Origin of the sequence: Companilactobacillus halodurans, assembly GCF_009600995.1 — a bacterium.
Classification (GTDB): domain Bacteria; phylum Bacillota; class Bacilli; order Lactobacillales; family Lactobacillaceae; genus Companilactobacillus; species Companilactobacillus halodurans.
The window spans coordinates 1-54,968 of the sequence record NZ_VDFO01000016.1 but is presented as its reverse complement, the minus strand read 5'-3'; the positions used below and the strand labels follow the sequence as shown (position 1 = coordinate 54,968).

56 protein-coding genes are annotated in these 54,968 nt (G+C 35.5%); 46 read left to right on the top strand and 10 right to left on the bottom strand.

Annotated features, from left to right (window positions below; genetic code table 11):
- Positions 1-216 precede the first annotated feature (216 nt).
- Positions 217-858 carry an SDR family oxidoreductase gene (locus tag FHL05_RS05605; RefSeq protein ID WP_153384818.1) on the top strand — a complete coding sequence of 214 codons (642 nt, stop codon included), beginning with the start codon at positions 217-219 and terminating at the stop codon, positions 856-858.
- A gap of 66 nt (positions 859-924) precedes the next feature.
- Here FHL05_RS05605 and FHL05_RS05600 read toward each other — a convergent pair whose 3' ends face one another.
- The 4 genes from FHL05_RS05600 to FHL05_RS05585 form a co-directional block, all read right to left on the bottom strand.
- Entirely contained in the window at positions 925-2,670 is a 1,746-nt protein-coding gene (locus FHL05_RS05600) for a 1-deoxy-D-xylulose-5-phosphate synthase (protein WP_153384817.1), read from the bottom strand.
- A 125-nt stretch (positions 2,671-2,795) separates the two neighbouring features.
- Positions 2,796-3,155: a hypothetical protein gene (locus FHL05_RS05595; RefSeq protein WP_153384816.1), complete on the bottom strand. Its 360-nt coding sequence runs from the start codon at positions 3,153-3,155 to the stop codon at positions 2,796-2,798.
- A 145-nt stretch (positions 3,156-3,300) separates the two neighbouring features.
- Positions 3,301-3,504 (bottom strand): helix-turn-helix domain-containing protein, encoded by a 204-nt coding sequence (locus FHL05_RS05590; protein WP_153384815.1) that lies wholly within the window; start codon positions 3,502-3,504, stop codon positions 3,301-3,303.
- 8 nt (positions 3,505-3,512) lie between these two features.
- A complete protein-coding gene (locus FHL05_RS05585) occupies positions 3,513-3,986 on the bottom strand; it encodes a DUF2975 domain-containing protein (protein ID WP_153384814.1) in 474 nt (157 codons plus the stop codon).
- A gap of 254 nt (positions 3,987-4,240) precedes the next feature.
- On the opposite strand from FHL05_RS05585, the gene FHL05_RS05580 reads away from it, so the two are divergent.
- The 5 genes from FHL05_RS05580 (at position 4,241) to FHL05_RS05560 (ending at position 9,288) form a co-directional block, all read left to right on the top strand.
- Positions 4,241-5,077 (top strand): PRD domain-containing protein, encoded by an 837-nt coding sequence (locus FHL05_RS05580; RefSeq protein WP_153384813.1) that lies wholly within the window; start codon positions 4,241-4,243, stop codon positions 5,075-5,077.
- Positions 5,078-5,198: 121 nt separating this feature from the next.
- On the top strand, positions 5,199-7,214 hold the full coding sequence (locus FHL05_RS05575) for a beta-glucoside-specific PTS transporter subunit IIABC (RefSeq protein WP_153384812.1): 2,016 nt from the start codon (positions 5,199-5,201) through the stop codon (positions 7,212-7,214).
- A 66-nt stretch (positions 7,215-7,280) separates the two neighbouring features.
- Positions 7,281-8,723: a glycoside hydrolase family 1 protein gene (locus FHL05_RS05570; protein WP_153384811.1), complete on the top strand. Its 1,443-nt coding sequence runs from the start codon at positions 7,281-7,283 to the stop codon at positions 8,721-8,723.
- 80 nt (positions 8,724-8,803) lie between these two features.
- Positions 8,804-8,995, top strand: coding sequence for a hypothetical protein (locus FHL05_RS05565; RefSeq protein ID WP_153384810.1), 192 nt, complete (start codon positions 8,804-8,806; stop codon positions 8,993-8,995).
- A 128-nt stretch (positions 8,996-9,123) separates the two neighbouring features.
- Complete coding sequence (locus FHL05_RS05560) at positions 9,124-9,288, top strand: hypothetical protein (protein ID WP_153384809.1); 165 nt, start codon at positions 9,124-9,126, stop codon at positions 9,286-9,288.
- A 43-nt stretch (positions 9,289-9,331) separates the two neighbouring features.
- Here the strand turns inward: FHL05_RS05560 and FHL05_RS05555 are convergent, their stop codons facing one another.
- A complete protein-coding gene (locus FHL05_RS05555; RefSeq protein ID WP_153522231.1) occupies positions 9,332-11,665 on the bottom strand; it encodes an HAD-IC family P-type ATPase in 2,334 nt (777 codons plus the stop codon).
- Between the two features lie 87 nt (positions 11,666-11,752).
- Between FHL05_RS05555 and FHL05_RS05550 the strand changes: the two genes are divergently transcribed.
- The 5 genes from FHL05_RS05550 to FHL05_RS05530 all read left to right on the top strand — a co-directional run bounded on the left by FHL05_RS05550 (position 11,753) and on the right by FHL05_RS05530 (position 15,554).
- Positions 11,753-12,403: an HAD hydrolase-like protein gene (locus tag FHL05_RS05550; RefSeq protein WP_153522229.1), complete on the top strand. Its 651-nt coding sequence runs from the start codon at positions 11,753-11,755 to the stop codon at positions 12,401-12,403.
- Positions 12,404-12,408: 5 nt separating this feature from the next.
- A complete protein-coding gene (locus tag FHL05_RS05545) occupies positions 12,409-13,224 on the top strand; it encodes a hypothetical protein (RefSeq protein WP_153522227.1) in 816 nt (271 codons plus the stop codon).
- A gap of 11 nt (positions 13,225-13,235) precedes the next feature.
- On the top strand, positions 13,236-13,595 hold the full coding sequence (locus FHL05_RS05540; RefSeq protein WP_153384805.1) for an iron-sulfur cluster biosynthesis family protein: 360 nt from the start codon (positions 13,236-13,238) through the stop codon (positions 13,593-13,595).
- A gap of 251 nt (positions 13,596-13,846) precedes the next feature.
- Positions 13,847-15,154, top strand: coding sequence for a glycosyltransferase family protein (locus FHL05_RS05535; RefSeq protein ID WP_153522225.1), 1,308 nt, complete (start codon positions 13,847-13,849; stop codon positions 15,152-15,154).
- The gene (locus FHL05_RS05530) at positions 15,117-15,554 is read left to right on the top strand and encodes a hypothetical protein (RefSeq protein WP_153522223.1); all 438 of its coding nucleotides are present in this window, start codon (positions 15,117-15,119) and stop codon (positions 15,552-15,554) included. The genes FHL05_RS05535 and FHL05_RS05530 overlap by 38 nt, the downstream gene beginning before the upstream one ends.
- 59 nt (positions 15,555-15,613) lie before the next feature.
- Here the strand turns inward: FHL05_RS05530 and FHL05_RS05525 are convergent, their stop codons facing one another.
- Positions 15,614-16,999, bottom strand: a complete 1,386-nt coding sequence (locus tag FHL05_RS05525; protein WP_153384803.1) for a hemolysin family protein — start codon at positions 16,997-16,999, stop codon at positions 15,614-15,616.
- 225 nt (positions 17,000-17,224) lie between these two features.
- Between FHL05_RS05525 and FHL05_RS05520 the strand changes: the two genes are divergently transcribed.
- From FHL05_RS05520 to FHL05_RS05475, 10 genes are all read left to right on the top strand, one after another.
- Positions 17,225-17,788, top strand: coding sequence for a MerR family transcriptional regulator (locus FHL05_RS05520; protein ID WP_153384802.1), 564 nt, complete (start codon positions 17,225-17,227; stop codon positions 17,786-17,788).
- A gap of 122 nt (positions 17,789-17,910) precedes the next feature.
- On the top strand, positions 17,911-18,813 hold the full coding sequence (gene gnd, locus FHL05_RS05515; protein WP_153384801.1) for a phosphogluconate dehydrogenase (NAD(+)-dependent, decarboxylating): 903 nt from the start codon (positions 17,911-17,913) through the stop codon (positions 18,811-18,813).
- A gap of 56 nt (positions 18,814-18,869) precedes the next feature.
- Entirely contained in the window at positions 18,870-19,292 is a 423-nt protein-coding gene (crcB, locus tag FHL05_RS05510) for a fluoride efflux transporter CrcB (protein WP_153384800.1), read from the top strand.
- Positions 19,289-19,633, top strand: coding sequence for a fluoride efflux transporter FluC (locus FHL05_RS05505; protein ID WP_153384799.1), 345 nt, complete (start codon positions 19,289-19,291; stop codon positions 19,631-19,633). Before crcB ends, FHL05_RS05505 begins: the two co-directional genes overlap by 4 nt.
- Before the next feature lie 12 nt (positions 19,634-19,645).
- A complete protein-coding gene (locus FHL05_RS05500; protein WP_153384798.1) occupies positions 19,646-20,068 on the top strand; it encodes a DUF805 domain-containing protein in 423 nt (140 codons plus the stop codon).
- Positions 20,069-20,144: 76 nt separating this feature from the next.
- Entirely contained in the window at positions 20,145-20,711 is a 567-nt protein-coding gene (locus tag FHL05_RS05495) for an SOS response-associated peptidase (protein ID WP_153384797.1), read from the top strand.
- Positions 20,712-20,721: 10 nt separating this feature from the next.
- Entirely contained in the window at positions 20,722-21,549 is an 828-nt protein-coding gene (locus tag FHL05_RS05490) for a putative RNA methyltransferase (protein ID WP_153384796.1), read from the top strand.
- Between the two features lie 76 nt (positions 21,550-21,625).
- The gene (locus FHL05_RS05485; RefSeq protein WP_153384795.1) at positions 21,626-22,129 is read left to right on the top strand and encodes an SRPBCC family protein; all 504 of its coding nucleotides are present in this window, start codon (positions 21,626-21,628) and stop codon (positions 22,127-22,129) included.
- 10 nt (positions 22,130-22,139) lie between these two features.
- Positions 22,140-22,973, top strand: coding sequence for an SDR family NAD(P)-dependent oxidoreductase (locus FHL05_RS05480; protein ID WP_162000225.1), 834 nt, complete (start codon positions 22,140-22,142; stop codon positions 22,971-22,973).
- Between the two features lie 17 nt (positions 22,974-22,990).
- Entirely contained in the window at positions 22,991-23,497 is a 507-nt protein-coding gene (locus tag FHL05_RS05475; protein ID WP_153384794.1) for a MerR family transcriptional regulator, read from the top strand.
- A 107-nt stretch (positions 23,498-23,604) separates the two neighbouring features.
- On the opposite strand, the gene FHL05_RS05470 is transcribed toward FHL05_RS05475, so the two are convergent.
- Complete coding sequence (locus FHL05_RS05470) at positions 23,605-24,156, bottom strand: TetR/AcrR family transcriptional regulator (protein WP_153384793.1); 552 nt, start codon at positions 24,154-24,156, stop codon at positions 23,605-23,607.
- A 135-nt stretch (positions 24,157-24,291) separates the two neighbouring features.
- On the opposite strand from FHL05_RS05470, the gene FHL05_RS05465 reads away from it, so the two are divergent.
- Genes FHL05_RS05465 through FHL05_RS05455 form a run of 3 tightly spaced genes read left to right on the top strand, consistent with a single transcriptional unit; the run spans position 24,292 to position 28,284 of the window.
- Entirely contained in the window at positions 24,292-26,664 is a 2,373-nt protein-coding gene (locus FHL05_RS05465; RefSeq protein ID WP_153384792.1) for an ATP-dependent DNA helicase, read from the top strand.
- Positions 26,654-27,370: a hypothetical protein gene (locus FHL05_RS05460; protein ID WP_153384791.1), complete on the top strand. Its 717-nt coding sequence runs from the start codon at positions 26,654-26,656 to the stop codon at positions 27,368-27,370. Before FHL05_RS05465 ends, FHL05_RS05460 begins: the two co-directional genes overlap by 11 nt.
- The gene (locus tag FHL05_RS05455; RefSeq protein WP_153384790.1) at positions 27,367-28,284 is read left to right on the top strand and encodes a sce7725 family protein; all 918 of its coding nucleotides are present in this window, start codon (positions 27,367-27,369) and stop codon (positions 28,282-28,284) included. The genes FHL05_RS05460 and FHL05_RS05455 overlap by 4 nt, the downstream gene beginning before the upstream one ends.
- Positions 28,285-28,464: 180 nt before the next feature.
- Here the strand turns inward: FHL05_RS05455 and FHL05_RS05450 are convergent, their stop codons facing one another.
- Positions 28,465-29,328, bottom strand: a complete 864-nt coding sequence (locus FHL05_RS05450) for an NAD(P)-dependent oxidoreductase (protein ID WP_153384789.1) — start codon at positions 29,326-29,328, stop codon at positions 28,465-28,467.
- A gap of 148 nt (positions 29,329-29,476) precedes the next feature.
- On the opposite strand from FHL05_RS05450, the gene FHL05_RS05445 reads away from it, so the two are divergent.
- From FHL05_RS05445 to FHL05_RS05370, 17 genes are all read left to right on the top strand, one after another.
- Positions 29,477-30,328: a YitT family protein gene (locus tag FHL05_RS05445; RefSeq protein ID WP_153384788.1), complete on the top strand. Its 852-nt coding sequence runs from the start codon at positions 29,477-29,479 to the stop codon at positions 30,326-30,328.
- Positions 30,329-30,428: 100 nt separating this feature from the next.
- On the top strand, positions 30,429-31,010 hold the full coding sequence (locus FHL05_RS05440; RefSeq protein WP_153384787.1) for an NAD(P)H-dependent oxidoreductase: 582 nt from the start codon (positions 30,429-30,431) through the stop codon (positions 31,008-31,010).
- 273 nt (positions 31,011-31,283) lie between these two features.
- Complete coding sequence (locus tag FHL05_RS05435) at positions 31,284-32,846, top strand: LTA synthase family protein (RefSeq protein WP_153522221.1); 1,563 nt, start codon at positions 31,284-31,286, stop codon at positions 32,844-32,846.
- A gap of 81 nt (positions 32,847-32,927) precedes the next feature.
- Entirely contained in the window at positions 32,928-33,164 is a 237-nt protein-coding gene (locus tag FHL05_RS05430) for a hypothetical protein (protein WP_153522219.1), read from the top strand.
- A gap of 137 nt (positions 33,165-33,301) precedes the next feature.
- Complete coding sequence (locus FHL05_RS05425; protein ID WP_153384785.1) at positions 33,302-34,411, top strand: DMT family transporter; 1,110 nt, start codon at positions 33,302-33,304, stop codon at positions 34,409-34,411.
- A 112-nt stretch (positions 34,412-34,523) separates the two neighbouring features.
- A complete protein-coding gene (locus FHL05_RS05420; RefSeq protein ID WP_153384784.1) occupies positions 34,524-35,438 on the top strand; it encodes an aldo/keto reductase in 915 nt (304 codons plus the stop codon).
- A gap of 34 nt (positions 35,439-35,472) precedes the next feature.
- Positions 35,473-36,066, top strand: a complete 594-nt coding sequence (locus FHL05_RS05415; protein WP_153384783.1) for an NAD-dependent epimerase/dehydratase family protein — start codon at positions 35,473-35,475, stop codon at positions 36,064-36,066.
- A gap of 207 nt (positions 36,067-36,273) precedes the next feature.
- A complete protein-coding gene (locus FHL05_RS05410) occupies positions 36,274-37,338 on the top strand; it encodes an extracellular solute-binding protein (RefSeq protein ID WP_238333951.1) in 1,065 nt (354 codons plus the stop codon).
- A 36-nt stretch (positions 37,339-37,374) separates the two neighbouring features.
- Positions 37,375-37,551, top strand: coding sequence for a hypothetical protein (locus tag FHL05_RS12545; protein ID WP_238333950.1), 177 nt, complete (start codon positions 37,375-37,377; stop codon positions 37,549-37,551).
- Positions 37,535-38,419, top strand: a complete 885-nt coding sequence (locus tag FHL05_RS05405) for a carbohydrate ABC transporter permease (protein ID WP_153522217.1) — start codon at positions 37,535-37,537, stop codon at positions 38,417-38,419. The genes FHL05_RS12545 and FHL05_RS05405 overlap by 17 nt, the downstream gene beginning before the upstream one ends.
- A complete protein-coding gene (locus tag FHL05_RS05400) occupies positions 38,412-39,230 on the top strand; it encodes a carbohydrate ABC transporter permease (RefSeq protein WP_153522215.1) in 819 nt (272 codons plus the stop codon). The genes FHL05_RS05405 and FHL05_RS05400 overlap by 8 nt, the downstream gene beginning before the upstream one ends.
- Positions 39,231-39,238: 8 nt before the next feature.
- Positions 39,239-40,330 carry an ABC transporter ATP-binding protein gene (locus FHL05_RS05395; RefSeq protein WP_153384780.1) on the top strand — a complete coding sequence of 364 codons (1,092 nt, stop codon included), beginning with the start codon at positions 39,239-39,241 and terminating at the stop codon, positions 40,328-40,330.
- Positions 40,323-41,162: a metallophosphoesterase family protein gene (locus tag FHL05_RS05390; RefSeq protein WP_153384779.1), complete on the top strand. Its 840-nt coding sequence runs from the start codon at positions 40,323-40,325 to the stop codon at positions 41,160-41,162. Before FHL05_RS05395 ends, FHL05_RS05390 begins: the two co-directional genes overlap by 8 nt.
- A gap of 136 nt (positions 41,163-41,298) precedes the next feature.
- Positions 41,299-42,336: a zinc-dependent alcohol dehydrogenase gene (locus FHL05_RS05385; protein WP_153384778.1), complete on the top strand. Its 1,038-nt coding sequence runs from the start codon at positions 41,299-41,301 to the stop codon at positions 42,334-42,336.
- Positions 42,337-42,681: 345 nt separating this feature from the next.
- The gene (locus FHL05_RS05380; protein WP_162000224.1) at positions 42,682-44,310 is read left to right on the top strand and encodes an APC family permease; all 1,629 of its coding nucleotides are present in this window, start codon (positions 42,682-42,684) and stop codon (positions 44,308-44,310) included.
- Positions 44,311-44,425: 115 nt separating this feature from the next.
- On the top strand, positions 44,426-44,965 hold the full coding sequence (locus tag FHL05_RS05375; RefSeq protein WP_153384777.1) for a DUF1836 domain-containing protein: 540 nt from the start codon (positions 44,426-44,428) through the stop codon (positions 44,963-44,965).
- Between the two features lie 3 nt (positions 44,966-44,968).
- Positions 44,969-45,817: a DegV family protein gene (locus FHL05_RS05370; protein WP_153522213.1), complete on the top strand. Its 849-nt coding sequence runs from the start codon at positions 44,969-44,971 to the stop codon at positions 45,815-45,817.
- 358 nt (positions 45,818-46,175) lie between these two features.
- On the opposite strand, the gene FHL05_RS05365 is transcribed toward FHL05_RS05370, so the two are convergent.
- Positions 46,176-48,500 carry an ABC transporter ATP-binding protein/permease gene (locus FHL05_RS05365; RefSeq protein WP_153384775.1) on the bottom strand — a complete coding sequence of 775 codons (2,325 nt, stop codon included), beginning with the start codon at positions 48,498-48,500 and terminating at the stop codon, positions 46,176-46,178.
- A 187-nt stretch (positions 48,501-48,687) separates the two neighbouring features.
- Here FHL05_RS05365 and FHL05_RS05360 point away from each other — a divergent pair, with 187 nt between their 5' ends.
- The 3 genes from FHL05_RS05360 to FHL05_RS05350 all read left to right on the top strand — a co-directional run bounded on the left by FHL05_RS05360 (position 48,688) and on the right by FHL05_RS05350 (position 51,476).
- Positions 48,688-49,239 (top strand): TetR/AcrR family transcriptional regulator, encoded by a 552-nt coding sequence (locus FHL05_RS05360; protein WP_153384774.1) that lies wholly within the window; start codon positions 48,688-48,690, stop codon positions 49,237-49,239.
- Positions 49,240-49,544: 305 nt separating this feature from the next.
- Positions 49,545-50,777 carry a cytosine deaminase gene (codA, locus tag FHL05_RS05355; protein ID WP_153384773.1) on the top strand — a complete coding sequence of 411 codons (1,233 nt, stop codon included), beginning with the start codon at positions 49,545-49,547 and terminating at the stop codon, positions 50,775-50,777.
- Positions 50,778-50,792: 15 nt separating this feature from the next.
- A complete protein-coding gene (locus tag FHL05_RS05350; RefSeq protein WP_153384772.1) occupies positions 50,793-51,476 on the top strand; it encodes a GTP pyrophosphokinase in 684 nt (227 codons plus the stop codon).
- Between the two features lie 69 nt (positions 51,477-51,545).
- Here FHL05_RS05350 and FHL05_RS05345 read toward each other — a convergent pair whose 3' ends face one another.
- A complete protein-coding gene (locus tag FHL05_RS05345) occupies positions 51,546-52,091 on the bottom strand; it encodes a GNAT family N-acetyltransferase (protein WP_153384771.1) in 546 nt (181 codons plus the stop codon).
- A gap of 241 nt (positions 52,092-52,332) precedes the next feature.
- Between FHL05_RS05345 and FHL05_RS05340 the strand changes: the two genes are divergently transcribed.
- Positions 52,333-53,982, top strand: coding sequence for an alpha,alpha-phosphotrehalase (locus tag FHL05_RS05340; RefSeq protein ID WP_153384869.1), 1,650 nt, complete (start codon positions 52,333-52,335; stop codon positions 53,980-53,982).
- Positions 53,983-54,053: 71 nt separating this feature from the next.
- On the top strand, positions 54,054-54,785 hold the full coding sequence (locus tag FHL05_RS05335; protein WP_153384770.1) for a GntR family transcriptional regulator: 732 nt from the start codon (positions 54,054-54,056) through the stop codon (positions 54,783-54,785).
- The last annotated feature ends 183 nt before the right edge of the window (positions 54,786-54,968 follow it).

The following is a 54,968-nucleotide window of genomic DNA, read 5'->3' as shown; positions in this document are numbered from 1 at the left end:
GTTAAACTACAAAACTCCACGGGAACTATTCACTAGTTTCTGTGGAGTTTAGAAATGTACTTTTCTGGTACTGATATATTTCGTATTTATTTTTGGACAAGTGGCTAACTTGTTCTTGTAATTTTCGTAAATATTTTATTACTGAATTGAATACTTAATATTGGAAAAAATAATTATTTGTTGCTAAAGTGATGGTACACGAGGAGGCTTTATACGATGAAAGTACTTATTATAGGTGCCCACGGTAAAGTGGGACGTTTGCTAGTAAATGAATTACAATCAAATAAAATTGATTTTGTGGCTGGATTACGTAGTCAAGATCAAATTAAGACTTATGAAGCTGAAGGTTTTGCAACACAACACATTGATTTAACTGCTTCAAAAGGCGACATCATGCAGTCAATTGCATATTCTGGAGCTGATACAGTTGTCTTTTCTGCCGGAGCTGGTGGAGCAAGCGATGCTCTAACAATTGAAATTGACCTTGATGGAGCGATCAAGACGATGGCCGCTTCACAAGAACTAGGAATCAAACGTTATATTATGGTCAGTGCCATTTATAGTGATGACCCAAGCAAGTGGGAAGCAACAGGAATCAGACCATATTACATTGCTAAACACTATGCTGATAAGTATTTACGTGGGACTGATTTGGACTACACAATCATTCACCCCGGAACTTTAACAGAAGATGAAGCAACGGGTAAAGTTAGGATTCAAAGCAATTATGAAGGTGGAAGTATCGCAAGAGCTGATGTTGCTAAAGTTATTGCAGAAGCACTTGAAACTCCTTCAACTATTAAAAAAGATATCAATATTGTATCTGGTAATGAAGATATCACTGACGCAATTAAATAATCATATTAAAAAAGCTGAAACCCCTTGAATTTTCAAGAGATTTCAGCTTTTTTGTATGCAATGAAATTATAAGTTATCAGTAATTTCTGCAGTAATTTGTTCTGGTGTCAATTTGAATTCGTGCCATAGTTCATCAGTGGTTTCACGGTCATTGAATCGTTTAGCTGCGCCAAAGTTAAGAACTTTCATGTCGGCGTTATTGAAGAAGTGGCTGACTTTTTCACCAAAGCCACCGCTTAGACTAGCTTCTTCCAAAGTAACAACTAATTGATGACTATTTTTGAGTGCTTCAAGAGTTTTTCCATCGAGTTCAGAGATATCACGAGGATCAATCACAGTTGCATCGATATTTTTAAGAGCTAATTTTTGTTGAACAGTTTCTGCTAGTGGCAAAAGACTGCCAACTCCTAAAATAGCTACTTCTTTTCCACGATGTAAAATATTCATCTTGTGAGCATCGAAATCAGTCAACTCAGCTGAATGAACATTATTGCTTGGAACTCTGATTGCAACTGGACCATCATTTTGGTGCAATGCATAATGCATCATGGCTGATAGCTCTTCTTTAGTTGTGGGAGCTAGATAAGTTAATCCGGGGATATTACTCAACATGGCGATGTCAAAAATTCCCTGGTGAGTAGGGTCGCCGGCTGTGATACTGCCACCTTGGACCATGATAGTTACAGGTAACTTGTTGATACCGAGGTCATGTGACAATTGGTCATAAGCTCTTTGCAAGAAAGTTCCTGATTGAAAGGCAATGGGGCGCAATCCTTGTTGGGCTTGTCCAGCAGCAAAGGTAATAGCTTCTTGTTCAGCGATACCAACATCAAAGTAGCGATCAGGATGCTTCTTACCAAAGCGTTTCAAATCATAACTTCCGGGGATGGCGGCAGTGATGGCTGTAATTGGAGTTTGATAGTCTTTGATTTCTTTTTCGAGTTGTTCATGGATTACGTCGTTGTATGTCTCGCCAGTTGTGGGGTGAAGCGTCTTGCCGGTTTCAAGGTCGAAAGGAACATGCCAGTGAAAGGCTTCTTTGTGGTCCATTGCTGGTTGATAGCCGAGTCCCTTTTGTGTGTGGACATGCAAAACGATTGGATGGTCGATATCTTTAACTTCTTTAAAAGCATCGAGCATCGTTTGAATATCATTACCATTTTCAACGTAACGATAATCTAGACCCATTGCTTTAAAGAGATTATTCTTACTTTGACCGTTAGATTCACGGAGCTCTTTTAATCCTGCATAAATTCCGCCATGATCTTCAGCAATCGCCATTTCATTATCGTTAACTAAGATAATCAAATTTGATTTTAAGGTAGCGGCAATGTTCAAGCCCTCAAGAGCAAGGCCACCTGATAATGAGCCGTCACCAATGACAGCCATGACATTGCCAGATTTATTTTGGAGGTCTCGAGCAGAAGCCATTCCAGTTGCTAAAGCAATTGAAGTTGAAGTGTGACCGATATTGAAATAGTCATGAGGACTTTCTTTAGGGTCGGTAAAACCACTGACGTCATCATAATGTTTGGGGTCTAACCAAGCTTGTTTACGACCGGTCAAAATTTTATGTGGGTAAGATTGGTGGGATACATCCCAAACAACTTTGTCGATTGGGGAATTAAAGATTGTGTGAAAAGCAATCGTTAGTTCAACGACGCCCAAGTTTGGACCAACATGTCCACCAGTTTGGCTGACTTTGTTGAGCAAAAGATAACGTATTTCTGATGCTAATTGTGTTAATTGCTTTACATCAAGCTTTTTTAAATCTTTTGGTTGATTAATGGTATTTAAAATTGGTGTTTCCATAGATTATGACTCACTTTCTGTTTACGGTTAATTAAAGTATCTTAATCCATGAAGTTAACTTTAGGTCAAGCATTTTCGCTTTAAAAATAAAAAACCTCTCCTGAGCGTTATCTCAGAAAAGGTTTCTAGGCTAATGAGTTCTTAGCAACATATTGATGTTCATTAGTTAAGTTAGGTAAAATTTTGTTTTTTAATTGATTGTTTTCAAAAATTACTTGATCATAATTATTTTTCTTTAAGTATTTTTTAGCATGTTTAGTAAAATAGTTGAATGTAAAAATATCTCGTTTGGTTGATTTCTTGAAGAATTTCTTGATGAATGAATTAAGCAATGAATCGGCTAATTTGATGCGTTTGGGTACCGTAATTGCTTTGGTACTAGTAGTGTACCAAATTTTTTGAGTACCTAAAGTAAGAATAACTTCAGGATTTGTAACATAAGGAATTTTATTAATATCTAGAGCAATTAAAATTGTTTTAGTCATTGTCTAGGCTCCTTTCTCATTCATTAAAAGAATCTTAGCATAATAAAAATCATTCTTTTTAAAGAATGATTGATGATTTTGTGAAGAATTCAAAAGAAAGCTTGATAAAGCACTTAATTAGGCTTAGACAATCCGTCAAGCTACGTTATAACGGTACATATTCCAAAATATCACCAGGCTGACATTTTAAAACTTGGCAGATTTTTTCTAAAGTTGAAAAACGAATTGCCTTAGCCTTGCCAGTTTTTAAAATTGAGATGTTAGCTTGCGTGATACCGACTTCTTTTGCTAGTTCAGTGACAGTCATATTTCTTTTTAAAAGCATTAAATCTAAATTTATTTTTATCATAAAAACACCTAAATTGTTAATTCGTTTTCTTGCTTGAACTTGCTTGAATTGATCAATATCTTTTCCATTGCTGAAATAAAAGCAGCAATTGCTAGAGGAATAAAGGCAATTGCAAGTGTAATGACAATTAATCCCGGAGCATCCCCTAAATCAGCTGAATGATAAACAAAGGGCATGATTCCCATAATGGCTAAGAACAAAAGCGTAAATAAATAGCGAACGTTTTTAACAAAGCGTAAAGCCTTAGGACTGAAGAAGTCATGAATATCAATCAAATGAAAAATTCGATATAAATAGTGACTGATAAATAAAATAATCAAGCAAGCAATATATAAGAAAACACTCGTCATAATTTGTAATTTGAAAAGAGAGTGTGTTTGAAATGAATTGATTAATCCCATCATTAACATAAAAGCAAATAAAAGTGTAAAGCCATCAATTATTAATGTAACTAATTTCAAAAGAGTAGTTTTGATTTGCATGTTTTGAATCTCCTAATAGTTATTAAAATAATTGTAGCTCTCTATTTATTGATAAACAATATATTTTTATCGTTTATCAATAAATAATTAAAAAACTAAAAATAAACTTTAAAAAAATATTTGACAGCGCTTACAGAAGAAGCTAGTATAAAAAGCGTAAACGAAGCGTGTTACTGATTCGATCAGGCATAAACCTACTATAATACACTGTATAAGTGTGTACTTAGTAGGTATTTTTTTGGAGGGGTCGATTTTTGAAATTTGAAAAAAATTATAATAATAATGCAGCCCTTGTGATCGATGACCGTGACGTTGAGTGGATAGTTATAGGTAAGGGCATTGGATTTGGAAAAAAAACAGGCGATTTGGTGGACGCATCAAAGATAACCCAACGATTCAAATCAGAAGATACTCATGATATTGATACATTAGAAGATTATGATGAGGAGATAATCAACGTGACAGCAGATGTCGTTAAAGATGTTGAATTATTTCTCAAGTTAAAATTCAATGATTATCAATTTCTTATTTTAGCTGACCATCTTAATTTTGCTCGGACACGAGCTAAGGAACACATTGAGTTTACGGATCGGGCAGTCAATTGGGAAGTAAAGAAATTATATCCCAAAGAATACCAGGCTTCAGTGAGAGCTTTAAAAATCATTAATAAGGATTTAGAATTGAATATTCCTAAGGATGAGCTGACATTTTTAACATACCACTTTGTAAATTTGGAAAATGAGAAGGAAAGTCTTCAAGACACAATTCAAATTTCTAAAATGATGTCAGATATAATTAATATTATTCAATTAAGTTATCATTGTACTTTGGATGATGAGTCATTCAGTTATAGTCGCTTGGTTTCACATTTGAGGAATTTCTTGATTCGGAAAATAAAATCAAAAAAATCAACGGACGAACAATTGGATCCAAGTTTGTTGAAATTGATAATTTCCAAATACCCTCAAGAAAATTTGACCGTTCAAAAGATTTGTACATTTTTAAGAAATACTAAAGGTTGGGCACTAACGCAAAATGATCGAGTTTATCTAATCTTGCACGTTTGGCGTGTGACCCATCGCAGCAATTGATTTTTATAAAAGCGTGTTACTGTTAGGCAGGCATCAGCTCAAGAAATCACATTGTTAGTTTAACTATTCAACTAATGGTGTGTTGTCTTGGGCTTTTTTGTTTGCCAAAAGGAGGGAAATTATGATTAAGGACTACGATGGTTTAGCAAAGAAAATTGTTAAACTCGTTGGTGGCAGTGGCAATGTTAACAGTGTCGTCCACTGTGCTACAAGATTACGTTTTAGATTAAAAGATGATAAAAAAGCTAATACAGAAGAACTAAAAGATACTGACGGCGTCGTCACAGTTGTTCAAAGTGCTGGTCAATATCAAGTTGTTATTGGTAATGAAGTCGCCGATGTTTACGACCATGTTTTAAAAGTTGGTAATTTAGCTGGGGGTGGAACCGTTCCCGATGATGACGGCGAAGATGAAAAGCATATGAGTTTATTAGATAAACTTATTGATTTGATTTCTAGTATCTTCGCTCCAACTTTAGGTATCTTAGCTGCTACCGGTATGATTAAAGGACTAGCTACGATTCTTTTGTCAGCTGGACTAGTTACAGAGAAGTCAGGTACATATGTAGTTCTATATGCTATTGGTGATTCATTCTTCTACTTCTTGCCGGTTGTTTTAGGTTCTTCAGCCGCAAAGAAGTTCCACTTGGATGGATTTATCGGAATGACAATTGGTGCTTCTTTGGTTTATCCAACAATTGTCGCTTTAAATCCAACAGCAGTTACTGGGAAACCATTGTATACGTTGTTTTCAGGTACCATGTTATCTTCACCAATTCACCTAACATTCTTGAAGATTCCGGTAATTATGATGAATTACACTTCATCAGTTATTCCTATTATCGTAGCTGTTTGGGTAGCTTCTAAAGTCGAAAAGTACTTGAAGAAGATTATTCCAACAGTTGTTAAAACTTTCTTGGTACCATTCTTTACTTTGCTGATTGTTGTTCCATTGACACTATTGATTATTGGTCCTATTGCTTCCTGGATCAGTGATGCCTTAGCTGCTGGTGCTACAGGACTTTACAATTTAACACCAGTTGTAACAGGAATTGTACTTGGTGGTTTATGGCAAGTTCTTGTTATCTTTGGTTTGCACTGGGGAATTGTTCCACTACAAATGTTGAATTTACAATCTATTCATTATGATCCAATTCTAGCCATGATTATTGGTGCTTCATTTGCACAAATCGGTGCTGTTTTGGCTGTTATTATGAAAGTTAAGAGTAAGAAAGTTAAGGGTCTTGGTTGGTCCGCTTTCTTGTCAGGTATTTTTGGAATCACAGAACCAGCTATTTATGGTATTACTTTGCCACGTAAAAAAGTCTTTGCAATGAGTTGTATTGGTGCCGCAATTGGTGGTGCCTTCCTCGGATTATTTGCTACTAAATATTATATGACTGGTGGTCTAGGAGTCTTCGTTTTGCCTAGTTTGATTAGTCCTAAAGGTATCGATATGGGATTTTATGGAGCTTTGATTTCTATGCTTATCTCATTTGTTTCCGGTTGGGGACTTTCAATGCTATTTGGTTTCAGTAAAGAAGATTTAAAGAATGAAAATTCTAAAGTAAAAACAGTTAATAAAACAAATACTAATTCAGAACCACAATTAGCAACAGCTATGGCTGATTCAAATGTAGCCACAACAACAGCTGCTCCAGAAACAGTTGAAAAAGAAGCAGTTACACCAGAAACAATCGTCAGTCCAATCAAAGGTTCGCTTGAACCATTAAGTGAAGTTAAGGATGAAGTGTTTGCTTCCAAAGCATTGGGTAAAGGTATTGCTATCTTGCCTGATGAAGGGAAAGTTTATTCACCAGTTGATGGTAAAGTCAGCGTTGTATTTCCAACGAAACATGCCATTGGACTCAACTCTAAAGATGGCGCTGAACTATTGATTCACATTGGAATGGATACGGTTCAACTTGAAGGTAAAGGCTTTACTAGTCATGTTGAACAAGATCAAGAAGTTAAAAAAGGTCAGCTTTTGATGGAATTCGATGTTGATGAAATTACTAATAAAGGTTATGACGTAACGACGCCAATAATTGTTACAAATAGTAAGAATTATAACGATGTTAAAGTCTTAACTGATGGTCGAGTCGATCATGGAGATAAAATTATTGATTTGCAATGATTGATGGTCCGATTTATCAGAAAGCGTTACCATGTAAATATAGTCAAAAAAGAAGGAGTAATGAAAATGACAGAATTTCCAAAGAACTTTTTATGGGGTGGAGCTACTGCCGCCAATCAATACGAAGGTGCCTGGAATGTTGATGGCAAGGGTGTCAGCACGGCCGACCTTTTGTTAGGTGGTACTTATGATAAAGCACGTGTCTTCACAAAAGACATTAAGCCCAATGCTTATTATCCATCTCACGAAGGTAGTGATTTTTACCACCACTATAAGGAAGATATCAAGTTGCTTGCTGGCATGGGATATAAGACATATCGGATGTCAGTTGCTTGGACGAGAATTTTCCCTAATGGCGATGATGAACAACCTAATCAAAAAGGTTTGGATTTTTATCGCAATGTTTTTGAGGAATGCCACAAGTATGGCATTGAACCTCTAGTTACAATTTCTCACTACGAAATGCCTTACCACTTGACTGAAGCTTATGGTGGCTGGGACAGTCGTAAAGTTATCGACTTCTATGTAAAATACGCAAAGACTTTATTTACAGAATATAAAGGATTAGTAAAGTACTGGTTAACATTTAATGAAATCAATATCGGAATGTTGTTTGGCGGCTATATGTCACTTGGACTTCCTATTAAAGACGGTGGCGCCCCATTCAACGGTGAAATGACTGATGAAGATATTCAAAATAATCTTCAAGGACTTCACCACCAATTCGTTGCTAGTGCTTTAGCAGTTAAAATTGGTCATAAGATTAGTTCTGACAATATGATTGGTTGCATGATTGCTGGTAACGTCAACTATCCATTAACATCTAATCCAGATGATGTCTTGAAAGCTCAATTAGCTAATGAAATCAATAATTACTATTGTGGAGACGTTCAAGTTCGTGGAGCTTACCCACATTTTGCTCAACGTTTCTGGGATGAACACAATGTTAAATTGAATATCACGGCCGAAGATGCTGAAGTATTAAAGGAAGGAACTGTTGATTACTATACCTTCAGTTACTATTCATCAAATACTTTAACAACTGATAAGAGTAAAGGCGAATCTGCTGGTAACTTCTCAACTGGTGTTAAGAATCCTTACCTCAAGTACAGCGAATGGGGCTGGAGCATGGATCCTAAGGGACTTCGTTGGTATCTAAATGATGTTTATGGTCGTTATGGAATTCCTATCATGGTCGTTGAAAATGGACTTGGTGCTCGTGATAAAGTCGAAGCCGATGGTTCGATCAATGATGATTATCGTATCGACTATCTCAAAGGTCATATCGAACAAATGAAAGAAGCCATCAAAGATGGCGTTGATTTGATCGGTTATACTCCTTGGGGTTGTATCGACTTAGTTTCTGCTGGTACTGGTCAAATGGCTAAACGTTACGGCTTCGTTTATGTAAATCGTGACGATGACCAAAAGGGCGACTTCAGTCGGACACCTAAGAAGAGTTATTACTGGTATAAGAAAGTCATCGAATCAAATGGAGACGAATTGTAAAATTTTAGGATGTCTTGATTGCGTGATTTAACAAAATCTTTCATAATGTAGTAAAATCTCATGGCGAAGAGGTAATAATTATGAAAGATAAAGTACCGTGGCTAACTTTGGGAATATCTATTTGTAGCTTAGTTGTAATAGCAATTATCTTGCTTTTCTTAAATCAACCTAATGCCATTTTGACGCTGTTTGCGGTCGTTATTCTCTCAGTTGTCTACTTATGTGGTATGGAAAAAAATCACAATACATTTATGAGACATCGTAAACGTTAAAAAAGTAATCATATATATGCAAAGAGTGATATCATTTGGGAATTTAATTGATATCACTCTTTTTTCTACACATTTTAGATGTTAGTATTTGTTTGATTAGATGGATTGAAGTAGTTGGAGGTATTTGGATGAAACAGCTGATTAAATTGATTCTTGCTGCAGTTGTTGCTGCTGGAATTGTCGCCGTCGTTGCGGCTTTTCCAATTGGGGCGGTTTTGAAAAGTATTATTTATGCGATTGTCCTAATTATTTTTATTTATGTTATTTCATTAATTATGAAAGTTAGTCGTTAAAAAAAGCCGTTCCCCACGTAATTTGTGGAAAATGGCTTTTGTCTTACTTCCAATTGATTTTTGAAAAGACCCGCCGACCTAGAACCTCACGCATGAACATGAAGAGCGGCCAAGCAATTAAGAAGATGGCAATGTATAGATAAGTGTAGTTTAAATTGAGAATGCTCTGTAAACCAAAGGCTTTTTCACTAAAAATGAAAGTGACGATAAACAAAGTAAAGGAAATTCCAATCATAATCTTCTTGCGATTGTAGAGCGGATTGCTGATGGAAATTAAAGCATAATAACCGATGATCCCAATCGTGAAGACCGAAAGCGTCGAAGTTGTCTCATAAGAAAAGTTAAAGTGATTGCCTAGAATTGAAATAGCTACGATAAATAAAATATTGCAGATTGCTGCTGGTAGAGCAATTTCCATGACATTTCTCATAAAACGACCAGCTGGTGGCGTATAGTTTGGCTCTAAAGCTAGTAAGAAGGTTGGAATTCCAACTGTCAAAGCGTTGATAGGCGTTAATTGAGAAGGCTGGAAAGGATAGCCGGTTCCTAATATTATGAAGAGAATTGAAAGAACAACTGAATAAATCGTTTTAATTAAGAACAAAGAAGCAACTCTTTCAACATTATTGATAACTCGACGTCCTTCATTGAGCATGAAGATCATTGAATCAAAATTGCGATTCAATAAGACGAAATCAGCTGAAGCCTCTGCAGCATCACTTTCACCAGCAATTGCCACGCTACAATCAGATTGACGCATTGCTAAGACATCGTTGACTCCATCGCCAGTCATACCCACAGTCAGACCATTATCTTGCATGGCTTGAATCAAAGTAGCTTTTTGGCTGGGACGAACTCGACCAAAAATTTTATATTTTTTAACTAAATCACGATAGTCGACTTCATCGCCAAGCTGGTTCATGTCGATATAGTCATGTCCTGAGGCGATACCAGCCTGTTTGGCGACGTTTGCGACTGTTACTGGATTATCACCCGAGATGATTTTTAAATCGATTCCTTGGTTCTTGAGGTACTCAAAAGTCGAGGGAGCATTTTCTCTGACTTCATCGGAAATCAGCAACATCCCTAAAATCTCTTGTTGAGGTTTTTCTTTTAAGATGGCGATAATTCTAAACCCCTTTTGGGCAGCTTTTTCTAATGTTTCTTTAGTTTCGTTTGTTGGTTCTTTAATAATGAATTCGGGAGCACCCATTAAATAACGGACACCATTTGTATCAACGAATCCTGAATACTTTGTTTCTGAAGAAAAAGGAATGACTTCCTTGATTTCTTTTTCAAGTGGTTTTGATTTTAAGGCCAAGACTGCTTGAGCAGTGGCATTAGTTTCTTTTGTTACATCAACGATTTTTTGGGCGATGGCTAAAACTTTTTCTTTGGATGTTTGGTAAGTCAGAATTTTTTTAACAGTCAACTTGCCGGTGGTAATGGTTCCGGTCTTATCTAAGCAAAGCGTATCGACTCGAGCTAAGGTTTCAATGGCATTCAAAGAACGAACGAGGATTTGACGCTTTGATAAATTGTAAGCACCAGTTGCTAAAGCCACGGCGGTCAATAAGACCAACCCTTCGGGAATCATCCCAATAACTGAAGCGGAAGTTCCTAGAATTGATTTTGCGATATTGCCGTTTTTTAGATAGGAACGGAAAAACAACATTAGTCCGATAGGGATGATAGTGTATGTTAAAATCTTAATAATATTATTGATGATTTTCATCAAGACACTGACAGAACGCTTTTCTTTACCAACGGCCGATGATAGTTTAGAAACAAAACTTTCATGGCCTACTTGAGTTAGTTGAATTTTAGCTTGTCCAGCAATGGCAAAACTACCTGAGAATACTTCGTCATCTTTAGTTTTACTAATAGTGTCAGCTTCACCAGTGATGCTTGATTCATTAGTTTGGAGACCATTTGAATAACGTACTATTCCATCAGCGGGAATAGTATCGCCACGTTTTATCAAAACGATGTCGTCTTCTACTAAGTCAGAGATATCAACATTTTTCACTTGGCTATCTCGCGTGACATCAAAATTTGCCGAAGAAACCAGACTAATTTTATCAACGGTGATTTTGGCACGAATTTCTTGATAACTTCCGATAATAATATTGGCAATCACTGGTCCTAAGAAGAACAGGTTACGATATGAGCCTGTCCAAAAGATGAGGATTGCAATTACTAAGTTTAAAAGATTGAATAGTGTGAATAAATTATCAGCCAAAATTCTTGGTATTGGCCGGGATAACTTTTTAACTTGAACGTTTATAAGGCCCTTTTGTACCTGAGAATTAACTTGCTTTTGAGTCAATCCTGAATCGAGATCAGTATATTTTTCAGGTCGTTTGATTTTTACCATACTCTACCTGCGACTGTTAGTTATTTTCTATTGAATGCTATATACTCTTTACATAACTTAAATTTAACATAAAAGGATGAATTTAATTTGAACAATTTATTTTTTGATTTAGATGGAACTATCATTAACTCCGAAATTGGTATCATGAAGAGTTTAAAGTATATGTACAAGCATACTTTGGGATACGTTCCACACGATGATGCCACATTGCACTCTTATATTGGACCAACGATTGGTGCATCTCTCCAAAAGTACGACCATGTGGCGGCAGATGATCCTTTTATTACACAAAGTATAAATGCTTTTAGAGAATATTATCAAGAAGAAGGCTGGGAAGAGTACAGCGTTTTTGATATGATGGAGTCCTTAAAGGCAGCTGATAAAGAAATCTTTATTGCGACTTCTAAACCAGAGATTTTTGCAAAGAAAATCATTGATCAATTAGATATGAAAAAATATGTTAGACATGTGTTTGGCGCTGCTGAAGATGAATCAGTCCGTTCTTTAAAAGAAGACGTAATTTCTTACGGAATCGATAAAACTTCAGTTGAGTTGAACACTAATAATCTTGTTATGGTTGGGGATCGTAGCAGTGATATTGTGGGGGCACATAAGAATAATTTGAAAGCCATTGGCGTAACTTATGGCTTTGGAGATTTTGCGGAATTAAAGTCGGCAAAATCAGAATGGATCGTTAATAAACCACAAGAAATTGCTAAACTAGCTATGGAGAAGTAATAATTATGAGTAAGTCATTGTCGTATAACAGACACGGTTTTACCTTGATTTTGTTGTCGATATGTTTAATGGTAATCGTGTTTTTGGGCATTACGCTTTCGACAGTTTTGAATAGCAATTATGTAAAAAAAGTCGTTAGCAGTGAAACAAATGTTACTTTAATCAAAAATTATACAAATCAACGATTGGGCAGATTGGTAAACAGTTATTCAATTTCGAGTAACCTTTCTTCAGTCGATTTGACGAATCAAGATGTAAAAAAGATTATCAATACTTCTGTGAATGAAGTTTACAATGATGATCCCAAATTAACGATTGGCAGTACTATTTTGGCTACTATCAGCAGCAAAATGAAAAACGAGGCTAGTCGTTACGGACTGGATATCGATAGTGAAATTGACACAGTTATTAATAGCAACGAAAGCATTATGAACCAAATCGTCGATAATGATTTAGGACCGATTGAACAGGTAATTGTTAAGATTCAGACAATCAAACGTTTGATAAAAATGGGCATCATCGTCGCTGGAGCAATCTTTGTTCTCTTGGCGATTCGTTTACGAGTCAAAGTTAGATCGAATATGTTATTTATGCATCATATTGGAACTGTCGGCATTTGCACGTCAATTCTGTTATTTTTGTTGCTTGGCTGCACGTATTATCCATTGCAAGATTTAATTGTGAGCAATATAGATTACAATGCTAGGGATGTATTATACAATGTCCTTAATGGAATTTTCCTCAGTTATGTTTCCATTATATTTATGGTCTTTATCGTAAGTATTTTGGATTGGGGAAGTACCATGAAATATAAATATTGAGGTGCATATCTATGGAAATAAAAGTGAGTGAACAAGCAAAGGACAAGTTACAAAAGTATGTTGATGCAGGAAAGAAACTTCTTTTGGACCTTGATGATGGGTTCGGTCGTTTTTCCAATGAGGGTGACTGTGCCTTGATAACAAAGTTCCGTGTTATTGCTGTTGACAGTAATGAAGATCTTTCTGACTATTCAGTTCAATTGGATAGCAGCTTGGGCAAAATCTATTTCAAAGATAGTGCCAAAGATTTTCTTGATGATGGCTTAACTCTAAAAGTTGATCCTAAAACACAATTGTTGGTCTTTTCTAATGCTAAGGAATTAATCGACAAGAGCGTTAACATCATCGACTATGACCAAGTGAAAGCTTAATTAGTAAAAAAATTGTAATAAATAAGATGTCTCTTAATCGTCAATAAATTGATGGTTAAGGGGCATCTTTTTTTGATTAAGGAAATTTTTCTCGATTTATCATTGATTATTCTAGAGTATATATTTATATGATATTAATTATTGAAATCAGTGCAATCTTCTTAAAAAAGTTAAATTTATAGAGTATTCTGTTTCTGTGAATAGGCGGTGCAGCATGTGCTGTTACAAACATTTCATGGAAAGGTTATATTATGGAATTAAGTATTTTTAAAAATAGAAAAAGTAAAAAACTTGCGATAATAATTTTCACTATCGTGCTTTTTTTGGTGGTCAGCTTCTTAGCAATCTATCAGACACAATTTTATGATGGTAAAATTTGGGCTTACCTTGGAACTAGTGATGATCGTTTCCACATGATGCGAATCGAAGGATTGTATCATTCCATTCAACGTCATCAGTTTTTTCCTATCGTTAATATGACGTTTATGAAAGGCTTTGGTTATATCGTCAATGTCTTTTATTCTGATTTTCTGCTCTATCCAGCGGCATTTTTACGCTTGTTGGGATTAACTAGTGCCCAAACTTTGATGGTTTATTATGTTTTATTGAATTTTTTGACATTTGGTGTATCGTTTCTTTGTTTTTACAAGATTCAAAAGAAATATTGGAACAGTTTAGTTTTTAGTTTCGTTTACACTTTGTCTGCTTATCGTTTGCATGATTTAGCATTTCGGCACGATATAGGTGAATTGGGAGCTTTCGTCTTCTTGCCAATCGCTGTGTTAGGTATTTATGAAATTTTTTATGGGGATAATAAAAAATGGCTCTATTTGACGGCAGGGATGACGACAATTATTTATTCTCACGCTATTTCGCCAATTTTAGTTGCTATCTTAATTGTGATAGTTGCTTGTTGTCAGATTCCAGAATTAAAAGTTCATCCTAGACGCTTGTTGTCGCTCTTATGGGCAACGTTATGCTCAATGCTTTTAAGTGCTTCATATTTTTTGCCGATGATTGAACAATTGCTTCATACGCATTTCATGTTGACGCAGTCAAAGGTTGCTTTGCCAGCGGGAGCTCTATCAATGTCAAATGCAATTACTTGGAGTCTGAATGGCGACATTGGGCAACCAAATATTGGTATCGTCTTATTGTTGGCCGCTTTGGTAGTTTTAGTTTCGACAACCAAAATCAAAAATAAGGCAGTTAAGCATTTTTCAATTATCGGTGCTGTCATGTTTTTATGCAGTACCAAGATCTTTCCTTGGATTATCGTTAATTACACGCCTTTAAAAGTGATTCAATATCCTTGGCGTTTAGATATGCTTATTTCAATTCTTTTGGCAATCTTTATTGCTGCTGATCCTTTAGGGATTTTTAAAGGCAAATTTGCTAAAGGAATCCTAGTTTGTGCGGTATTTATGATTACAGTTGCCTCTGGGTATAATTTGGTCAATGGTAATTCGACACAATTAGTCTCACAGGCAAAATACAACCAAATGGAGCCTTTTAGCATTGGTGCTGGAAAGAGGAGAATACTTACCAACTGGAACTAACGTCAGTGAACTCGAAAAGACGGCTCATAAACCACAAAGTCAGTCTGGAAAAGTTAAAATTACTAACTTTAAACAATATGGCACACGCTTGAGCTTCGACTTCAAGAACGCTAAAAATGCCAAAGTCGATTTGCCAATCATCGGCTATTATGGATTCCAATCTACCCAGTCCAAGGGAAACGTGTCGGACTTAAAGATGGATAATAAGAATAATAATTTGGCCCAAGTGACAGTCAATGGAAAAGGTAAAGTGGTAGTTGACTACTTTGAAACTGTCACGCAACGGATTAGTCGCAGAATTTCATTCTTAGCTTTGCTAATAATTGCAGCTACGCTCTTTATCAAGAAATTAAATCTTGTCGACTTCAGTAAAATCGAAGGATTAAAGAAAAGTAAGTAAATCAAAAAAGGCGAATCAAAACACAATTTATGTGTCTTGATTCGCCTTTTGTAATTGAGTTAGTCTTTTAAATCATCTACATCAGTTAGTGATGCGAGATTATCTTGTTTAGTAATTGAAACTTTATCAACTGTAACTTTGAACCAGTTAACGAAACCGTGGTCGAATTCGGCAACTTCAAAGTGGAAGTTGTTCATATCGAATTTTGATCCCTTTTGTAGGTTAGGGTATTTCTCGATTAGATAGCCACCGACAGTAATAATATCGGACTTTTGAAACTCGGTGATGTCGATTTTGAAGTAACGTTCGAAATCATATAAGGTAGTTTTACCAGAGACGTTGTATGAGCCGTCATCGTTTTTAACGATATATTCATCAGAAACATCATCGATTTCATCTTTAACTGTTCCGAACAATTCTTCATAGATATCTTTATCAGTGACGATACCACTAGTACCACCATATTCATCGACAACTACGACGATTGGCGTTTGCTTCTTAATCATTTTTGAAAGGATGTCTTGAATAGGCATTGTCTCAGGAACAGTGTTGACAGATCTTAGAACGCGGCTGATGCCAATGTCTCCATCAACTTGGTTTTGACGAACAATATCATAAGCGTAAACATAGCCGAGAATTTTATCTTTATCATTTTCAGCTACGACAGGGAATCTTGAAAATCCTTGTTGCAAGTAATCTTTGATAACATCTTTGACTTTGTCAGTGATGTCGACGACGTAAAGACTTGTTCGATCAACCATGATGTCTTTAGCAGTTTTATCATTTAATTCAAAGGCTCGTTGCATGAAGATAACATCATCAGGCTCCATATCGCCACCCTTGATAGATGATTTAGAAAGTCGAAGGATTTCTGATTGTGAGAAAACCTCATTTTCTGAATCAGCTGGTTTCATTCCCAGCAATCTCACAATTCCAGAAGCAGAAACATTTAGTAACCAAACGAATGGATAAACGGCCACGTGGAAGAATCGTAGTGGCGAAACAACTAGCATAAGCATCTTCATCGGCATATCGATAGAAATGTTCTTTGGAACGATTTCTGTCAAAACAACTTCTAAATATGTTAGTAACAAAACACCAACGATTGAACTGATGGCATGCAGGCCACCGCTATTAGCTGCAATATGAGCAAATCCCATAACTTCAACTAGTAGATATTCAATTGTACTTTCACCGATCCAACCTAAAATGATACCAGCGATACTAGTACCAACTTGTGTTGTCGATAAGTACTCGTTAAGGTTATTGACCATCATTAGAGCACGTTTTAGTTTTTTTGTATTACCGGTTCCCTTTTGAATTGCATCTTCGAGTTGACTGGGTCTTGTTTGCACCAAGGCAAATTCGGCTGCAACAAAGAAGAAAGCAAAGATAAAGGTTATCAGTATGATAATAAAGTTTGTTGTGATTGAAGAACTTGACAATATATTATTTCCCCTTTTTTTCTTGTAAGACGAATTATACACCAATGGAAAAACAGCTGTATTATGAAAAAGTAAATAATTTATTTTTACACCTTTAGTATATCTAACTTAACGGTTAAAATATAGCTAGGACAGTTTTAATTTGGGGCGCTACGATTTTGTAGTTGAACTTCACAATTATTATTTTTATAATGAAGAGAATGAAACAACCATGGGGGAATCCTTTTGAGTAAAGTAAAAACGAACAATTTATTAACTCCTGCACAAGCTGCTAAAGATTTAGGAATCAGTGTAGCCACGTTACGCAAGTACTCTTTGATAGTCGAAAGAACTACTGAGAATAGCAAATATTTCGAACGCAACAGTCAAAATAATCGCCTATATACTCAAAAAAACATTGAAGACTTCAAAGAAATGGTCAAATTAAGTCATGGACCTAAAATGACTTTGGAAACATCTGCCGCCCAGATTTATCCAGTTGCGGATGTAAAGAAACCTACTGAAACAAATTCTGACGAAAAAAAACTTGAAGAATTGCAAACAGCGGTCGCCAAATTAGAATCAGAAAATAAGAAGCGTGAATTGACAATTAAGGAGCTCCAACAAGAATTAACTGATGCTCAAAAGTCAAAAGAACAATTGCAAGTTGAATTAGATACCCTAAAGCAACAAGCTAAAGAAAAAGTTGAAAATACTGATTCTTCTAAAAATGAAACTATCAAAGAACGTATCAATGAAAAAGTCAGTGATGATAAAAAGGGTCACTGGTGGAATAGATTTATGGGCTAGTCAGCCAATTAACCTTATGATATCAACCTTTCAAGCAATCGGGTCGTACCAAAATGTTCATTTTGGGGCGGCTTTTTTATGTATAATTAATCCTTGGTGATAACAACTTAGGAGGATTAATTTTGAAATTAGCAATGATTGGACTCGGCAAGATGGGAATCAACTTGACCGAGAATTTGATTCGTAATGGTAATAAGGTCGTAGCATTTGATTTAAGCGATGGAGCTAGAAATGATGCTTCAACTTTGGGGGCAAGCGTTAAAGACAATTTGTCAGATGCAATTAAGACTTTAGATGCTCCACGAATCGTTTGGGTAATGCTACCCGCTGGAGAAGCTACTAATTCAACAATTGACACATTAAGCGAGATGCTTGATCCAGATGATATCGTCATTGACGGTGGGAATTCATATTATCAAGATTCATTGCGACACAATGAAATTCTCAAAGCTCAAAAAATCAAGTTCTTTGATGTAGGAACTTCTGGAGGAATGAGTGGAGCTAATCGTGATGGCAATTTCATGATTGGTGGCGACGATGAAAAAACTTTTGAATATATCGAACCTATTTTCAAAGGAATTGCTCAAACTGATGGATACTTGTATACTGGAAGAGCTGGTAGCGGCCACTATCTCAAGATGGTCCATAATGGTATCGAATATGGAATGATGCAAGCTATTGCTGAAGGTTTCGATGTTTTAGAGCATAGTCAATTTGATTATGACAATGAAGCTGTTGCAAAAGTTTGGGAACATGGATCAGTTATCCGGGGCTGGTTAATGGAGTTAACTCAATCAGCATTTTCAAAAGATCCTAAGTTGGACGAAATTAAGGGTGTGATGCACTCTTCAGGCGAGGGCAAATGGACTTTAGAAGAAGCTCTCAAATTACAAGTTCCTACACCAGTTATTGCAGCATCATTGATGATGCGTTATCGATCTCTTGAAGATGATACATTCACAGGTAAAGTTGTTGCAGCTTTACGAAATGAATTTGGTGGCCACGACGTTGAAAGCAAAAAATAAATGATGAAAACTTGTCTATGACAAGTTTTTTTTATCCAGAAAGGAATCAATGAAGGATGAGAAAACGAGGAGAAGTATTCCTACTTCTATTCATTGGTGCATTTATTGGAAGCGACTTGCGCTACCTTGAGAGTCTTATTTTTAAAACAAGCAATGGTTTTCCTTTGGGGACTCTAGTTGCTAATTTGAGTGGGGCTCTTATTTTGCCATTTTTGATCCATTATTTGCAGGATAGATATAATTTATCGACCAGAGTTATTTTGACTCTCAGTACTGGAGTTTTGGGTTCTTATACAACATTTTCAACTTTTACTGCGGATACATATCGCTTGTATAACGCTGGTCAGTGGTGGCTTTTAATAATTTATTTGACCATTACGATTGTTGGGGGCTTTTTGTTGGCTCTTTTAGGAAATTATTGGGCAGCCACCCAAGCTTTTTATGATTATGCTAAAAGGAAACGAGGTAGACACAGATGACTAATTTTTTGTTAGTTGGCTTTGGGGCTACCGTAGGGGCCTTTTTGCGCAATGAATTAACATTGCAGCAGTCGAGAATCAAACTAGATTTTCCAATCGTAACGTTATTGATCAATATCTTTGGAGCCATCTTTTTAGGAATCTTGACTGCACAAATCCATAATGGTGCGATATTATTACTACTAGGTACTGGTTTTTGTGGTGGTTTTACTACTTACGGAACTTTTAATATGGAACTAAGTCAATTATGGTTTCAACATCGATTAGGTCGATGCTTTTTATATTTTATTTTGACTTATATCTTTGGTATCTTAGGATTTGTAGTCGGTATTCACATTTAGGAGAAATTTGATATGCAAATGAAAGAACGAATTTGGAATGAGAGTTTTCATCCCGGAATCTTTTCATCAACAAAGCTTTACTTCAAAGATTTATTTGTTGGTGCAAAAAGAATGAGTCGTAAAGATTTTTGGTGGGGATTGTTAGGAATGACAATCTTTGCTTATGTTTTAGTGGCATTATTAGCCTTTGGCATTACCAAAATGCCAATCGACGATTATTACTGGAGTACTCTTTTAGGAGTGGCTCTAGCAATGGTTTTGGCATATTACTGGATATCGGTATTTACAGCTATGTTAAGAAGATTGCATGATCGAAAACTCCATGGTTGGTGGATTCTTTTAGGAGTTGTTCCAATTGTTGGAGAAATTGCAATTATCGTTTTACTTTGTTTGCCACAACGTGACTTAGGCAATAGTTGGCCTAAGCAAATATAGATTAAAATTAAATCCTGACTGATTCGTAGTGATCGGTTGGGATTTTATTATTAATTATTTTCATGGAGGAAAAATCATGTGCGGTCGTTATTTATTTCAACCAGATAAGAATCCTGAAATTAAACGAATCTATCAATTGGCAGTTGATAATGGCTTTCAACCCAAAACAGGTGAAATTTTTCCCACTGACCAGACGGCTTTGATTGTTGCAGGAAAAAGGCAGGTTCAAGTCGTTACGATGAAATGGGGCTTTCCGGGGTTCAAACCAGGTCAATCGATTATCAATGCTCGATTTGAAACAGCTTCACAAAAACAAATGTTTGCCGATTCTTTTCAAAAAAGGCGCTGCGTTTATCCAACGACAGGTTTTTTTGAATGGAATAAACAGAAACAAAAGTATAAATTTAATTTTAGTAATGACCCCCAAACCCTCTTTATTGGTGGCTGCTATAATTATTTTGATGATGTTCCACAAAGCGTTTTATTTACCACTGAGCCTAATGAGTCGATGATTCAAATTCACGACCGTATGCCTTTGATATTAGCTAAAAATCAAATTAATGCATGGATTTATGATGATAAATTTGCTAACAGCTTTATGGATCAGACCATGCCAAAATTAATCTCGCAAGAAGAAAAATAGGTGCTCTAATATGAATAGTAAGATTCAAAAATTTAGCAACAGCGATAAATTTTTTCAATGTCCAGTATGTGGAAAAAAGTTAGAATTGAAAAATAATAGCCTCTATTGTGAGAACAATCATTGTTTTGATATCTCTAAAAAAGGTTTCGTCGATTTTGTATTGAATAATCATCAATCAAAAAATTATGATTTGGCATCCTTTGAAAATCGCCATTTAATTCTGGAACACGGGATGTACGACCATATTGCCGATAAGTTAGTGACTTTGATCGACAATTTAAAATTACGTACAATTTTGGATGTCGGCTGTGGCGAAGGTTATTATTCGAAAAAAATTGCTCAATTACCTGATAAAGATGTGCTAGCCTTTGATATTTCTAAAGACTCAATTCAATTGGCCGCAAAAGGACCCGATAGTTTTGTTAAATGGTTCGTGGGCGATTTAGCTCATTTGCCAATTCAAAATCAATCGATCGCTGGCATTATCGATATATTTTCACCAGCTAACTATGGGGAATTCAATCGAATTTTACAAAAAGACGGCTATGTCTTAAAAGTCATTCCTAATGAATATCACGTCCAAGAATTGCGAGAACAAGCTAAAGACCAATTGCAACAAGCCAACTATTCCAATGAAAAAGTTTTGAATTATTTTGAAGAACATTATCAATTAGTTGATAAAATCGATGCGACAAAAACTTATCCGGTTAATAATGAAGAAAAAAATGCGTTTATCAAAATGACGCCATTATTATTTAATGTGGATAACAGACTAATTGATTGGGAATCTGTGGACAAAATCACTGTTGGCTCTACAATTTTAGTGGGTCAAAAATAATTTCAAAAAATGCTTGTCCTAGAGCCGACTCCAGGATATACCATATGATTATTCTTTAACGAATGGAGATAATGATATGAAATCAATTAACTGGTCGACAAGATTTTTACCAGGCAAAACTGATAACTTTGTTTCTAACGAAGTTATTGCTGACAAGATTGAAATAAACGATGTTTGGAACAATTTGTTTGATACATCTAAATGGGAGACTTATTATAATAATGCTACTAACATTAAATTAGATGACCAAACTGATTCAAAATTGCATTTTGGAGAGCACTTTCGATTTGATACCTTTGGTTTCCCAATTGATGCCCAAGTAATGGAACTAGTTGCCCCAGATGATGGCAAAACAGCTCGATTGTCATGGCATGGTTGGCAAAATGGCGATGCTAAGACTCAATTTGACGTCTACCATGCTTTTTTGATTGAAAAGTTGGCTGATGGAAGAATCAGACTCTTGACTCAAGAATCTCAAATTGGTGAACCAGCCAAAGATTTGGCAAAGCAAAGTCCAAATCCAATGTTGAATGGTCATCAAAATTGGTTAGATGGCTTAGTGAAAGCTTCAAGAAAGTAGGTAATTATCAGTGAGTAAAACATGGTTTATAACAGGAACATCAAGTGGTTTTGGAAAAGAATTGGCTAAAATAGTTGCACAACAGGATGATATTAATTTGGTTGCTAGTGCAAGAAAAATGCCAGATTTAGATTATTTAGATGAATATGATGAAAGCAAAATATTAAAAGTTATTTTAGATGTTACAGATAAAACAGCTATTAATAAGGCTGTTGACCAAATTAAAGATAAGTTTGGTCAAATCGATGTTTTAGTTAATAATGCTGGTTTAGGTTACTTTTCAACCATTGAAGAAAGCGATATGGATGAAGTTAAATACATGTTCGATGTCAATGTCTTTGGGTTAGCTAACGTGACTAAAGCAGTTTTGCCAATCATGCGTGCTCAGAAATCAGGTGTGATCGTTAACTTATCATCAGCACTTGCATTAACGACTATTCCAACAACTGGCTTTTACAGTGCTACTAAGTATGCCGTTGAAGGTTATGCTGATACTTTGCGCCAAGAAGTTAAAGACTTAGGCATTCAAGTCATGAACGTTGAACCAAGTGGTGCCAGAACTAATTGGTCTGGTAGATCTTCTGAAAAGACTGCAACTAAGATTAAGGATTATCAACAATTCAGCGATTCAATTACATCAGTGTCTGATTCAGTTACAGATGCACCTGGAGATCCAAAGTTGATTGCTAAAGTTATCTTTGACCAAGTCAGTCAAAATGAAGTTGTTCCTAAGCACTTGCCATTAGGTGAATTTGCCTATGAAGGTGGCTTGAGCAATTTATCGGGTATCATTGATGAGATGAAGAGTCGTAAGGATATTTCATTATCTACTGATGATAAATAATCATTTAGGAGATAGTAATGAGTTATAGTATTGGACAAGTTTCAAAAAAATTAGGCGTTACAATCGATACGATTCGTTATTACGATAAATCTGGGATTCTGCCATTTGTTAAACGAAATGATATTGGTCGGCGTGAATTTACTGATAATGACATTCATTTGATGAGAACAATTATTTGTTTAAAAAATGCTGGCGTTTCGGTGGCAGATATTTCTAAGTTTATTGATTTACGGTTATTAGGCGATAGTACTTTAGAGACTCGCTATCAATTATTGAAAGACCATGAAGTTGATTTGCAACGTCAAATTAATGATTTGGAAGATACGATGAGTTATTTGAAGTTCAAAGAATGGTATTACAAAACGGCAGTTGATGCTGGTACTGAGGAAATCCATTTTGTTCCTGGGACTAATGAGGTTGATCCAAAACTTGATCGATCTTACGCAGCTGAATTAAAGAAGCAAAATAAACTTGAAGCCTTAGATCGTTTTGAAAATGTGAAAGATTATCGTAATCGCCAATAAAACGGCGTTATGAAAAAAGAAAAGCTCTCTTAGTTGGAATAATCCAATTAAGAGAGCTTTTCTTGCCTAAAAAGTTTAATAACGATAATAATTTAGAATCAAAAGAACTATTGTGCATATCTTTGTAAAGCTTTTTGAAAATCACCTTGAACTAAAACACCGATTTGATCAACGATTTCTCTGGGATCGGCATTCATGTCATTTCTTATCCATTCATAAATGACAGCGATGAAGGATAGAGTATAAAAATGAGCAATAAAATCTTTGTATTTTTGTTTAACAACTAAGTTTTCTGCTAAATTTTCGACAATTTGAATAATATGATTGTAAATGACTTTATAAATATATTTCCCCATTAAATCACGATAAATAGATTTATAAACATTTTCCACAATAATTTGATTATCTCTTAATTTAATCATAATGTCGTAAAAAGCATCTTGCCAGTGTTCATAATCAGATGAACGTTGAAGAATTCTTTTTGCATTAGAACAGGCACTGTATTCAACAAGTTCGTAAATATCTGAAAAATAATTGTAAAAAGTCTGACGTGTTAAATCGCATTCTGAAACGATATCTTTTACTGTTACTTTGTCAATTTGCTTTTGTAATAAAACCTTGTTTAACGAATCAATAAGTACCTGTTTAGTTTTATGCATACGGTCATTTTCCCCCAAAATGTCATAAGTGAATATAATTATATAATTTTTTGTGTAAAAGCACAGATAAAATTTTCAAAGACAAACTCGAACACATGTTTTACAATGTTACTTAGTAATTTATGGAGGTAAGTCATGTCGGCCAAAATTGGAATTCGTCAGTTAGTTGAATTTGTGTTACGCAGCGGCGATTTGAACGAAACTAAGAATAGTCAAAATACCGCTTTAAATGGAGCACGGATTCATCGAAAGCTTCAGAAGTCACGTTCTAAAAATAGCGATTACGAAAGTGAAGTCTACTTAAAAACTGACGTTTCCATGAACGATACTGATTACATAATTTCTGGTCGAGCAGATGGAATAGAAGCAACCAAAGATAAATTGACGATTGAAGAAATTAAAACCTCCGACCAAGCGTTTGATGATTTAAGCGACAATACCTTGGAACTTTATTGGGGACAGGTCAAAGTTTATGGATACATCCTTTTACAAGAACATCCAGAATTTGACCATGTTACTTTGCGATTAACTTATTTTCAAGTTCGTAATCAAGAAATTACTAGCCAGGATCAAATTTTTGAGCGTACAGATTTAACAAAATTTTTCCAAAGTTTGATTGACGAATATGAATATTGGTTAGTTCTTCGAGCTAAATTACGCAAAACTAGAAACGATTCTATCAAAGAATTAAAGTTTCCTTTTCCAAAATTTAGAACTGGTCAACATGAACTAGCAGCAGCTGTTTATAAGACAATTTATTTAAAAAAGCGATTATTTGTTGAAGCACCGACTGGAACCGGAAAGACGATTTCAACTTTGTTTCCAGCCATCAAGGCAATGGGTGAAGAACGCGTTCAGCGATTATTTTATTTAACAGCTAAACAAAGTACGCGCCAAGTTGCTGAAGAATCAATTAAGTTGATGGCAAGTAAAGGTTTAAAACTAAAGAGCATTACTTTAACAGCTAAAGACAAGATTCGCTTTCCTGAAGAAGATGTGCCACCGGAAGAAAATCCTTATATGATTGGTTATTATGACCGCTTGAAACCGGCTTTAGCAGATATGTTAACTAATGTTGACGCCATTACGCGTGAGGTAATAGAAAAGTATGCACGTAAGCATACCGTTGATCCTTTTGAATTTTCGCTGGATGCCTCGCTTTTTTGCGATGTGATTATTTGCGATTACAATTATCTCTTTGATCCACTAGTTTATTTACAACGATTCTTCATTGAAAAAGATACCGACAATTTCTTTTTGATCGATGAAGTTCACAATTTGGTCAGTCGTTCGCGTGATATGTATTCTGCCGAAGTTTCCGATGAAAAAATTGCAGGATTACTAAAAATGGCGCGAAAAATCAAAACTAAAGCCAGTGCTGATTTTCAAACGGAATTAAAAAAGGTCCGCAAAATCTTCAATCAAATGAAGAAAAGCCTCAAAGAAACTGATTTAACTGAGCAAATATCTAGTGAACCACCTGATAAATTGGTCAACGCAATGGGAAAGTTCGACGACTTTTTTGGCGAGTGGGCTAATGAACAAAAGCCTTCTGATTTCTTGGATGCAGCTAAAGATTACTTCTTCACCTGCTTGACCTTTGTCAAAATAGGAGCGTTATATGATGATACCTATAAAACTCGAGTCGTCCTAGAAGATAAAAAAATTATCGTCAAACAACTATGTTTAGATCCCAGTCACTTTATTGACGAATCGTTGAATCTTGGATTAGGAGCAGTCTTGTTTTCAGCCACCTTGTCACCAATGGACTACTATCAAAGTGTTTTGGGAGGAATTGATAATAGCTTAGCATATCAATTGCCATCACCCTTTCCAGTCAACAACCAAAATATTTTGATAACGCAATACATCCAAACGACTTATAAACAACGTCCATTCAGTCAAGATAGTATCGTCGAAAGTTTATTTGCTTTGATTTCCAGCAAAACGGGTAATTATCTTTTCTTTTTCCCATCTTATGGGTATTTAGAACAGATTAAAATGGCGTTTCAAAATAAGTATCCTGATGTTAAAACGATGGCTCAAACTAATGCCATGGACAATGATGCTCGAAGCGACTTTTTAGCACAATTTAAAAAAGACCCGAAAGAAACGTTAGTTGCTTTTTGCGTTTTAGGAGGGATATTTTCTGAAGGCATTGATTTAGAAGGAAATAGATTGATTGGAGTCGCCATAGTTAGCGTTGGTTTACCAGGATTAAGTGCTGAAAATAATTTGATTCGCGATTATTATAATGAAGCAAATGGACATGGTTTTGAGTATGCTTACCAAATGCCCGGGATGAACAACGTTTTACAAGCTGCCGGCAGATTAATACGGAGCAGTCATGATCAAGGGATTATTTTATTATTGGATCAAAGATTTGCTAGTTTTCGCTATACGAAACTTTTTCCACCGCATTGGCGAAATTATCAAAGAATCAATTCTTTGAACCAATTAACACAGACGGTGGATAACTTTTGGAAAGGAAGAAATTATGAAGACTAAGTTGACCAAAGATTTAGAAGCAACTTTGTATCAGTATTGCTATGAACAAGGGTCTTATGTTGTTGAAGAAGTTTCGATGCCTGATAAAAAAGGAATTGTCGATACTTTGAGCTATCAGCAATTGCCAAATGGCGAAATTGATTGGCGTTGTTATGAATTGAAGGTCACTAAAACTGACTTTCATTCAAAAGCTAAATTGTCTTTTATCGGCAATTATAACTACTTCGTGTTACCGCAAAAACTGTATCAAGAAGTTTCAGAAGAGATTCCCACCCATATTGGCGTTTTAATCTATCGAGCTTTTGACAAAAAGGCAATTGAGAATTCGCCGCAGACTTTGCGCGCTCCCGGATTTTTAACCGTGGCTAAGAAAGCCCAATTTCAAGAATTACAAGTGGATGAAACTAAGTTGACTAGTCACTTTATAGCTTCGTTATTTCGAGAGGTCGATAAAGCAAAAAAAGTCGAAAAAGGGTTGCAGCTGTATTCTGATGACCGATTGTTCAAGGAATTAAAGAAGCGAATGAAGGGCGGCTATGATGTTTATAGTCCTGATAACAATTTATATGACCGCTTCGTTAACGATTTAAAGGATGAGTCAATTCAAGCGTTGCAAGATGAATTAGATGCCCGAAATGCTGAATATCAAGAGTTGAAATTAAAGTTGCAACAACAATATCACCCCAATCTGGAGGATAAATTATGACATACTATCCTTATTTACGTGGTCGAATGTACGATTTGTTAGCTTTAAAAGAGCTCTGTGAAAACAGACAATTGAGCTTTAAAATAGTGCCCATTATCGAACCAGTACGTGATTCTAAAGAACTGTTGCAGACGGTACAGACTTTTATCAAGTATCAACAGCCATTTGGAATCGTGGCTAATCCTCAAGTCAGTGTTTATGGATTGAACGATACGAAACTTTATCCACTGCCTGATATGAGAAAGCTGTCTTTTTTTCATCCCAGTGCCATTTTGGCAGCCGATTTTAGCAGTGACTTTTTAAAAACGGTGGATAACCAAGAATCGTTACTGATTGTCAGAGATTATCAAATGCTTTTAGCCTATCAAAAAACAAAAGTTTTACACACTGTTGATAAAGTTCTTATTCCCGACGTAGCTAGGATTCATAGATTAGTACCTAAAAAAGCCGTCAAATTAAGTGACCCGCTAACTTTTGTTCGACATGTGGAAGACTATCAATTATTGAATGATGAATTTTTTGAGCCTGCTGATTGGTATCGTCAAGTTGATGATTACCATGGATTTGGCGACTATTCGATGGTCGGCCATGTTTATTTTGATAAAGGGATGCCGGCACGAGCAATTTCTTTACATCTGATTTATGTGACTGAAGATGGAACGTTAAGGATTCATCATTTTGTTTCTGACAGCAATGAAAAAATGAGCGGTCAAAAGCAAAAGTTTTTTGAAGCATTAAATAAAATGGTTATTTGGTGCGATAAAAATATTAATGGACTTAATTTGACCCCAGCTTTAACAACCTTGTTAGAATATAGGTGCCAAGACAAATTCCCTGGTTTAGGAATAATCAAGAAATTATCATTGATGCACCATTTCCAATTGATGGGGCGATTATTAGAATTGAAACAATAAAAAAGAAAGCAGAACATAACATGGTCAGCTTTCGAGAATTAACAAATAGCTCTTGGTAATTGTATTTTGATTACCAAGAGCTATTTGTTTTAAGCGTAAAAAGCTTTGTTATGTTCTGCGTTTATGTTGCAATTTAGAAAAATAGTTATATCTCAAATTATTTACTAAGTATTATTTTGCTTACCACCATAACTTAATTAAGGCTTGTGTACCATCATCACCGAGCTTTTTGTCGTCGACTAAAGTTTCATAAAGTTTTTTAGCTTGTTTAGTTGCTGGTAGGTCAAGCTTTAATTTTTCACTTTCATCAAGTGCGATGCGAAGATCTTTTAAGAAGTGTTTAGAATAGAATCCAGGTTTAAAGTCATTATTCAAAATCCGGGGTCCATAATTTTCCAAGCTCCAATTATCTCCGCCACCGCCTTCAACGGTTTCAAGAACGGCTTGAAGATCTAAGCCGGCAGCTTTGGCATAGACAAACATTTCTGTTAGGCCAGTCATAGTACCGGCAATCATGATTTGGTTAGCCATTTTAGCGTGTTGACCGGCACCAAAACTTCCGAAGTAGTGATTAGTTTTACCAATTATCTTAAAAATTGGTTGAATAGTTTCAAAAGCTTCTTTAGAACCGCCGACCATAATTGTTAGTTGACCATTTCTAGCCCCAACATCGCCACCAGAAACTGGTGCATCAAGAGCTTGGACGTTCATTTGGCTTGCTTTTTCACCAATTTTTTTAGCTAAAGTTGGCGTACTAGTAGTCATATCGACAATGATTTTGCCGCTAGTTAATCCGGCGAAGATACCATTGTCCTTGAAGTAGACATCTTCGACATCTTGAGGAAATCCGACCATTGAAAAGATAATGTCAGCTTTTGAAGCAACATCTTTAGGGTCAGAGAACCAATTAGCACCTTTATCAATCAAAGGTTGAGCCTTAGATTTTGTTCTTGTATAAATATCGACACTATAACCTGCTTTTAAAAGGTTGTTGATAATGCCACTTCCCATGACTCCGGTACCGATAAAACCAATTTTTTGCATAATATGACCTCCAATTATTATTTCAATTATATTATACGAAAAATTAACGTGACAATAATTTGTTTGCTATAATTCAACTATTGTTGAAAATTTATAGATATTTTATAAAAATGCATCAATAATTTTGTATAGAAAGGGAGGGGATTTCATGAAATTTGTTAAGGACTATTATAAAAGTATTCTAGCCGCCATTTTTTACGGAGTGACCTCAGCTTTAGGAATTCAATTGCTCTTGCAGCCTGCTAAACTTTATACCAGTGGAGTTACAGGTGCGGCGCAGTTGATTGTCAACTTGCTGAATCAATTTTCCGATATTAGTACGCCGGTTTATTTATGGTACGCTTTGCTTAACTTGCCACTGATAGTTTTAGCCTGGTTTAGATTGGGAAAGAAATTTACGATTCTATCAATTATTTCTGTCGTTTCTGCATCGATTTTTATTTTGATTATCCCACTTTATCCGTTGACTAAAGATCCAGTACTATCATCAGTTTTTGGAGGAATCCTTTCCGGAGCAGGGATTGGTCTTTGCTTTAGATATGGCTTTTCAACTGGTGGTACCGATATTATTGCTCTGATTATTCAAAGAAATACCGGCCGTAGCGTTGGGCAAGTTAGTTTTGCTATCAATGCAGTAATCATCGTGATTGCGGGATTTGCCTTTGGCTGGGAATTGGCACTTTACACAATCATCTCGATTTATATCACTAACACAGTGGTCGATAAGATTTATATTCAGCAACAAAAGATTACGGTTACGGTTTATTCGCATAAAATTGATGAGATTTCAAAAGAACTTCTGAAGACCTTAAATCGTGGCTTAACTCTGGATTATCACTTGCAAGGTGCATATTCGGGAGAAGAAATCGGCTCGATTACGATGGTTCTAACGAAATATCAGCTGTTCTTTGCTAAAAAGATTATTTTGAATATTGATCCAATGTCATTTATCAATATTCAACCTACGATGTCGATTGCCGGTAAGTTTAGCGACAGTTAAGACAATTCATTTTTGAAAATTATTGTCCTTATTTCTTGGGTCAAAAAAACTTCGGCAAAATAATATACTAAGGATAACGAGTCGTAAGGAGATTTTGAATATGAAAACCATTATTTACACTCATCCTTATCCTGGAAGTTTTAACCATGAAATTTTGAACCGTTTATCTTGGTATTTTTCAAGAAATGATGAGGAATATGAAATAATCGATCCGTATTTTGATAATTTTAATCCTAATTTGTCAGAAGCAGATTTACTGTCTTATAGTCAGGGCAAAACTGAGGATGTTCTGGTAAAAAATTATCAGCGCCGAATTGCTGCTTCTGATGAATTAATTTTTATTTTTCCTATTTGGTGGCAGACGATGCCAGCCATGTTAAAGGGATTTTTAGATAAGACGATGCTAAGCGGCTTTGCTTATGATGAAAGTAATGGTTGGAAAGGCTTATTGACCAATATCAAGAAAGTAACCGTTATAACGACATCGACTGTTACTAAAGAATATCTTGAAAAAGAATGTGGAGACCCAATTCAAGGTGTTTTCATTGATCGGACCTTGGATGACTTAGGAATCAATCCCCAAAACGTCAATTGGGTTCATTTTGGCCGTGTGAACGTAACGACTGATGAAGCTCGACAAGAATTTTTGGAAAAAGTTCCTCAATACTATTTGAATAAATAAATTTATAACGCCTATCAAAGTATAATAAATTTGATAGGCGTTATAATATTCTCTTGGTAGCAAAATATACAACTGGATATAAAAGCGTTTTAGCGTATCATAGACTGTATGATTTAAAACAAACTACTGTTTATTTTCATATTGAGTAAAATTAATTAAATCCGGTTATTTTGAGGAAATCAATGATGCCGCTTTTACAAAAAGGATTATTTTTATCATGAATCTTAGAAATATAATCTGAATTGTTGCTTAATTTATACTGGGGGTTTATTAATGCATACGAAACAATCAAGAATCGTGCACTTTTTGCAATTCATTTTTATAGTTTTATCGGCTTTTGCTGTTGGTTATTTACTTGAATTTTCACAGATGAATTCAATTATCAATACTAATATGATTCTCTTTAAAACTAACGTGAAGCCGTACTTATTGACCGTTCTTATTTTGTTTTTACTTTATTTAGGCTTTTATGGAATCTTTAATCGGTTCTTTTACGCGACAGCAGGCTTTTATGTCCTGTTCGGTATTTATGTCATCGTAAACTGGCTAAAGGTGAAGTATCGTTCTGAACCAGTTTTGCCAACTGATTTACTGATGCTTACTAATACTAAGCAATTGCTATCGATGGTCACTTGGAAGATAGTTATTTTAGTAGTTGTAGCTTTAGTAGTTGGCATAGCTATTTGTATCTTTTTAGAAAAGCTCTTTTCTCATGAACTTATGCGATTTAATCCAGTTATCAGAATTATCTTTATTATTTTAGCCATTTTTAGCATTGCTGGATTTTATAATGTTAATCGAGAAGGCTCATGGAGCAACCGTTTCATGACTAGTCTAGGCTATTCTAATTTCACGCCTAATATCAGTATGACAGCGCAAAGCAATGGTCCGTTGTTGACATTCTTGGGCAACATGCATGTCGACATCATGGACAAGCCTTCAGATTATAGTCCGCAAACGATGAAAAAAATAGTCAACAAGTATCAAAATGTGGCTGACAAAATCAATAAAAAACGTCCTAATAATAATTTGGACAAACAGACCTTGATTTACGTCTTGAGCGAAAGTTTCTCTAACCCAAGTCGAGTGCCAAACATCAAGCTCAATGAAGATCCAACTCCAAATATCAATAAAATCAAATCTGAAAACACTTCAGGCTTGATGCTGAGTTCTGGATATGGCGGTGGAACTGCCAATATGGAATATATGACTTTCACCGGCTTAGCGTTCAATCAATTTTCTAAGTCATTGCAATCACCCTATACACAATTGGTGGTTAAACAAAAGCATCCATTGAATATCGTCAACGACTTTGAAAATTCAGCTGCTATCCATCCTTACTATTCTAATTTCTATGATCGAGATAAGGTTTATGACAAGTTTGGACTGCAATCATTTAGAACGTTAGATTCTAAAGGAAAATTAGCACTCAAATATAAGGATACTAGTGGCAGCAGCGAATTCGTCAATGATGAGTCATCTTATAAGGATACTCTATGGCAGGTCAACCAAGTTAAAGGTGGCCAATTCATCAGTTTGGTTACGATGCAAAATCATATGCCATATAATATGAGTTATCCTGATAACCAATTCAAAGCCACTGGAACGGCTACTAGTCTACTTTTACAAGCAGGAACCTATTCAAAAGGTTTGAATATAACTGATGGTGCCACAAAGACTTTCTTGGATAAATTGGATGCCATTAAGAAACCAATCACTGTGGTTTGGTATGGTGACCACTTACCCGGAATCTACGATAAGAATTCGATGGAGAAGTATAATGTCGTTCAACATGAGACGGATTACTTCATCTATAGTAATAAATATGCCCTTTAGCATAACTATGGAACTAAGAAATTAAATGGATCGACTAAGATTACTGATCCTAATGGCTTTATTCCTTTAGCTTTGAAGCAGATGAAACAACAAGTTACGCCTTACTACGCTCTTTTAACAAAGGTTCAAGAAGATATTCCGGCCATGGCTAAAAACAGCGTTGGTAAGAGTGAGAACTTGTATGTAAATTCAAAGGGTAAGCAAGTCACTTATTCAGAATTATCTAAGAAACAAAAACAATTATTACACGATTATAAATTGGTTCAATATGATTTAACCGCTGGAAAAGGTTATACTAGAGCCAATATAAACAAATAAAAAAGTCGAAATGTCAAGAGTTAATTCAAGACATTTTGACTTTTTTTGTAATTGGAAACATTTTCAATGTTTTCAACCCCCAAAACAGGAGTACACTGAACATATTCACTTGCAAAAAATGGGGATGAAATTAAGGTTTGAATTTAAAAAAGCTTCTTTACATACTAATACCAACTTTTCTCTTTAGTTCAATGGAAATCGCTCTGAAGATAGCTGGGGGACAGTTTAATCCAATTGAATTGAATTTTATTCGATTCTTGATTGGTGGACTAGCATTATTACCATTTACGATTATTCATATGAAGAAGAATAATGTAAAAATCACAGGATCCGGCTGGGGTCGTATCGCTTTGACAGGATTCGTCATCGTCGTTTTGAGCATGACGTTGTATCAATTGTCGATAGGGATGGCTAAAGCATCAGTCATTGCTATTATGTTAAGTGCTAACCCAATCTTTGGCTTAATTATTGGTTTCGTATTCTTGAGGGAAAAACTTTCCAGAACCAATGTTTTAGCTTTGATTTTGACTTTGGTGGGATTGTTGATTATTATCAATCCATTTAACTTAAATGGTGCCATGGGTATCATGTTAGGTTTATTGTCATCAATCATCTTTGGTGTTTATGGCGTTATGTCACGTGTCTACGGTGGGAAAATCGGCTTGAATGGTCTTTCCATGACATGTCTAGCATTCTTGTTTGGTGCTGGTGAATTAGGTGTCTTGATGGGAATTAGTCACATCTCAGCTGTAAGTAGCGCTATTCCAAGCAACTATTCAGAGTTTAGCAATATTCCTTTCTTCCAAGGAATCACATTACAAACTTTTCCATTGATTTTATACATTTCAATCTTGGTTACTGGTGTAGCCTTTGGCTTGTATTTCTTATCAATGGAAAAAGTTGGTATCCTACAAGCTTCATTGATTTTCCTAGTTAAACCAGCTCTAGCACCTGTTCTATCACTTTTGATCTTAGGCGAAGCAATGACCGGAAATACTATCTTTGGTATCGTAGTTATTCTGTTAGGATCATTAGTTACATTGATGGGCGAGAAGATGGCTTACAAAGTTATGGCAATTTTCAGACGCAACAATCCAGAAGCACATCAAGAAGTTGACGAATTGGAAGTTGTTAAAGATAAACTGGAAAACAGTGAATTAGCTAAAGGCCGTAAAGCTGCAGAAGAAGCAGTTCGGACTAAATTAGAAGAAAAATCTGAAGAAAATGATGTAACTTCTGAGGATTAATTAGATAAATGATTACTAATAAGATTATGCATAATTTTGCATAATCTTATTTTTTTTGGCTTTTTTGAGCTATCATAAAGGTAACGTTTTCAAACAGGAGGTCTTTAATTTTATGGAAAACTTGGTCAAAATTGGTAGTACAAATGTAACAAGTAAAAAGATTGGTTTAGGGACTAACAAAGTCGGTGGACACAATCTCTTCGATAATTTAAAAGATGAGGACGGATATGCAGTCGTCAAAGAAGCTATCGATAAAGGAATTACCACGTTAGATACCGCCTATATGTATGGCGCTGGTCGTTCGGAAGAAATTATTGGCGATGTAATCAAAGATTACGACCGCAGCAAATTAGTGATTGCTACAAAGGCAGCTCAAGATCCTGATAATGATTTGAAAAATAATAATAGTCCAGAGTTTTTAAAAGATGCTGTTGATAAAGCTTTGAAACGCTTAAAGACAGATTATATCGATATCTTTTATATTCATTTCCCAGATGAAAAAACACCTAAAAATGAAGCTGTAGCTGCTTTAAATGAATTGAAGCAGGCAGGCAAAATCAGAGCAATTGGTGTTTCTAACTTTTCTTTAGATCAAATCAAAGAAGCTAACAAAGATTCGCTAGTTGATATCGTTGAGGATAATTACAGCTTGTTGCATCGGGATGCTGAAAAAGAATTGTTCCCATATTTGAAGAAGAATAATATCTCATTCGTACCATATTTCCCATTAGCTTCAGGTTTGTTGACCGGCAAGTATAGTGCGGCTGATTACAAGAAATTTACTCAATTCAGTCAAGCTCAATTTAAAGACGTCATTTCTGCTATTGATAAAGTCAGAAAGATTGCTGAAAAGTATGATGCAACAGTCGCCCAAGTTATTTTAGCTTGGTACATGAAGAATCCAGATATCTCAATCGTTATCCCTGGAGCAAGAAAGCCAGAGCAAGTCGACCAAAATGTGAAGTCACTCGATGTCGAATTGGGTAATACGGATTATCATGCTATTGACGAAGCATTTGATTTATAATGAAACAATTTTAATTGAAGGAGAAATATAAAGTATGTCAAAAAAAGTCGTAATTTTTGGTGCTAATGGATTTCTTGGCGGAGAATTTGCTGAACAATTTATTGAAAATGGCGATTCAGTTGTCAGCGTCTCTAGAACCGGTGAACCATTAGGAAATAAGTCTTGGTATAGCAAAGTTGATTGGAAAGTTGGCAATGCCTTATCTAAGGGTTTTTGGACACAATACTTGAAAGATGCTGATGTAGTGGTTGATACGATTGGCGAATATCAAGAAGATGCTAATGAGGATCTTACTTTTAGAAAGGTCAATTATCAAAGTGCTTTAAATATTGCCGATGCTGCTGAAGAAAATAAAGTTCCAATCTTTATTTATATTTCAGCGGATGATATTCCAGGTGCTAATGAGAAATATATCAGCACAAAACGTGATGCTGAAGAGAATTTGAACAAACGTAATTTTAGAACTATTATCCTCAGACCATCCAGAATGGTTACCGATGATGATGTTGTTGATAGCGATTCGCCTCACAGAAGTATTCCTGCCAGTATGGTTGCTTTAGCTGGATTGGATGCTGTTGATAATGCTAAAGAAAATGTCATTTTAGGTGTTAATGATATTGATAGTTAAAAATTATTTAATAAAGGAACTCTGATTGATTTTATATCAATCAGAGTTCTTTTGTTTTCATATTTATTCAAAAAGTGCAAGAATTTTTTGTCGACAATTTGTAAATTTTAAAGCAAAAAATTTACGAAATCTAAACAAAAAATATACCTTTTTTATACAACTGCTAGTTATGATTAATTCGATTTAAAAAGAACGGGGAGAAAAAATATGAAATCGAATTTATTTAAAAAGGTTCTTTTGACACTTGGAATATTGTCATTAGCTGTACTCTTTGCAGGGTGTGGAAAGAAAACTTCTGCATCAAGTGTAAAACACATAACTTATTGGCACGTTAATGCTCAGACTCAAGGTGGGGCAACCGTTGATGAGTTGGTGAAGAAGTTTAATGAAACCCACAAAAATATCAAAGTAACTGCAAAATATAATCCTGATATGTATAAAGGTTTGATGCAAAATCTTCAATCAGCACAAGCTTCAGGAAAAGTTCCTGATGTTACTCAAGTAGGTTGGGCTTATGATAATTACATTTCAAGTAACTTCAAATATATGACACCAACTGACGCTGCTAAGAAGTTTGACGGCAACAATAAATTTATTGATAGTAACTTTACTAAGAGAACATTATCTTTTGCAAAAGATAGCAAAGGCAAGTTAGTTGGTTTGCCATATTCTCTAAGTACGCCAGTACTCTTTATCAACAAAGATCTTTTGAGCAAATATAATATTCAAGAAAGTTCTTTGGATACATGGGAAGGTGTTAGAGAAGCTGCCAAAAAGATCCATGATGAATCTGGCAAGTATGGCCTTTATATCCAAGAACCTGGAGATACATGGGCTCAACAAGGAATTATGCTAAGCAATGGTGCTAAAATCCAAAAAAATGGTAAAGCGGATTTTGCTAGTACTGATGGAATTGCTGCTTATAAGTTCTATCAAGGCATGGTCAATGAAAAATTAGCTTTACATACACCTTGGGCTCAAGGTATGGATTCATTTGTTAAAGGTGATGTAGCAATGGCTTTCACAACTATTGCTCAAGCTTCACATATTAAAAAGAGTGCTAGTTTCAAAGCCTCAGCAATTTTAGCTCCACATTTCAAAGACCATAAAATGGTAGTTCCAGTCGGTGGTTCTATGCTTGCTATTACTGCCCAAGATTCTGGACAACAAAAAGCTGCTTGGGAATTTGAAAAATGGATGTATAAGGCCGAATCATCAGTTACATGGAGTAAAGGTACAGGTTACTTGCCTCCAACAAAAGCTGCACTTTAATCTGCTTCATTCAAAGATTACATCAAAGAAAATCCAATGCTTGAACCTGCTGTAAAAACTTTGGATAATGCTGTTCCATGGACATCATTCCCTAAGAAGGGATTACAAGCTGAACAAACAATGCTTGATGCAAGAGATAAAATCTTATCAGGAAATAATGTCGAATCCACTTTGAAAGCCGCACAGGATGAGATAAATGCTGAACAAAAATAAAAAATTATTACCATTTCTTTACCTATTACCAACAGGAATTCTACTGTTTGTCTTTATGGTAGTTCCTATTCTTTATACGTTTTATCTAAGTTTCTTTGATTGGAACATGATTGCCCCAACCAAGGAATTCGTTGGATTAAAAAATTACATTGAGGTCTTTACAGACCCAGTCAATCAAAAGGTAATCTTGAATACATTGATATATATTATCTTTTTGATTGTTTTGAATTTTGTGATTCCTTATTTCATTTCACTGGTAGTTAAATTTTTCATCAGTAAAATGCAAGGGGTTTATAAAGTTCTCTTCTTCATTCCAAGTTTGTTTTCACTAGTAGTTGGAGCAATGCTGTTAACTTGGATTCTTAATCCAGTTTCTGGCCCAGTCGCTTATATCTTAAAAGGTATCGGCGTCTCAATGCCTAACTGGTCTAACTCAGGGATCCTAGCAATTACAGTGATTTGTTTCATTACTAATTGGAAAGTTTTCGGATATAACTTCATTTTGCTATTAACAGGGTTAGGTTCGATTCCTGAGAATATCATTGATGCTGCCAAAGTTGATGGGATTCCTAAATGGAAATTGATTTGGAATGTGATTTTACCAATGAACCGTGGAATTGGAATTTATGTATTGATTCTAACAATCGTTCAAGGACTGCAATATGTATTTACGCCTATTAATGTAATTACCACAGGTGGACCTTACTACGGATCTTCAAATGTTATCTATCAAACTTATCTCAATGCATTTGTTTTATATAAAACTGGTACCTCATCAGCTTTAGCGATGACGACCTTTGTGATTTTTCTAATACTACTGTTTATTGAGATTCGTTTTGTAGAGAGGAAGACCAATAATTATGATTAAAAAGAAAATAAATCTTTGGCATATACTATTGTTCCTAATTGTTTTAGCAGCGATTTTACCAATCTTATTCATGTTGTCTAATTCTTTTAAAACTTTAAAAGATTCATATGCGACAATGTTAAGTTTGATTCCACTGCACCCAACCTTGAAGAATTTTTCAATGTTGAATCAACAAGTTAACTTGATAGGCTTGACTTGGAATACTTTCTTTATGGCTACTTTGGTAACAGTTGGAAAATTATTGACCGGACTTTTGACAGCTTATGCTTTTAGGAGCTATCAATTTAAAGGAAAGATGTTTATCTATTTACTATTTGTAGCCACGATCTTTGTTCCATTTACGATTGTGATGATACCCAACTATTTAGTAATTTCTAAATTGAATTTGTTAAATAACGTCGTAGGTGTTGCTTTACCACAATTATGCGATGCAACCGGAATAATGATTTTTCTTAAAACGATGGAAAAGATTCCAAATAGTTTGATTGATGCTGCTAAAGTTGACAGTATACCTAATCGAAAAATATTCTTTAACATCGTTATTCCAATTTTGAAGCCTAGTATCGTCAGTGTCGGTGCTATCTTCTTTATAAATTCCTGGAATGAATACGTTTGGCCAACTTTGATTTTGAAAGATAAATCAAGTTTCACTCTGCCTTTAGCCTTACAGAATTACATTTCAAGTGAAGGTGGTACCAATTTTCCATTGGCAATGGCTTTGTCAACAATCATGGTGATTTTGCCATTGGTCATCTATTTAATTTTCCAAAAATATATTCTTAATAGTATTAGCAATAGTGGTTTTAAATAGGAGACTTCATGATTAAAAGTAATGCAACGATTGAATTAAAAAATATTTCTAAAGAATTCAAAAATAGTAAGGTTATTGATGGAATGAATCTTTTCGTTAAGGCAGGGGAGTTTTTGGTTCTCTTAGGTCCATCAGGTTGTGGTAAATCAACTACTTTGAGAATGATTGCCGGTTTGGAAGAACCAACTTCTGGTGACGTACTCATTGATGGTGAAAATCTACAAAAATTGAGTAACGATGGACATGTGATTGCCATGGTTTTTCAAGACTATGCACTTTATCCGAATATGACCGTCTATCAAAACCTTGAATATGCGTTGAAAGTTCATAAAGTTCCTAAAGAAGAACGTCAAGCAAGAATCGAAAGTGTACTAGGAACTTTGAACTTAACAGAATACAAAGACCGTTTACCTTCGCAACTATCTGGTGGTCAAAAGCAACGTGTTGCCGTTGGTCGTGGGATGGTCAAGAAGAGCAAAATTTTTCTACTAGATGAACCTTTATCTAACATCGATGTTCAATTACGTGAAAAGGCTCGTGATGAGATTCAAAACCTGCATGTTATGAATCAACAGACAATTGTTTATGTGACTCATGATCAATTGGAAGCTATGGCCTTGGGCGATCGAATTGCTGTTATGGATCAGGGCATTATTCAAATGATCGATGAACCAGAGAATATTTATAATAATCCTACCAATTTATTTGTTGCTAAATTTATTGGTACACCACAGATCAATGTTGTTGAGGTCGTATTAAGGAATGGTGAGATGACATTAGATGGTGATGTTATCATGTCTAATCTTCAATTAAACTTGGAAGAAAAGAAATATTGTTTGGGGATTCGCCCAGAAAACTTGTCTTGTGCAAGAACTCGTCAAAGTAAGTTTGATTTGAAAGTTAAAATTGATGCTGTGATTGATTATGGACGCTTTGTTCAACTATCAGTTTTAACTTCAGATGGTACAACCTTAAAAGCTATCGTTAATAGTTTTGATTTTATTGTTGGCGAAGAAATTTATATTTCTTTAAGACAGCAAAAGAGCCTTTTATTTGATTGTGAAACTGAAAAAAATTTGTATTGGGGTAAACATGAGTAAATATAAAGTGATTCAAATAACAGATACCCATTTGACTCCAAGGGGTAAAGAAGCATCGAATAATCAGCAAATTGATCCCTATTTAAAGTTGAATAGTATCTTCACAGATATTTCAACAATGCCCGAAAAGCCTGATATGATTGCTATTACAGGTGACTTGATTCATGAAGGAACAGTGATTGATTATGTTGATTTAAGAGAATTGGTAGAAAAAGCCGAAGCTGAATTGAAGATACCTATTAATGTTGTGTTAGGTAATCATGACCGTTTAGAAGAATTCTTTGAAGGCTATGTTCAACAACCAAGTCGTGAGAAATACTATTATCTAAAAGAAACTCCTGAAATGAATTTCTATTTTTTAGATAGTAAATTTCATAATGATGAACCTGGATATTTGGGTGAAGAGCAGTTGGCTTGGTTGAAAAACAATTTAGCAAAATATTCTGATAAAAAATCATTTATCTTTTTACACCATCCCGTTGATGGTCCTGGTATTCACCACATGCGTTATAGCATTTTACAAGAAAGTGATGAACTCATGCAGGTTATAACAGACACGTCAGTTCAAGCAGTTTTTTCAGGGCATATTCACTTTGAAACTTCATTTGTTAAAGCGGGTATCTTAATGCATTCAACTGATTCAAGTGCTTATCACATCAATTGTGATAATAAGAATAAACATCTGATTTATGATGCTACTTACTATGACATTATCACGATTGAAGATGGCGGAATTGAAACTGAAACTAGATGTTTGTATGAAGGCCAAGATATTATCAATGATGTCGATGTTGATGATACAGGCTTTGTGAAAGATAGAACTACAAATTAGTTCTTATAAAATATTAGAATCCGGCCTAATTTTTGGCCGGATTTTTTATGCAAATTTGAATTTATAACCAAATTTAACAATCTTGTGAACAATGCTACAATGAAATCGGATACATAAAGAAAAGAGGCCTTTTTGTATGGATGGAAAAGTTGCTGTTTTGACAAAGACGAATCATATTGAGGTTAAGACATTACCTATTCCAGAAATTAATGATGATGAAATGCTAGTAAAAGTTGAGGGGTGCGGTATTTGTGGTACTGATGTCTTCGAATACAAGAGCGATCCCTTCAAATACATTCCAGTTAACTTAGGTCACGAAGGTACTGGCGAAATCGTTAAGATGGGGAAGAATGTTAAAACTGATTGGACTGGCAAGCCTCTAAAAGTTGGCGATAAAATTGTTTGCGGACCAGCTTTGAATGGCGATATTTACGGTCTAATGGGCGGTGAAGAACACTACTTTAATGGCTGGCTTTCAAATTATATGGTCATCAATCCTAACAGCGTCGTTTTCAATGTTAGTGATATGCCACTAGATTTGAGAATTTTAATTGAACCAGCTGCAGTCAGTTCACACGCCGTAGCTAAATCTAAAGAAATTTATACCTTCAAACACGGTTCAACAGTTGTCGTTCAAGGAGTTGGACCAATTGGCTTAATGGTCATTGCTCAAATGAAGACTTTGGGAGTTCGTCACATTATTGGCGTCGACGGTAACAAGAGTCGTCTTGAGTTAGCTAAGAAGATTGGTGCAACTGATGTTATTAACATTGAAGATGGAGATCCTGTTGAAGCCGTTAAGAAATTGACTGGCGGCAAGGGAGCTAATTTTGCTTTCCAATGCACTGGCTCAACTAAAGGAGCAAGTACGATTTGGAACTTCTTAACTGATCACGGTGGTATTTGTGAAGTTGGATTCTTCGTTGATAATGGCGAAGCAAGTTATAATCCACACTTCAATATTTGTATGCCAGAGACAAAGGTCACTGGTTCTTGGGCTTATGTTCCAGATGATTGGGTCGAAGCAACTGAATTCTTACGTGAAACTAAGAGTGAAGGCATGGATATGACTCAATTGATTACTGATTCTTATCCACTAGATCAAATGAATGAAGCTATGGCTAAGAATATTAGTGGTACTGGCGTTAAAATCGTTTATAAAAACAATGAATAATTGAATTATCAATAATGGAGTTACTTAGACTAAGTTTTTAGTTTAAATAACTCCATTTTTTACGCTAAATTTCACACGCAGGAATAAAAAAATTCCTCCAACTAAACTTTTTATATCTTATCCAATTTTTTTGTGGTAGAATATTTCGAGTTGCTAACTTTCCAAATTGTACACTAAAAGGTCAATCGTTACGGTTGCGGTCATGTCGGGGAAGTAAGCGCTTGAATTTATTTATATTTTTAAATCATTTTTTAATTAATTCGCCGAAAAGTATTGTATATTTGATGTAACCATTAGGTGTAATAAATTAAGAAAGTACGATTTATTTTCACTGAGGAAAACGCCATGACAGATTTGGGAACAGAAAAGAAATATATTAGCTGGCCGGTATTGGCCCTGATGGATTTTGTAACAGTGGTTGGATTCGATGATCTAACTTACAATTTCCAAAACCAAGGGATGGGTGTCATTACATCCTGGATAATTATGATCCTGTTGTATGTTGTTCCGTACTCGTTGATGGTTGGGCAGTTGGGCTCAACCTTTGATGACGATGGTGGAGGATTAACATCATGGGTCAGAGAAACAAGTGGAGAGTTCTTAGGCTACTTTGCTGCTTGGACATATTGGGCTGCATCCATTCCGTATGTTGTGGATACCGCTAATACAATTGCCGTTGCACTAGGTTGGGTCGTATATGGGAATTCCAAATTGCAAACGCAGATGTCGAATAGCCATTTCGCTTTATTTACGTTGCTGATTTTTGTGTTCTTTATTTTTATACAGTCGCGTTTCGAGCGCTCACTTGAAATATTAAGTACCATTGGTGGAATTGCCATGTTTGGGATGACCGTCTTATTTGTTATCATGACAGTCACAGCACTATCCATGGGTGGTCACATTGCCACGAAGCCACTGACATTGCATACGATTGTACCAACGTTTAATTTGCACTATTTAACAACCTTAGGCTTCCTGATTTTTGCCATCAACGGTGCCGAAAGAATAGCGCCATTTGTTACTAAGATGCGCAATCCTAATCGAGATTTCCCTAAGGCAATGATTATGTTGTCAGTGATGACCGGATTTTTGACAATCTTTGGATCATTTTCACTGGGGGTATTTTTCAATGCCTACCATTTGCCAGATGACTTGAAGATAAATGGTTCATATTATGCCTTTCAAGCATTAGGACAGAGATTTAACATTGGCAATACCTTGATGTACCTGTTTGCTTTCACAGAAATCTTCTATTTAGCAGCGTTACTGGCTGTTTTGTTGAACGCCATGACGAGAATGCTGATTTCTGATACTGGCAATAAGTACATGCCACAATTTTTGAGAAAGACTAATTCAGCGGGCTTGCCAATCAACGGCTATCTGCTGACGGTTGGTCTGAGCGCTTTTATCATGTTTTTGGGGATATTATTGCCGAACATGAAAGATATATTTAATTGGTTATTGAATTTAAATGGAATTATTTCGCCGGGAGTTACTTGTTGGATTTTTTGGTCCTTTATCAAGGTTAGAATGAATGATGATAAATACCATTCAGGATATGTTTATATTAAGAATAAGACGATGTCTCTAGCAGTTGGTTGGTGGTGTCTGATTTTGACTGGTGTTGCCACGATTGCTGCAATTGGGCCACAAGATGTGCCCTTTGGTTCGTCGATGTGGTGGTATGAATTAGTAATCAACTTTGTTGCGATTATCGTTTTAGTCGGACTAGGTTTTATACTTCCATATATTACTAAACGGGAGAGACGCAGTCAGACTGGCACAGCCTTTACTAGAGGTCAAAGTATCGGTATCTGGGTTGCCGTTTTAGGAACTTTATTAGGAGATTTATATCTAGGAGATACAAATTTCAGTAGTAATATTGGATACATCATATTGTTGACTGGCGCCGGACTAGCGATGATAATAGCTTTAGGTTGGCGAGAGTACGATTCAAAAGAGAGTCTTGAATAATTGGTATTCAAGGCTTTTTTTGTTTCAAATTTACATCTAGTTTTAAAAACTAGTTTGAATAGTTAAAATAACTATGATAAATTATAATAGTAATTACTAAAGGAGAGCGCTTGTTATGGATGAATTGCAAAGCTGGCTAAATAAATTAGAAGAGTACCGTTTACCGAGATTTGAGGAACTGCCTGAATTGGAATTGTACCGTGATCAACTATTAACACTAGTTGATAAGTACGTTGGTCCAGTTTGGCTTGAGGACGGTCCAGTTGTTACAACTTCAATGGTCAATAACTATGTAAAAAATGGCTTATTGCCACATCCTGTTAAGAAGCGCTACACGCGTGAACATTTGGCTTATTTAATAGCCATTACTTTTTTGAAGCAAGTCGTTTCCTTCGACGATATTCAAAGAGGTTTAGAGATTCAAACTAGGTTAAGTGGAGGAATCGATAAGACATATGATTTCTTCTGCGATAAACAAGAAATTGCTTTAAAGATGTTGAATCACCGCGAAGAGAAACAAGCTATTTCAGAAAAGAATCAATCATCAGCTTATTTGATGATTGAAATGGTCACGTTAGCCTTTGCGACAAAATTAGTCACAAAGAAAGTAATTAGAATTGAAAGTAAGAATACTTTAGACGAAAAGAGTAAATAGAAAATGGAAAAGATTGCTGTATTGGTAGACTCTTGTTGTGATTTGCCAAAGGAATATCTTAAAAAAACTGGCGTTTTTGAATTGCCAATGCAAATTGCTTACCATGACAAGACTTATCTTGATCGAGTTGACATTTCGGCTGAAGAAGTTTATCGAAATTTACCAGTAGAAATTCCTAAGACATCTTTGCCTTCAGGAGATTCTATACAAAAAGCACTCGATGAAATTGCTCAAGCAGGTTATACGCACATCTTGTCAATTTCAGTCTCATCAGGATTAAGTGGGACTTTTAACTTTTTAAAAGTCTTCTTAGATGATGATGATCGTTTCACGACTAAATATTTTGATACTAAACAAGTTGCAATTGCTTCAGGTTTAATCGCTGTTGAAGCTAAGAAACAAGTCGATGATGGAAAATCATTTGATGAAATTGCAGCTCATGTTGAAAAAATGATTGCTCACGCAATGGTTTATTTCTGTATTCCAACTTTGACATACTTGAGAGCCGGTGGAAGAATCAGTGCCGTTGCCTCAGCAGTTGGTGGAGTTCTAAAATTAGCACCAATCATAACTTGTAAACCAGATGGAACCTATACCATTGCTGCTAAAGCTCGTGGTATGAAAAAAGGTAAAAAGTTGATGCTAGGATATGCGCAAGACTTTCTTGATGAAGGCGACGAATATCTAATCGGAATCGGTCACGGAGACAATGAAGAAGGCGGACTCTCAATGTTAGATTTGTTGCACGAAAATGGCATCAAAGGAAAAAGAGAGTTCATCGAACAAGTAGGCCCAGCCCTTGGAGTTCACACGGGACCCGGATTGATTGGGATAGCTGTGGTCAAAATCTAGAGAGGGCGGAGCAAGGGCGTTCAGCTTCCGGAGCCTAAGACAATTTCACAGATTGGCTGCGGAGCAGACGATATGGGAAATAGCCTTAGGTGCAGAGAGTTGCCCCACTGTAACTCGTTTCGGAAGTTAACCACAATCCCAAGGTTTAAACGTATAAATCTAGGGAATTCAAACATAAAGAAATAAGCACTAAAAAAAGACCAAATCTTGGACTCCAAACATCCAAGTAAAAAAATCTATCATAAACATAAACAAAGAAATAACCCAAAATTCCTCAAAGAATTCAGGGTTATTTTTTTTCACCAAAAAAAAGGACCAACAAATTGAAAATTTGCTAGTCCTTATAATAATTTAAATACTATTCAGAACGAAGTGCAGTTGCAGCATCTTTCTTAGCTGCCATACGAGCAGGAATGTGACCACCAATAACGGTCAAGACCGTGCTGACGATAACTAGAATGATTGCATGGACTGGGTTCAATTGTGAAACGTTCGATAAATCAGTCATATTTTTCAGAATAATATTGATTGGGAAAGTTGCCAGCCAGGCGATGATAACACCTAGCAAACCGGACGTAACACCAAGAATCGTGGTTTCAGCATCGAAGACACGAGTGATATCTTTCTTTCTAGCACCCAGAGCCTTCAAAATACCAATTTCTTTAGTTCTCTCAAGAACGGAAGTATAAGTGATGATGGCAATCATAATCATACTTGTAACTAAGGAAATTCCGGCAAAGGCCACGAGTACGTAAGTGATAGCATCCATCAGGCCACCGGTCAAATTAGATACCTGACCAGCCAAGTCTGTATAAATTACCTTGTCGCTAGCTTTCTTACCTTTATTGTACTTATCAAGATACTTCAAAACTTTGTCTTTGTTTTTAAAGGTATTTGGATAAATTAGAATGCTTGCTGGAGTAGTAGAACCACCTAAGTAACTGACAAGAGATTCTTTAGTGGTATCGTCAGCAGAAGCGCCAGTTAGGACATTTGAATCGCTATTCTTTTGTGCTTTAACGATATCGGAATTCTTATTATTAGCAATGATATTTTGTGTCAATTTATCACTGTAAGCAATTCCTGATGAAAGAATGTTTTCAGATGATTTCGACTTAACTCGTAAAATACCTGAGATTTTAACGGTCGTATTATTGGAGTTATTGTAAAGAGAATCCATGTCAGTATTAGGAGCGTACATGCCAGCACCTAATTGACGATAGTAATCATTGTTGTTAACGATTTTGAATTCTTGACCAACGATTTTGTTGAAGTCAAGCTTTTGACCATCTTTAACTTTCATGCCGATGTTCTTTAAAGCATTGATATTAGTATCGTTATTACGATCTACGATTAAAACGACATCGTTAGCATTTTGAGGCATTGAACCAGAGATAACTTTGTAGTGCTTCTTCAAAAAGTTCTTGCCGTCATTTGAAGTCGATGGGTAGACGGAACCCCCGATACCAGTTGATGAAGACATGGCAGAGGTCATTGTACTTGTTGGACTGGAGCCACTGGTATTAGAGAATTGAGCTGTTTTGACTTTACCATTTATCTTAGTCAAAAGATTCATGCCAGTTGAGTAAGTATAAGTAACATCTTTACTCAATTCAGGGTCGAGTTTTTTGATGTAGTTCAAGTAATTCTTGTTTAATTTATTCGTGTGAGTCGATTTTTCCTGTTGGCTCAATTTAGCGGTAACTTGTTTGGAATTGGATTTCTTAACTTTATCAGTTGAAGGAGCAGTTTGTTTCGAGGCTACTTGAGAAATCGTTACTGGAAATTGCGCCAAAGTATTGCCCTGGGTTTTATCGATTTGTTTTTGGAAACCAGACGATAGAGCTAGAACAATTGCAATACTGATGATACCGATACTGGAAGCGAAAGCCGTTAAAGCGGTTCGCGCTTTTTTAGTCTTCAAGTTAGTGAAGGATAGTTTTAAGGCTGTCCAAAAAGTCATCTTAGTTTTCTTAAGCTCAAAATTATCCTTTGATTCATCTTCAGTGTATGGATTTGAATCGTTGAGAATCTTACCATCGGCAAAATTGATAATTCGATCGGCGTATTCATTAGCTAAAGTTGGGTTATGAGTAACCATAACAACGAGTCGTTCTTTGGATAATTCCTTGATTAGCTTCATGATTTGTTCACTAGTTTCAGTATCTAGGGCACCAGTTGGCTCATCACAAAGTAAGATGGAAGGATTATTAGCAATAGCACGGGCGATGGCAACACGTTGCAGTTGTCCACCAGATAGTTGGTTAGGCTTCTTGTTGATATGTGGACCTAAGCCAACTCTTTCCAAAGCTTCACGTGCTTTTTGCGTTTTCTCTTCATTAGGAACGCCACTTAGGGTCATTCCCAATTCGACGTTGTCGAGAATGCTTAAGTGACCGATAACGTTGTAACTTTGGAAGATGAAACCAACTGAATTGTTACGATAAGCGTCCCAGTCAGACTCCGAAAAGTCCTTAGTCGACTTGCCATCAATTACTAAGTCACCAGAATCGTAAATGTCTAAGCCACCAACTCCGTTTAGCAAGGTTGTTTTACCAGAACCACTAGGTCCTAGGATAGCAACGAATTCTTGCTCACGAAAGGAGACAGAAACGTCATCCAATGCTTTAGTAACGGAATCGCCAACGTAATAATATTTTTTAATATGTTTTAATTCCAGCATTTATTTAATCCTCTTATTTATTATTTATAGATATTTTAACAGACAGTTTGTTACACTGTCATTATTGCAACACTATGTTTAATATAATAATAATTTTGAGAATAACGTGCAATCGTCAATCTGAGACAAGCTGTTTTTAAAACAACACTTAAGATATTTTTGTTGCATAAGAAAATGAGGTTTACCTATGGTTGGAATCAAAAATAATCGCCGCACCAAATATACTAAAGAAATTATTCAAAAAACTGTTTTAGATCAGTTGCAAGAAAAACCGATTGATGCAATTACAGTGACTGATATTTGTAAAAAAGCTGATATCAATCGAACCACCTTCTATCGTTATTACGATGATATTTATGATTGCGTCGATACGATTGAAGATAAGTTTGTCGACACAATTGAGTTGCCAAAAGATTCAACGCCATTCAAATCTTTAGAGAAATTACTGGAAGCATTTTATAAAAATCATCAGATCAGCAACTTAGTTTTTGTTGAGGGTAGAACTAGATTGCTGGAAAAAATGCATCAAGTGATGTCGCCTGGAGACAAAGAAATGTCCAATTTTGATGAGTACCAAGGGACTTACATAATGCTTGGAATGCAAGGAATTATGAAACGTTGGGTAAAAAATGGTATGAAAGAAACCCCTTATCAATTGACAAAAATAATTGAAAAGGTCTTGTTTGCCGATGAATTGCGAGCTGCTAGAGATAATCTTAAAGAAAAACAATCTCAATAAATCAGACATTTGTGATTTCTATGATGTTTGATTTATTTTGAAGAGTTTTCGCCTGATGAAATATTGATTAGATGTAGAATAGACATAATGACGATTTTAGTTAGTAATTAATATAGAAGAAACTAGAATTGTCTTATTCCTTTATTAGCATGAAAAGGGAATACAACGTAAACTATCGGTTTGAACTCTTATCAAGCTAATAGGATTATTTTTGATAAATCTAGTCGTGAGTCAATAATAAGTAAATTTGGCAACGTCAACTAAGAAATTGTATACTATATCAAAATTCAGAGGAGCAAAGCGTAATGTTATTACAACAAGTCAAAATTCAAAATCAAGCGCCACAAGATATCAGAGTTGAAGATGGAAAATTTGTCGAAATAGCTGATCATATTGAGCCTAAGGAAAATGAAGAGGTCATTGTAGGTCACGATAGATTATTGTTGCCACCATTTGTTGATCCACATGTTCACTTAGATTCGACTTTAACTGCTGGTCAACCTGAGTGGAATGAAAATGGAACTTTGTTTGATGGAATTCGTATTTGGACAGAACGCAAAAAAGAACTGACATATCAAGATGTCAAAAAAAGAGCTACTTTAGCTTTGAAGATGCAAGCCAGTCATGGAATCCAATTCGTTCGGTCACATGTTGACGTGACTGACCCAAGTCTGAAAGCTCTAAAAGCTTTGATCGATGTGCGTGAAAATGTTAAAGATTGGATGACTTTACAACTAGTCGCATTTCCTCAAGAAGGTATCTTGTCTTATCCTAACGGCAAGGAATTGATGGAAAAAGCTGTTAAATTAGGTGTTGATGTTGTGGGAGCTATTCCACATTATGAATTCAATCGGGAATATTCAGTCGAATCATTGCGTTTTGCAATGGATCTTGCTCAAAAAAATGATTTGTTATTCGATGCTCACACTGATGAAATTGACGATCCTGCATCCAGAAGTCTTGAAACGATTGCTACAATTGCCTACGAGAGCGGTATGGGAGACAAAGTGACCGCTTCACATACAACTGCGATGGGTTCATATAACGATGCTTATATGTATAAATTGATGCGCTTATTGAAGATGTCAAAGATGAACTTTATTTCTAACCCATTGGTCAATATGTACTTGGGTGGACGCTTCGATACTTATCCAAAGCGTCGTGGTCTAACGCGTGTCAAAGAGTTGACGGAAAATGGCATTAATGTTGGTTTTGGTGAAGATGACATCAAAGATCCATGGTATCCAATGGGTAACGGCAATATGTTCGATGTTTTGACAGAAGGATTGCACGCTACGCAAATGATGGGTCACCAACAAATTATGGATTCGTACAAATTCATCACTCTCAATAGTGCCAAAATCATGCACGTTGAAAAAGAATATGGAATTGAAGTTGGCAAGCCTGCTAATTTTGTCTTGTTAAATGGGCACAATTTCTATGATGTTTTGAACAAGCGTTCAGAAATTTTACTTTCAGTCCATAATGGTAAGGTGATTGGCAAAACTAAACCCGCCGAAACTGAACTGTATATTTAGTTAAAGGATGGAGAAATGATACTAGAAAGACCCAATGCGATAAATCTAAAATCATTACAAACAGAACTAGGCGATATTGAAAATCGGCCTAACGTTGAAGAATTGTCAAAAATGATTAAAATGTATCAATTGTATCAAGCTGGAGAAAAAGAAATTAGCACCAAATTGGAAAATTTAGATTCAGAATTTCAAGTCAATTTCGATTACAATCCCATTCACCATATGGAATCACGAATGAAGCGTATTCCCAGTCTGCTGAAGAAAGCTCAAAGAAAGGGTTATGAGTTAACAACTGAAAGTATCAAGGCTAATATTTATGATATTGCTGGAATTAGAGTCATTACTAATTACATCGACGACATTTATAAAATTGAAAAGATGTTAACTAGTCAATCAGATATCACGCTTTTAAGACGCAAGGATTATCTGAAGCATCCTAAAGACAGTGGCTATCGTAGTTTACACATTGTCATTAAAGTTCCCGTTTTCCAATCGCATGGTCCGATTGATGTCCCCGTTGAAGTTCAGATTAGAACCGTTGGCATGGATATGTGGGCTAGCTTGGAGCATAAATTGCGCTACAAAACTGATGCTGACAGTAAATTGGTAGATAAATACGGTCAACAATTAAAAAACTATTCTGATGAATTAGAAAATATCGAACGTGGGATGCAAGATATTCACAAAAATTTAATTTAATATTTAATTTAATATAGAACAAAAATAGTCCGACTAACTCAAAATTGAATTAGTCGGACTATTTTTACCTTAAACGGCTCGTTGTTGCTTATTATCATTTAACCAATCTGCTTTAGTAAGTTCATAAGCCATGACTTTTATTTCAACTCCATCATCTGGTGAAACAAAAGTTTCAATTGAGCCCAAATCTCTCATACCCATCTTAAGCATAACTTTGCCCGAGTTAGGATTAAGATTTGCATAATGAGCCTCAATTTTATCGAGATTCAAGACTTCAAAACCATATTGCATCATGGCATTGCCAACCTCTGCTACATAACCGTGACCCCAAGCTTTTTTACTCAAAGCATAAGTTAAGATGCCGACGTTATTTTCGGGATGGAATTCATAAAATCCAATAACTTCATTAGTAGCTTTTTCTTCAATGGCAAATGAAGTCTGTTGTTCTTTTAAGAAATGTTCTTCAAATAGTTTTGTGAAGTTTTCAGATGTCTTAGTATCACGATATCTGACATACTTCATAATTTCTGGATCAAGGATAATTGTTTGTAATTGATCATGATCAGCAGTTTTGAATGGACGAATGATCAATCTGTCTGTAATAATTTGAAGCATGATTTTTATCTCCTATTTTTTGACTAGGCTCTGAATAATAATACAAATTTATAAATATGTAAATTAATTTGTTTTTTAAAATTGAAAATTATTTTTAAGGTGGATATCGCCATTAGGTAGCGTTAAAAGGCGCTTTCATGGATTTTTGACGATTTTAAATGATTGACAGGTGTATAAACATATTATAAGATTATCGCGTTATATGAGGTTTTATCATTATATTGAGGAGTACTAAATGGATATGAAGGAATGGCAAAAAGAAACTGTGTATCAGATTTATCCACGCAGTTTTCAAGATTCAAACGGAGATGGCGTTGGTGATATCAACGGCATTATTTCTCGACTAGATTATTTGAAAAAATTGGGTATTGGTTTGATTTGGTTAACGCCAATGTATCGTTCACCAGGAAATGACAATGGGTACGACATTGCTGACTACTATCAGATCGATCCAGTTTTTGGAACGATGGATGATTTTGAAAGACTGTTGAATGAAGCACATAAACGTGGAATAAAAATCATTATGGACATGGTTTTGAACCACACTTCAAATGAAAACCACTGGTTCCAAGAAGCTTTGAAGTCAAAGGATAATCCTTATCATGACTTCTATATTTGGCGTGATCCCGTTGATGGTCATGAACCAAATAATTGGGTTTCAAAATTCAGTGGCAGTGCCTGGAAGTACGTTCCAAGATTAAACCAGTATTACTTGCATCTTTATGATGTAACGATGCCTGATTTGAACTGGCGTAATGAAAAATTACGTAATAAAATCTTTAAAATGCTTAAATATTGGGCAAATAAAGGTATTGATGGCTTTAGACTTGATGTTATCAATAATATTTCGAAGGATAAGGATTTACCAAACGATACTTTCAAAACTCCTTTAGACGATGGTCGTAATTTTTATACCAATGGACCACACGTTCACGAATATATTCACGAAATGTACGAAAAGGTCTTTGGACCTAATCAATTCGTGACTGTCGGTGAATTATCTTCAACGCCTATTTCAGAAGCTGTTAAGTATACCAATCCTAAACGTCAAGAACTATCAATGGCCTTTACATTCCATCACGTCAAAGTAGATTATACTAACGGTAAGAAGTGGACTTTAGGTCATTATAAGTTAACTGATTTGACTAAAATCTTAAGTGATTGGCAAGTTAAGATGAATCATCAAGGCGGTTGGAATGCGCTATTTTGGAATAATCATGATCAACCTCGCGCGATTTCTCGATTTACCAATGATAGTAAATATCGTGATCAATCAGCTAAATTATTAGCGATGGTCGAATTTGGATTGCAAGGGACGCCTTATATTTATCAAGGTGATGAAATTGCGATGAAGAATGCTTACTTTACTGATATTAGTCAGTATAATGATCATGAATCGATCAATGCTTATGATGAATTGATTCAAAAGGGTGTTGATAAGAGTTTAGCAATTAAAATTTTGCAACAAAAATCTAGGGAAAATGCCCGTTTGCCAATGCAATGGAACTCCAAGCGTTACCATGGCTTTACTAGTGGTCAGCCTTGGTTAAAGCCTGAACATCATGATGACTATTCAGTCGAAAAGGTTCTTAAAATGAAGAACAATGTTTTCAATTTTTATCGAGCTTTGATTTTCCTTCGTAAGAATAAAACTTTGTTGACGAATGGTACTTATAAATTAATTAATTCAAATGATAATAGTGTTTATAGCTATGAAAGAGCTAACAAAAAGGGTAAAATTTTAGTAATGGCTAATTTCACTGACCAAGTACAGGAAAGAAAAATCGCAGCCGGTTTTGATTTGCTTTTAGGAAATTATGAAGGAATTAAACTAAATGATAGAACAGTCACGTTGCGGCCATATGAATCTCTAATGTTAGAGAGTAAGTAAAAAAACACCCTCTGGGTGTTTTTTATCATGGCAGAGGGGAAATTTTTATTAGTGTCAATTGAGGAGAAAAAATGCCAAAGAACTTATATTCAGATATATATCATATTTTAAAGGGCAAAATTGATAGCAACGTTTATCCACCCAAAACAATCTTACCTGGTGAAGAAGATTTATCGGAGCGATTTAGCGTCACTCGCAATACAATTCGTCGTGCTTTGAAAAAACTACAATCAGATGGTTTGGTTTACACTGTTAAGGGTCGTGGAGTCGTAGTTTTGGAACCAATCGTCGACAACCGAGTGATTTTCTCAGCTGCCAATCATTTTGGTTTCCAAGATTTAATGAGTTTTCCACAAAATAAGTTTATTAAAAAATTAACGACAGAGGTTTTGAGATTTGAAGAAGTAGAAATCGATGGTGAACTTTCTAAGCAAACCTCATTTAATGTCGGCGACATAGCATACTTTGTGGAAAGATTACGAATGGTCAATGGCAAGGCAATGGCAATCGATACCAGTTACTTTAGAAAAGACAACATTCCTAATTTAACTTTAGCTGATGCCAAAGGGTCTATCTATCAATATATTCGAGATGAAAAACTCTTTAAAATAGCCGCTGCTCGTTCGGTTGCAACAGTTGAAACTGTTAGTGAGAGAGAAAATGAACTTTTGGATCTCAAAAAAGCCAATTGCGTCGGTGCTTTAAAAAAGTACGTCTACACGGATTTGGGCAGTTTATTTGAATGTACGGAAACAAAATATGTTCCTGATCATTTCTCCTTAGTTGGATTTGAATCATATTAAAATACGTAAAATAAATGGACAAGGTAATCAATTTTGACTACCTTGTCCATTTTTTGGGCTGTACGATAAATAAAGTTGATAGGTATTTTGCCATCAACTTTATTTTTGTATACCATTTATTAGTAATAACCATTTAAGAACACCAAAAAAGGACACCATTCATGCCCTTTAGATGTTCGACCC

Excerpts from the sequence above, each read along its gene's own strand:
- FHL05_RS05575 (WP_153384812.1), top strand. The coding sequence starts at position 5,199 with ATGATTAAGGACTACGATGGTTTAGCAAAGAAAATTGTTAAACTCGTT.
- FHL05_RS05370 (WP_153522213.1), top strand. The coding sequence starts at position 44,969 with ATGGAAAAGATTGCTGTATTGGTAGACTCTTGTTGTGATTTGCCAAAG.
- FHL05_RS05555 (WP_153522231.1), bottom strand. The coding sequence starts at position 11,665 with ATGGTAAAAATCAAACGACCTGAAAAATATACTGATCTCGATTCAGGA.
- FHL05_RS05495 (WP_153384797.1), top strand. The coding sequence starts at position 20,145 with ATGTGCGGTCGTTATTTATTTCAACCAGATAAGAATCCTGAAATTAAA.
- FHL05_RS05345 (WP_153384771.1), bottom strand. The coding sequence starts at position 52,091 with ATGCTTCAAATTATTACAGACAGATTGATCATTCGTCCATTCAAAACT.
- FHL05_RS05565 (WP_153384810.1), top strand. The coding sequence starts at position 8,804 with ATGAAAGATAAAGTACCGTGGCTAACTTTGGGAATATCTATTTGTAGC.
- FHL05_RS05365 (WP_153384775.1), bottom strand. The coding sequence starts at position 48,500 with ATGCTGGAATTAAAACATATTAAAAAATATTATTACGTTGGCGATTCC.
- FHL05_RS05535 (WP_153522225.1), top strand. The coding sequence starts at position 13,847 with ATGGAATTAAGTATTTTTAAAAATAGAAAAAGTAAAAAACTTGCGATA.
- FHL05_RS05475 (WP_153384794.1), top strand. The coding sequence starts at position 22,991 with ATGAGTTATAGTATTGGACAAGTTTCAAAAAAATTAGGCGTTACAATC.
- FHL05_RS05390 (WP_153384779.1), top strand. The coding sequence starts at position 40,323 with ATGAGTAAATATAAAGTGATTCAAATAACAGATACCCATTTGACTCCA.
- FHL05_RS12545 (WP_238333950.1), top strand. The coding sequence starts at position 37,375 with ATGCTTGAACCTGCTGTAAAAACTTTGGATAATGCTGTTCCATGGACA.
- FHL05_RS05605 (WP_153384818.1), top strand. The coding sequence starts at position 217 with ATGAAAGTACTTATTATAGGTGCCCACGGTAAAGTGGGACGTTTGCTA.
- FHL05_RS05360 (WP_153384774.1), top strand. The coding sequence starts at position 48,688 with ATGGTTGGAATCAAAAATAATCGCCGCACCAAATATACTAAAGAAATT.
- FHL05_RS05490 (WP_153384796.1), top strand. The coding sequence starts at position 20,722 with ATGAATAGTAAGATTCAAAAATTTAGCAACAGCGATAAATTTTTTCAA.
- FHL05_RS05505 (WP_153384799.1), top strand. The coding sequence starts at position 19,289 with ATGACTAATTTTTTGTTAGTTGGCTTTGGGGCTACCGTAGGGGCCTTT.
- FHL05_RS05595 (WP_153384816.1), bottom strand. The coding sequence starts at position 3,155 with ATGACTAAAACAATTTTAATTGCTCTAGATATTAATAAAATTCCTTAT.
- FHL05_RS05560 (WP_153384809.1), top strand. The coding sequence starts at position 9,124 with ATGAAACAGCTGATTAAATTGATTCTTGCTGCAGTTGTTGCTGCTGGA.
- FHL05_RS05465 (WP_153384792.1), top strand. The coding sequence starts at position 24,292 with ATGTCGGCCAAAATTGGAATTCGTCAGTTAGTTGAATTTGTGTTACGC.
- FHL05_RS05445 (WP_153384788.1), top strand. The coding sequence starts at position 29,477 with ATGAAATTTGTTAAGGACTATTATAAAAGTATTCTAGCCGCCATTTTT.
- FHL05_RS05415 (WP_153384783.1), top strand. The coding sequence starts at position 35,473 with ATGTCAAAAAAAGTCGTAATTTTTGGTGCTAATGGATTTCTTGGCGGA.
- FHL05_RS05420 (WP_153384784.1), top strand. The coding sequence starts at position 34,524 with ATGGAAAACTTGGTCAAAATTGGTAGTACAAATGTAACAAGTAAAAAG.
- FHL05_RS05440 (WP_153384787.1), top strand. The coding sequence starts at position 30,429 with ATGAAAACCATTATTTACACTCATCCTTATCCTGGAAGTTTTAACCAT.
- FHL05_RS05335 (WP_153384770.1), top strand. The coding sequence starts at position 54,054 with ATGCCAAAGAACTTATATTCAGATATATATCATATTTTAAAGGGCAAA.
- FHL05_RS05585 (WP_153384814.1), bottom strand. The coding sequence starts at position 3,986 with ATGCAAATCAAAACTACTCTTTTGAAATTAGTTACATTAATAATTGAT.
- FHL05_RS05375 (WP_153384777.1), top strand. The coding sequence starts at position 44,426 with ATGGATGAATTGCAAAGCTGGCTAAATAAATTAGAAGAGTACCGTTTA.
- codA (WP_153384773.1), top strand. The coding sequence starts at position 49,545 with ATGTTATTACAACAAGTCAAAATTCAAAATCAAGCGCCACAAGATATC.
- FHL05_RS05435 (WP_153522221.1), top strand. The coding sequence starts at position 31,284 with ATGCATACGAAACAATCAAGAATCGTGCACTTTTTGCAATTCATTTTT.
- FHL05_RS05380 (WP_162000224.1), top strand. The coding sequence starts at position 42,682 with ATGACAGATTTGGGAACAGAAAAGAAATATATTAGCTGGCCGGTATTG.
- FHL05_RS05395 (WP_153384780.1), top strand. The coding sequence starts at position 39,239 with ATGATTAAAAGTAATGCAACGATTGAATTAAAAAATATTTCTAAAGAA.
- FHL05_RS05570 (WP_153384811.1), top strand. The coding sequence starts at position 7,281 with ATGACAGAATTTCCAAAGAACTTTTTATGGGGTGGAGCTACTGCCGCC.
- FHL05_RS05450 (WP_153384789.1), bottom strand. The coding sequence starts at position 29,328 with ATGCAAAAAATTGGTTTTATCGGTACCGGAGTCATGGGAAGTGGCATT.
- FHL05_RS05340 (WP_153384869.1), top strand. The coding sequence starts at position 52,333 with ATGAAGGAATGGCAAAAAGAAACTGTGTATCAGATTTATCCACGCAGT.
- FHL05_RS05455 (WP_153384790.1), top strand. The coding sequence starts at position 27,367 with ATGACATACTATCCTTATTTACGTGGTCGAATGTACGATTTGTTAGCT.
- FHL05_RS05405 (WP_153522217.1), top strand. The coding sequence starts at position 37,535 with ATGCTGAACAAAAATAAAAAATTATTACCATTTCTTTACCTATTACCA.
- FHL05_RS05410 (WP_238333951.1), top strand. The coding sequence starts at position 36,274 with ATGAAATCGAATTTATTTAAAAAGGTTCTTTTGACACTTGGAATATTG.
- FHL05_RS05485 (WP_153384795.1), top strand. The coding sequence starts at position 21,626 with ATGAAATCAATTAACTGGTCGACAAGATTTTTACCAGGCAAAACTGAT.
- crcB (WP_153384800.1), top strand. The coding sequence starts at position 18,870 with ATGAGAAAACGAGGAGAAGTATTCCTACTTCTATTCATTGGTGCATTT.
- FHL05_RS05400 (WP_153522215.1), top strand. The coding sequence starts at position 38,412 with ATGATTAAAAAGAAAATAAATCTTTGGCATATACTATTGTTCCTAATT.
- FHL05_RS05385 (WP_153384778.1), top strand. The coding sequence starts at position 41,299 with ATGGATGGAAAAGTTGCTGTTTTGACAAAGACGAATCATATTGAGGTT.
- FHL05_RS05590 (WP_153384815.1), bottom strand. The coding sequence starts at position 3,504 with ATGATAAAAATAAATTTAGATTTAATGCTTTTAAAAAGAAATATGACT.
- FHL05_RS05430 (WP_153522219.1), top strand. The coding sequence starts at position 32,928 with ATGAAACAACAAGTTACGCCTTACTACGCTCTTTTAACAAAGGTTCAA.
- FHL05_RS05460 (WP_153384791.1), top strand. The coding sequence starts at position 26,654 with ATGAAGACTAAGTTGACCAAAGATTTAGAAGCAACTTTGTATCAGTAT.
- FHL05_RS05500 (WP_153384798.1), top strand. The coding sequence starts at position 19,646 with ATGCAAATGAAAGAACGAATTTGGAATGAGAGTTTTCATCCCGGAATC.
- FHL05_RS05350 (WP_153384772.1), top strand. The coding sequence starts at position 50,793 with ATGATACTAGAAAGACCCAATGCGATAAATCTAAAATCATTACAAACA.
- FHL05_RS05545 (WP_153522227.1), top strand. The coding sequence starts at position 12,409 with ATGAGTAAGTCATTGTCGTATAACAGACACGGTTTTACCTTGATTTTG.
- FHL05_RS05600 (WP_153384817.1), bottom strand. The coding sequence starts at position 2,670 with ATGGAAACACCAATTTTAAATACCATTAATCAACCAAAAGATTTAAAA.
- FHL05_RS05470 (WP_153384793.1), bottom strand. The coding sequence starts at position 24,156 with ATGCATAAAACTAAACAGGTACTTATTGATTCGTTAAACAAGGTTTTA.
- FHL05_RS05540 (WP_153384805.1), top strand. The coding sequence starts at position 13,236 with ATGGAAATAAAAGTGAGTGAACAAGCAAAGGACAAGTTACAAAAGTAT.